This is a genomic window from Paenibacillus liaoningensis, assembly GCF_059609455.1.
On sequence record NZ_JCAALU010000012.1, the window covers coordinates 230,687 to 288,357 of the forward strand.

Genomic DNA, 57,671 nt, shown 5'->3' on the forward strand with positions numbered 1-57,671 from the left:
AATCGCTTGATACGGGCATGAGTCTTAAGACGAATGTAACTGATCGAAGTGGCGATGGATCAAATCAAGATGGCGGAAGCGCTAACGGGAATAACAACAGCGAATCTGGAACTTCTGATTTTGGTTCGGCTTCGAGCCTTACTGCTCCGGATTCCAAAGATGCAAAGTCTGACGCGGGTACAGACACTAACATTTCTCAAGCTCCTGCAGAGGAGGATGGAAAACCATTGGAAAGCCTTTCAGGCGTATCAGAGAAAGCTCCTCTTGCAACCGTTCCATTGGTTTCTGCTGACGGCGTTTATTCGGCTGAGATTGTTGGCTATGCCATTAAGATTTATGAGGTAAGCGACCATAAGCTGCTGCTGGAAACAGCGCGCAAAAACGGCCAGATCGCCAATTTGAGCTGGTCGGAGGACAATAAGATATTGAATTATGAAATTCATCTGGAGTCAGGCGGCATTGAAAAATATGCAGTTGATCTGAATACGCTCAAAGATAACAAAGCAGCGCATTAATTTTAGTTGAATGACTACAGGTGTATGCACACTTTCCGCTCTAACTGCGTATGGTAAAGAGTGGAGAGAAGATGCGACGTGTTAGCCTTGATCGTCGTATGACCATCAGCAGAAGGAGAAGCCATGGATCTTTCTGCTGATGTTTATATAGATGTTCAGGGACAAAGGGATGAAGCCGAAACGGGCTCATCCCTTTGTTGCCGTTCACAGGAGAAGGTAGGGAGGAATAGCCTTTGGATGGGAAAGAAGCTTTGAAGGAAATCAAGGGCAAGCGATTTCGCCCTGTGTACGTCGTATTTGGCAAGGACCGTTACCGGATTCAGCAGTTTGCCGATACGCTTGCGGACGCGATGTTTACTGCTGACGAGCGGGAACTGGGCATCGTCAAATTTGATACAGCGGAAAGTGTGCTGGATGAGGCTGTGCTTGAAGCGGAGACGCTGCCCTTCTTCGTTGAGCGCAAGCTGGTCATCGTCAGAGATGCCGTCGTATTTGCGGCTGGCGGGAAAGAAGGTGGCAAGCTGGACCATCGCACTGACCGCTTGCAGCAATATATAGAGAATCCTTCTGAGACAACAGTCATTTTGTTTCTGATAAATGCGGAGAAGCTGGATGAACGGCGCAAGCTTGTCAAGCAGCTGAAGGATCGCAATGCGCTCATAGCTTTTCAAGAGCTGGATGCATCCGAATTGAAGGGCTGGGCGATCCGCCGGGCTGCGGAACAGAAACGCACACTGGATACGGAGGCGGCTGAGCTGCTTCTGTCACGGGTTGGAGCTCATATGCAGCAGCTGGCACTGGAAGTGGACAAGCTCTGTCTGCACGCTGGTGTTGGCGGTCAGATTGGACGCAAGGAAGTGGAGCTGCTTACGGTGTCGACTGTGGAAGAGGATGTATTCGCATTGGTTGATGCGATTGCGGAATTGCAGGTGGACAGGTCGCTTCGATTGTATCGACAATTGCTGATCAGACGTGAGGAGCCGATAAAAATCGCGGCATTGATTGCACGGCAGCTGCGTATTATGCTGCAAATTAAAGAGCTGGAGCAGCATCGTTATTCGCCGCAGCAAATGGCCGGGCAGCTCGGGCTCCATCCCTATGCGGTTAAGCTGGCTGCCGAGAAGTGCCGGAAGTTTTCAACGTCACGGCTGGGGGCGCTGCTGTCCTCTATTGCTGATCTGGATTACAAGATGAAGACAGGGCAAATGGATAAAAACTTTGGCCTTGAGCTTTATTTATTATCGCTTGGCGCCCCGAAGTGGATGGCGTAAAGGCCATCCGCCACATCATATACATACAAAAAAGCTGTCGACCGGATAACCGGAAGACAGCTTTTTTGTATGTTCAAGGACGGTTTAAGCTTGCGCCGAAAGAGCGTTAAGCTTTTTAGCAAGACGAGATTTTTTGCGGGCAGCCGCATTTTTATGAATCAGGCCTTTAGTAACCGCCTTGTCCAATTTTTTCGTCGCAGCGATTAGAGCTGTTTTAGCAACAGCTACATCAGTGCCGGCGATAGCTTGGTCAGCAGATTTAACAGCCGTACGAAGCGCGGATTTTTGGGAAGCGTTCAAAGCGCGGCGTTTTTCGCTCGTTTTGACGCGTTTAATTGCGGATTTAATGTTTGGCATCGAGTTTCACCTCCTACGAAATATGCACAGGCAATCTTTAGCATACGCTATAATTCTGGATAACACAACTTAAAATATATTATCACGCGTATACCCAAAAAGCAATAGCACGCATGAAAACCAAATGCTTGCGAACACTAATGGCAGAAAGCATTTATTTTTTCAAGGAAGAAGGGTATGCGGTGGGACAACTTGATTTGCAAGCTTACAACGTTCGAACAGATTTGGCGCTGGAAGCAAAAGAAATGGCCGAGCAGTCGGGCGGCGTCATTCCAGGCATCCACTCCGAGCGTCAAGACGAGGATGGCATCGTCATTACAAGCCTTCATGTCCAAAATGAGCAAGGAGCTGCGGCGATTGGCAAAATGCAGGGCCATTACGTCACGCTGGAGGTTCCGGGACTGCGTACGCAAGATACGGAGCTTCAGAATCGGGTGGCGACGATGTTCGCCAAGCATTTTGAGACCTTTCTTGAACGCATCGGTGTTGGCAAGACGGCACGTGTACTCATAGTCGGGCTTGGCAACTGGAATGTGACTCCAGATGCGCTGGGGCCGATAGTTGTAGAGAACGTAATGGTGACCCGCCATTTTTTTGAGCTGATGCCGGATCAGGTTGCCCCTGGCTATCGCGCGGTCAGCGCTATTGCCCCTGGCGTGCTAGGCATTACTGGTATTGAGTCCAGCGACATTATTCAAGGCATTGCCGAGCGGACGAAGCCCGATGTCATTATCGCCATCGATGCTCTTGCTTCCAAGGCGGTAGAACGGGTGAATACGACGATTCAAATTGCCGATACCGGCATTCATCCCGGCTCTGGCATCGGTAATAAGCGCAAAGGGTTGACTAAGGAGATTTTAGGGATTCCAGTAATTGCCATAGGGGTGCCGACCGTCGTGTATGCATCTACCATTGTGAATAATACGCTGGAGCTGATGCGCCAGCACATTGAAACGAACAAGGGCGACAGCAATCAGGTATTTGGCATCATGAACCAGCTGGAGGAGCAGGAGCGGCTGCAGCTCGTCAAAGAGGTGCTTCACCCGCTCGGCCATGATTTGCTCGTCACGCCGAAGGAGATTGACCAATTCATCGAGGACATCGCCAATATTATTGCAAGCGGGCTCAACGCTTCGCTGCATGATGCGGTTGATACGGATAATGTAGCCGCCTATACCCATTAACAGCAAACCGCCATACGATGCCTTTCAACACACGGGCATTGTATGGCGGTTTTTTAAAATATAAACAATTATAAGTTTCCCCCTTCTAATCGGCTTATCTTTACCCTCGAAACGGTAGCTTTGCTGCCAGAGGACGGCGACAGCCGTTTACGTCTGTGCAGCTTCTTCATAGACTGTCTAAAAGCATGCCCCTCTTACTTTAAATCTAGCAGCCCATTATATTAAAAATGAGGGTGCGGTCGGTTCTACTAACGCCAACTCGTTCATAGATTAATAGCAGCAGGACAGCTCTAGCACAGAACCGGGAGGTAAGCGAAACGATGAAACGTAAAATCATGCTGCTCGATTTGGCGTATGGAAGCCGGAAAATTCGGCAATTGTTGGTCACAGGAAGAACATTCGCTGTTCTTTCTTTATGTTCGATGATTTTTTTCGTCATTATAGGCATTGCGGCAGTTGCCCATCATCAAGCGTCGGCTGCGCCGGTGTCTTCGATGAAAGGTTTTGCAGCGGCTGTATCGAGCGGTTTGTTCGGGGATATGCTGGAAATGGAGTTGCCCGCCTTTGAGGGCAGCAATCAGGCGGACGAGCTGTCTGTGCCGCAGGTGAGCGCTTTTCTAGTCAGACTGATGACGGACATTAATCCTACACAGCCAAAAAGCCTGCTGGCAGCGGGCATTCCCGGCATGAGTGCCGGAGATTCCTTTCTCATTCGCAAAGGCAGTGGAACAGATACCGCCGTTGGGCCTGAGGATAATGAGCCGATTCCTTCGCATGCCGAAGAAGGGGCGACTGGTGAACAGCCGAATGTGGAGCCGCAGCCATCGCTTCCGCCAAGCACTGTGGAGCCGGGGGACAAGCCTGGACAAAGCGGCAGCGGCAATACGAAGCCTTCGACAGGGGAAGCTAAGATCGCATTTATCTATCATTCACATAATCGGGAATCATGGTATCCAGAACTGAAGGATGGCGCCAAGGACCCGAATTCCAGCACAACGAATATTACGCTGGTCGGCAAGCGGCTTGCGGAGCAACTGGAGCAGCGCGGGGTTGGCGCCATGCATTCAGAAACCGATTATCCGACCGCCATGAAAAATTACAAATGGGAGCTGTCCTATAAATATTCCATGAAGACGGTTAAAGAGGCGCTGGCGAGCAGCAAAGATTTGAAGTTTTTATTCGATCTGCATCGCGATTCGCAGAAGCGCAAATATACGACGACCGAGATTAAGGGCAAAAGCTACGCGCAGGTTTATTTTATCATCGGCCATAAAAATCCGAACTGGAAGGAAAACGAAGCGTTTGCAACTAAAATTCATGAAGCGCTGGAGAAGCAGTATCCCGGCATTTCAAGAGGGATATGGGGCAAAACAGCCGCCACAGGCAACGGGGAATACAATCAATCGCTCGCCGCAGGCAGCGTACTGATCGAGGTTGGCGGTGTAGACAATACGCTGGTAGAGTCGTATCGCACCGCGGATGTGCTGGCTAAAGTGATTGCCGATATTTACTGGCAGGATGAGAAGGTTACAGCTCCACAAAGCTGAATAGCGAATCGAGAGCGGAAAGGACGGGGTGCAGGATGAGAAAGCGGCGTGATGCGTTTAAATGGGCGATCATTGGCGGGGTGCTTGTTTTTGTTATATTGTATGGCATTGAAATGTCCTCCTCGGGCATTGAACGGATTTATGGGCCGATTGAGGAGGCGGGGGCTTCCTCTGTCATTCCGGTAGATGCGATCATTAGGCAAGGCGCAGAAGAAGGCGGCAGCGGAAGCATTGGACAAGAATCGCAGTCGATCGCCGGCATGTCGGATGTCGCTTCGCGCAAAATATCCGAGCTTGAGAAGGAGCTGGCCGAGGTGCGGAAGCTTGCTGAGCAAAACGCGCTGTATGGCGATAGGCTGCCGGGCATGCCTTATGAAAATCAAGAGCCTTCGGTCAATAAGCTGGCTGATGGCACAGCAGGCTTGCTGCAATCTTTTTCGACCGGAAGCATGGAGTTTATTGTGGATTTGTTTGAAAAGGTGACGAATTAACGAAGGCGCTCTTTCGGAATTTCGGCAACCGCATTGCTGGCGCACTCCATTGCTGATATAATGGAAAGAATGATTAGCAATAATGGATGGTGTGGGGGTTAGGCATGGCTGACGTACGTGACCGACAAAAGAAAATTAGAAACTTCTCGATTATCGCGCATATTGACCACGGGAAGTCTACGCTTGCGGATCGCATTTTGGAATACACTGGAGCGCTCACTTCGCGAGAAATGCAAGCTCAGGTGCTGGACCAAATGGATTTGGAGCGGGAGCGCGGCATTACAATTAAGCTGCAGGCTGTTCGTCTGACCTATAAGGCGGATGACGGTGTGGAATATTTGCTCAATTTGATTGATACGCCTGGACACGTCGATTTTACATATGAAGTTTCCCGCAGCCTTGCTGCTTGCGAAGGCGCGCTGCTCGTTGTAGACGCTGCGCAAGGGATTGAGGCACAGACGCTTGCCAATGTTTATTTGGCACTCGACAACAACCTCGAAATTCTTCCAGTCATCAATAAAATCGACTTGCCAAGCGCAGAACCAGATCGCGTCAAGCAGGAAATTGAAGATGTTATTGGGCTGGATGCGAGCGAGGCGGTTCATGCATCTGCGAAGGCAGGCATTGGCATTAAGGAGATTTTGGAGCAGGTCGTTGCCAAGGTTCCAGCTCCTACAGGTGATCCTGATCAGCCTCTTAAGGCGCTGATTTTCGACTCTCACTATGATGCGTACAAAGGCGTTATCGTTTACGTCCGGGTTATTGACGGCAGCATCAAAGCGGGCAAGAAAATCCGCTTTATGGCGACTGGTGCTGAGTTTGAGGTTATTGAGGTTGGCGCGTTCATGCCGCGTATGGGCATCGTGGACGAGCTGGCAGTCGGTGATGTAGGCTTCGTCGTTGCTGGTATCAAAAATGTAAAAGACACGCGTGTCGGCGATACCGTAACCGAAGCGAAGCGTCCGGCACCGGAAGCACTTCCGGGCTACCGCCGAATTAATCCAATGGTATTCTGCGGATTATATCCGATTGAAACACAGGATTACAACGATTTGCGCGAAGCGCTAGAGAAGCTGGAGCTGAATGATGCTTCGCTGCGCTACGAGCCGGAAACGTCGACAGCGCTAGGCTTTGGCTTCCGCTGTGGCTTCTTGGGCCTCCTGCACATGGAGATTATTCAGGAGCGTATTGAGCGCGAGTTCAATATTCCGCTTATTACGACGGCGCCAAGCGTTATTTACCAAGTAACGCTGACGGATGGAACGGTCATGAGCATCGACAATCCGTCCAACCTGCCAGAGCAGGGCAAGCTTGATTTTATCGAGGAGCCTTATGTCAAAGCTGGCATTATCGTACCGAATGATTATGTTGGCGCGATTATGGAGCTATGCCAGAACAAGCGCGGCGAGTTCGTTAACATGGAATATTTGGATACGAACCGCGTCACCATTACGTATGAAATCCCGCTTTCGGAAATAGTATATGATTTCTTCGACCAGTTGAAATCAAGCACGAAAGGATATGCTTCGTTCGACTATGAAGTGTCAGGCTACCGCAAGTCCAACCTTGTGAAGATGGATATTATGCTGAATGGCGAGCAGGTCGATGCCTTGTCCGTCATCGTTCACCGCGATAGAGCGTTTTTCCGCGGCCGGATTATTTGCCAGAAGATGAAGGAGCTTATCCCTCGTCAAATGTTTGAGGTTCCAATTCAGGCCTCGCTGGGTACCAAGGTTATTGCCCGTGAAACCGTTAAGGCGATGCGTAAAAACGTACTTGCCAAATGTTACGGAGGCGACATTAGCCGGAAGCGCAAGCTGCTTGAGAAGCAAAAAGAGGGCAAGAAGCGCATGAAGCAGGTCGGCAGCGTTGAGGTGCCGCAGGAAGCGTTCATGGCTGTGCTCAAGATCGACGAAAGCTAGAGGGAGAAGGAGAGCCGGGGGCTCTCCTTTTTATCATGAGAGAGGCAAGAAGTCGTCCGCACTTTGACGGACTGGCACTTGAAGAGAGCTTGCCACAGGAAAGCAGGTGTACAGCATGACGATTCATCACGCGCCGCGAGCGCTGTATATTCATATCCCTTTTTGTACGAATAAGTGCCATTACTGCGATTTTACGTCCTATGTGCTGAAAGGCCAGCCTGTAGACGATTATTTGGATGCGCTGGAGCGCGAAATGGAGCGGACAATCAGCGTGCTGCCGCCTGAGCAAATCGATACGGTATTCGTAGGCGGAGGTACGCCGACGGTGCTTACACCGCCGCAGATGGAGCGATTTCTCGCTGCTGTCCGCAAGCATTTTCCACTTTCACCAGATGTCGAGTTTTCTATGGAAGCCAATCCAGGTACGACGGATGCTGACAAGCTGGCGGCGATGTATGCCGGTGGGGTGAACCGGATCAGCTTTGGCGTGCAATCGTTTAATAACACGCTGCTGGAGCGTATTGGACGTATTCACAATGTCGAGGACGTATATCGCAGCTTGGACAATGCTAGAGCAGCAGGCTTTACGAATTTGTCGATCGATCTGATGTTTGGCCTGCCTGGACAGACGGTTGAGCTGCTGGCTGACAGTGTGCAGAAGGCACTTGCGCTGGAGCTGCCGCATTACTCGCTGTACAGCCTTAAAGTGGAGGAGAATACGTTATTCCACAAGCTGTATGAGCGCAATGAACTGCCTTTGCCGACAGAGGATGAGGATTTGAATATGTATTTGCTGCTGATTGAGCAGCTTAAGGCTGGCGGCTACCAGCACTATGAAATAAGCAATTTTGCCCGTCCGGGCTTTGAGAGCAAGCATAATTCAACGTACTGGCGCAACGAGCCTTATTACGGACTTGGAGCCGGTGCCCATGGGTACGCAAATCGCGAGCGCCATGTTAATATCAAGGGGGTACAGCCTTATATTGACGCTACGCTTGCCCGCCTGCCGCGCCTTGATACGGAGACGATATCCGAGCTTGAGGCGATGGAGGACTTTATGATGGTCGGCCTGCGTCTGCTGGATGGCATTCGCACTGCTGATTTTACCCGCCAATTTGACGGCAAGACGCTCGAAAGCTATTTTGGCCCGATTATTGCTAAGCATTTGAATGACGGGTTGATGGAGCGTCTGGAGGATGAACGCGGGTCGGGTTATCGGCTGACGGATAAAGGCGTATTGCTCGGCAATGAAGTATTTGGATCGTTTATTGGTTTGGAAGTTTAGCCAGATAGGCGATTATGAAAATTCATATTAATATTTTTTAAAATTGCCTATTGAGAAAACATGCGCGATGTTGTATATTTATTCAATGATAGGTATATGGTGATGAAACAAGCACCGGATGGGGGGAGCAGCATGAAACTAATGGACAGCTTGCAGGCAGTATGCAGAAAAGCAACCAAAGATGATGTTGACGTATTGTTTGATTTAATTCAAGGCTATGCAGAGAAAGGGATCATGCTGCCCCGTACCCGGTATATGCTTGAGTATTCGATAAATTCCTTTATAGTAGCGGAAGTAGGCGACCAGGTTGTCGGCTGTGGCTCGCTGACGAAGCTAGGCGATAATTTGGTAGAGATCCGGTCACTTGGCATGTCGGATGGCTACAAGGGTCTCGGCATTGGCAGTAAGCTCGTTGACGGCTTGCTTGCTGCGGCGAAGGAACAGGGCATTACGAAGGTCATGGCGCTGACTTACGAGGTTGCTTTTTTTCTGCGGAATGGGTTTACGGTCGTGGATAAAGAAATTTTTCCGGAAAAGGTATGGACCGATTGCGTCAACTGTCCGAAGCAGAACGCTTGCGATGAAATCGCCGTGCTGAAAGTGCTGGAGTAGAGGTTTTTCCGAGCCGCTGCAAGTCATTATAGTGAATATTGTAAAAATAGGCTAACTAAAAATGCCAAACTCACTTGACAATGCTCAAGCGGGTTTGGTATTTTTGTATTAACGATTAGCACTCAATCAAGACGAGTGCTAATGACAGAGCCGATGACTTGGAGGGAATGCGCATGTTGACGGATAGGCAGCGAATGATTTTAACAGCTATCGTAGATGATTATATCCGCTCGGCTGAGCCGGTCGGTTCACGCAGTATTTCTAAGCGCGGCGATGTTGGCTTCAGCCCAGCTACCATTCGTAATGAAATGGCGGATTTGGAGGAGCTTGGATTTCTGGAGCAGCCGCATACGTCGGCAGGCCGGATTCCTTCTACTAAAGGCTATCGCTATTACGTTGATCATCTGATGAGGATGGAAGAGTTGAACGATGCGGATATGACGAAGGTTCGTTCTTTTTTCACCGAGCAGATGAGCCAGATGGAGCAGGTTATTCAGCATGCAGCATCGATTTTGTCCAGCCTGACGAACTACACGTCGATTTTGCTGGGCCCGGAGCTGTTTAATACATCGCTGAAGCATTTCAGCCTTGTGCCGCTGGATGAACGTTCTGCGGTTGCCATCATTGTTACTAATACGGGGCGCGTCGAGAATCGCACCATTACGCTGCCGTCTGAGGTGAAGATGGAGGAACTGGAGAAGGTCGTCCATATTTTGAATACGAAGCTTGTCGGCATTCCGTTAGTCCGCTTGAAATCAAAGCTTTATCTGGAGGTCGGCCAGGAGCTGGAACGTTACGTCGATCATTGCGAGGAAGTGCTGGGCGTGCTGGATCAGGCGCTGCAGCCTGATAATGATCATCGCCTGTTTCTAAGTGGAACGACGAACATGCTGACGCAGCCGGAATTCAAAGATGTTGACAAGGTAAAAACGATTTTGGATTTGCTGGAAGAAACGCCAGCCGTGATGAAAATGTTTTCCTCCTTGCCTTCAGGCATACAAGTGCGCATTGGGACGGAAAATGATAATCTGGCGATTGCCAGCTGCAGCTTGATTACCGCTTCTTATTCGGTTGACGGGCAGCCGCTTGGCACAATCGGCATTCTGGGTCCCACGCGGATGGAATATGGCAAGGTGATGAGTCTGGTTGATATGATATCTAAAGATATGGCTGCATTTTTGGCCCGTTGGTATAAATGATAAGGGAATGCCAATCGGCATTTGAAGGAGGTGAATAGGGTGAGTAAAGAGCAACAAAATGATGTGGTTGAGGAGCTAGTGGCAGACGAGACTGTTGAATCGCAAGAAACGGCTGAAGCTGGGCAAAATGAAGCTGAGGTAGTTGATGCGCGTTATGCAGAGCTTGAGAAGCAGCTTGAAGAGAGCCAGCAGCGCTACCTTCGTACACAAGCGGACTTTGACAATTTCCGTCGTCGTTCCATTAAGGAAAGAGAAGAGCTGGCGCGTTATGCGTCGATGAAGCTCGTTACTGAGCTGCTGCCGGTTGTCGATAACTTCGATCGGGCTACAGCTGCAGCTTCCGTTAATGGTGATGTAGAGGCGCTTGCGAAAGGCGTGGACATGATTTTCCGCCAATTGATGCAAACGCTGGAACAGGAAGGTCTCGCAGCGATGAATGTCGTTGGAGAAGCTTTTAACCCTGACTTCCATCAGGCGATTATGACGGTGGAATCCGATGAATATGAAGAAGGAATTATTGTGGAGGAAGTTCAAAAAGGCTACATGCTGAAGGAGAAGGTTCTCCGTCCGGCAATGGTTAAAGTGAGCGGCTAACCGATAATTTCCTTTGATAATAGAATGTATGGAATGAAGAACCATTATAAGGAGGAAATTCACGATGAGTAAAGTAATCGGTATCGACCTTGGTACAACAAACTCTTGCGTTGCAGTAATGGAGGGCGGCGAAGCTGTCGTTATCCCTAACCCGGAAGGCAGCCGTACAACCCCTTCGGTCGTTGGTTTCAAAAAAGACGGCGAGCGTATCGTCGGCGAAAGCGCGAAGCGCCAAGCGATCACTAACCCTGACCGCACCATTATTTCGATCAAGCGCCATATTGGTACAAACCATAAGGAAAGCATTGATGGCAAAGATTATTCGCCACAAGAAATTTCCGCAATCATTTTGCAAAAGCTGAAGTCTGATGCAGAAGCTTACTTAGGTCAAACAGTAACGCAAGCCGTTATTACGGTTCCTGCTTACTTCAATGACAGCCAGCGTCAAGCAACGAAAGATGCTGGTAAAATCGCAGGTCTGGAAGTTCTTCGTATCGTCAACGAGCCGACAGCAGCAGCTCTTGCTTACGGCCTTGAGAAAACAGAAGATCAAACGATTCTCGTTTATGACCTTGGCGGCGGTACATTTGACGTATCGATTCTTGAGCTTGGCGATGGCTTCTTCGAAGTTAAAGCAACAAGCGGCGATAACAAGCTGGGCGGCGATGATTTTGACCAAGTCATTATCGATCACCTCGTAGCTGAATTCAAAAAAGAGCAAGGCGCAGACCTTTCTAAAGATAAAGCGGCAGTACAACGTCTGAAAGATGCTGCTGAAAAAGCGAAAAAAGAACTGTCCGGCGTTATGTCGACAACGATTTCGCTGCCGTTTATTACAATGGTAGATGGCGTTCCTCAGCATATGGAAACGAACCTGACTCGTGCAAAATTTGAAGAGCTGGCAGCTGACCTCGTAGAGCGTACGCTGAAACCAACTCGTCAAGCGCTGAGCGACTCCGGCCTGTCCGCAAACCAAATCGACAAAGTCGTTCTTGTAGGCGGTTCGACACGTATTCCTGCCGTTCAAGAAGCGGTTAAAAAACTGATTGGCAAAGATCCGCACAAAGGCGTTAACCCGGATGAGGTTGTTGCATTGGGCGCGGCTGTTCAAGCAGGCGTACTGACTGGCGACGTTAAAGACGTTGTATTGCTTGACGTTACTCCGCTTTCTCTTGGTATCGAAACAGCAGGCGGCGTCTTCACGAAGATGATCGACCGCAACACAACGATTCCAACAAGCAAATCGCAAGTGTATTCGACGTATGCTGACAATCAGCCTGGCGTTGAAATTCACGTCTTGCAAGGCGAGCGCGAAATGGCAGCGGGCAACAAAACGCTGGGCCGCTTCACCCTGAGCGATATTCCTCTTGCACCGCGCGGCGTACCGCAAATCGAAGTTACTTTTGACATCGATGCGAACGGTATCGTTAACGTATCGGCACTGGATAAAGGCACAGGCAAAAGCCAAAAAATCACAATCACTTCTTCCAGCGGCCTAAGCGACGCGGAAATTGAACAAATGATGAAGGATGCCGAGCTGAATGCGGAAGAAGACCGCAAACGCCGTGAGCTGGTAGAAGCGAAAAACAACGCTGACCAACTCGTATACTCGGTAGACAAAACGATTAAAGATCTTGGCGACAAAGTAGCTCCAGAAGAAATCGAAAAAGCAAATGCTGCGAAAGAAAAAGTAACAGCTTCGCTTGCAACTGATAACCTGGAGGAAATTAAAGCAGCTTCTGATGAGCTGACTGAAATTGTACAGCAGCTATCCGTGAAGCTGTATGAGCAAGCGGCTGGGCAGCCAGGCGCAGAAGGCGAACAACCGGAAGCAAAAGGCAAAGACAATGTGGTTGACGCTGACTACGAAGTAGTTGACGACAAAAACTAAGCTTGCAGCGCGGATGAGGTCAAAGACAGGGCTTCCCCTGTCTTTGACCTTGTTCCATGATTAAAGTATATAAAAAAAGCTTCGACGAATAGTTGAGACGAAGCTATAACTTTTTATAAAAGGATAAGTTGAACAAAAGAAAAATATGTAGCATGGGAGTAACGGAGAGAAAGGGTGGAACTGTAGGAGCGGCAGCGTCCGCCTTTGTTTTCGGATTTTTCCTCAAGAGGAATAATTCAAGAAATCTGAAAACAACAGCGGCCGAAAGTCCACCCTTTCTCGCAGTTACGACCTTGGCGCACATAAAAGTCATTTGTCTCAGCTTATCCAACACATTTATGGGCGGAGGTGATACCGTTTGTCAAAAAGAGATTATTATGAAATTCTGGGTGTAGGCAAGGACGCTTCAGCGGATGACATTAAGAAATCGTACCGTCAGCTCGCGCGAAAGTATCATCCGGACGTCAACAAGGCAGCTGATGCCGAGACGCAGTTTAAGGAAGTCAAGGAAGCTTACGACGTACTGAGTGACGATGGCAAGCGCTCTACCTATGACCGATACGGGCATGTTGACCCGAATCAAGGCATGGGCGGCGGAGCAGGCGGTTTCGACGGTGGCGGCTTCGGCGATATTTTCGATATGTTCTTCGGTGGCGGCGGTGGCCGTCGTGATCCGAATGCGCCACAGCGTGGCAGCGATTTGCAATATACAATGACGATTGATTTCAAGGAAGCGGTATTCGGCAAGGAGACGGAGATTACGATTCCTCGCACCGAAAACTGTGATACTTGCAGCGGTTCTGGTGCTAAGCCAGGAACGAAGCCAGACACTTGCTCCGTATGTAGCGGTACTGGGCAGCAGGAGGTTGTGCAAAATACGCCATTCGGCCGTATGGTCAACCGCCGTGCATGCTCCAACTGTAGCGGAACGGGCCGCGTAATCAAAGAAAAATGCGGAACTTGTCATGGCGCAGGCAAAGTGAAAAAACAGCGTAAAATTACAGTGAAAATCCCAGCTGGCGTTGATGAAGGCGCGCAAATCCGTTTGTCTGGCGAAGGTGAAGCTGGCCAACGCGGCGGTCCTGCGGGCGATTTGTACATCGTTATTCGCGTAAGAGCGCATGAGTTTTTCGAGCGTGAAAACGACGATATTTATTGCGAGGTTCCTCTGTCCTTCGTACAGGCGGCACTCGGTGATGAAATCGAAATCCCGACGCTGACGGAGAAAATCAAGCTGAAAATTCCAGCCGGCACTCAGACGGGCACATACTTCCGCCTGAAAGGCAAAGGTGTTCCTAAGCTGCGCGGATATGGACAGGGCGACCAGCACGTTAAAGTGACAGTCGTTACCCCACAGAAGCTGACGGATGAACAGAAAGAGCTGCTTCGCCAGTTTGGCGGCGTTTCAGGCTCCGTTCCGACAGAAACAGCAGAAAATCACGAATCGATTTTTGAACGGATGAAAAAGGCGTTCCGCGGCGAATAAGCGCGGATCGTCTTTTTTTCTGAAAGCTTGCGAAAAAACGAATAATAATGGCACCGGCTTTCCATTCTATCGAAGTAGGAAGCTGGGCGGTTGAATACCGCCTAACTATACGTAGAAGGAGGCTGGGCGCATTATGGCTGATCAACACATACGCGCTGTATTTGAACATTCTGAGGCGGCACAGGGAGCGCTGCGCAAGCTGCAGGCGCTTCGGGTTGATGGACAAGCAGACAGTACGGCACTTACCGCGATGCTTGAAGAGCATGTCAAAGACAGGGCACTGCGTCTGATTGAGGATGCGGGCGGAAGTATGGAGCAATTGATGTAACCGGGCAAAGTAGAGCCGGGACTGGCGTTCGCAAGCGGAGAGGGCAGGAGCAAGGGGCCTGCCTTCTCTTTTTGCTATGCGCAAAAGAAAATTTAACGGCTGTAAAGGCTGTAAAATAGCAGGATTATCACATTTTCAAATACATATTTTGTGCATCAATGCGGATTGGTGTACAATAGATGTTAGTTTTTCACACTGGAGGCGTAGAAGCAAATGAAATGGCATGAACTTACAATCTCGACGACAGAACAAGCGATTGAGATGATTTCTAACTTTTTGCATGAACGGGATGCGGACGGGGTTTCCATTGAAGAATCCGGCACGCTGAACAAACAACGGGACACGTCCCTCGGCCAGTGGTATGAAACGCCGCTGAATGATATTCCGGAAGGACAAGCCGTTATAAAGGGGTATTTTTCGGAAGGAACAGATATCGCCGCTTTGAAAGCAGAGCTGGTAGCACCGATCGAACAGCTGCGCGAATTTGGCATTGATCCAGGCGATTATGAAATTACTTCGCAAATGGTAGACGAAGAGGATTGGGCGACGGCATGGAAGCAATATTTCAAGCCGCTTAAAGTATCGGATACACTCACGATCAAACCGACGTGGGAAGAGTACGAAGCTGCGCCGAATGAGAAAATTATTGAGCTTGACCCGGGCATGGCTTTTGGGACAGGCACACATCCGACAACTTCCCTCTGCTTGCAGACGCTGGAATCCGTCATTAAAGGCGGCGAGGAAATCATTGACGTTGGTACAGGCTCGGGCATTTTGGCGATTGGAGCTTGCAGGCTGGGGGCCAGCCGTGTGCTTGCTCTTGATCTCGATCCAATTGCTGTAACGAGCGCGACGGAAAATGTACGCCTGAATGGGCTGGAGCAGCAAGTCGAAGTTAAGCTCAGCGATCTGCTTGGCGTATTAGGAGGCAAAGGGGCACGCGGATCTGTCGGCTCTAATGAATCTACGACGGTATCGGTGCCAGTCGATCTGGTCGTTGCTAATATTTTAGCAGAAATTATTTTGCTGTTTATTGATGAGGTGTATCAAGCCTTGAAGCCGGGCGGGCTGTATATTTCCTCCGGTATTTATAAAAACAAGGAAGAGCTTGTGAAGCAGGGGCTTGTGAAAGCCGGCTTTATCGTGGAAGAAACACGCCGCAATGAAGACTGGGTTGTATTCGTAGCACGCAAGCCGCAGGTAGCACAATGAGTATGGAAGGTTGGTTTGCTTATCCGACCGCTGAATTGCCCTTTGCTGTGCTTGTGCTTATTATTGCTTTCACCGTTCACGAGTTTGCGCATGCTTACACGGCGTACAAGTTCGGTGACAATACGGCCTATGATGCGGGCAGGGTAACGCTGAACCCGCGCGTCCATTTGGATGTGCTTGGCATGATTTTGATTTTGCTTGCAGGCTTCGGCTGGGCCAAGCCTGTACCGGTTAACCAAAATCGTTTTAAGCATCCGCGCTTAATGGGCGTGATTGTGACGGCGGCAGGTCCGCTTAGCAACTTTGTACTCGGACTGCTTGGCATTATTCTTTATTATCTCAGCATCAAGACGGGGCTGTACCATATGGGCTCCATTGGCGTACAGGATGCTTTGCAAGTATTTTTCTCGTATTTCATTTCACTTAACTTTTTGCTGTTTATTTTTAATCTGATTCCATTGCCGCCACTTGACGGCTACCGGATCATTCAAAATCTCGTACCGCTAAAAGTCGGCTATAAAATGGAGCAGAACATGCAATGGGGCATTATTATTTTCCTGCTGCTATTGTTCATTCCACCGCTTCGCGCTGTGACCATTAGTCCGATTCTGAATTATTCGCAGGAATTGGCAGCTTATTTTATGGGCTTGCTCGGCGGGCTGTTTATTTAAATTAGGAAAGGATATGATTTTCCATCCTTTCTCTATATTTCTACGCGAAACGGTAGCTTTGCCGCCAGAGGACGGAGGGCAGCCGTTTGCGCTTGAAATATAAGAATTTATAAGTTTCAATCATATAAATAGGTTTATATTTCTCGGATTGAAACGCGCCGCGCCTCCAAAGGACGGAGGGCAGCCGTTTCACCTTGTGTGGCACGGTTTGGTCATGGATTTTCGACATGTAAACATGCTATTATGAAGGATGGTTATGTAGACGATATGCAGCGGTATTTTATAGCGAAAGAGCAATTTGAAAATAATGAAGTCCGCTTGCTTGGCGAGGATGCGTTCCACGCTGTGCGCGTCATGCGGATGAAGGCAGGCGATACGTTTATTGCAAGCGACGGCGAGCAGCGGGTCGTGCTAGCTTCTGTGCGGGAAGCTTCGTCCGCCGAGGTTGTAGCGGCTATTGCAGAAGAGCTTCCCCAAAATAGCGAGCCGAGCTGGTCGGTTACAATTGCCCAAGCCTTGCCGAAAGGCGACAAGATGGAGCTGGTCATCCAGAAGGGCACCGAAATTGGCGCTTATTCGTTTGTCCCGTTCCAGTCAGAGCGCATGATCGTGCAATATGACGGCAAGAAGGAAGCGAAGCGTCTGGAGCGTTGGGGCAAAATCGCCAAGGAAGCGGCGGAGCAGTCGCATCGCTGCCGCGTTCCGGCTGTAGAGCCGGTGCGGAGCTGGCGCGAGCTGGTCAAATCGATTGCTTCCTATGATTTAGTTTTGTTTTGTTATGAACGCGAAGGCGATGCAGCGGAAGGCGCGGGTATTAGACAGGCGCTGAATAGCTGGAGCTCTAACAGAGGGAGCGATACTTCCGCTCCGAGCGTATTGCTAATGGTAGGGCCGGAGGGCGGCTTTACCGAGCGTGAAGCAGATGAGGCAGAAGCAGCAGGAGCCATCATTGTCGGCCTCGGCAAAAGGATATTGCGGACGGAAACCGCAGGTATCGTCGGATTGACATGCTTGCTGTATGAAGCCGGAGAAATGGGAGGAGTATAACAACATGCCATCGGTTGCATTTTATACATTAGGCTGCAAAGTGAATTTTTACGACACAGAAGCGATATGGCAGCTGTTCAAAAATGAAGGCTACGAGCAGGTCGATTTCGAAGCGACCGCTGATGTTTATTTAATCAACACCTGTACGGTGACCAATACAGGCGACAAGAAGAGCCGCCAAATTATTCGCCGCGCAGTGCGCCGCAACCCGGATGCCGTTATAGCGGTAACCGGCTGCTACGCGCAGACGTCTCCAGCTGAAATTATGGCGATTCCCGGCGTCGATCTCGTTATCGGTACGCAGGACCGTGAGAAAATTATGACATTTGTCGATCAAATTCATGCGGACCGCCAGCCGGTCAACGCTGTTCGCAACATTATGAAGACGCGCGAATTCGAGGAACTGGATGTGCCGGATTTTGCCGAGCGCACACGGGCGTTTCTAAAAATTCAGGAGGGCTGCAACAACTTCTGTACCTTCTGCATCATTCCATGGTCGCGCGGGCTGTCCCGCAGCCGGGAGGCGCACAGCGTTGTTGAGCAGGCGAAGCAGCTGGTTGCGGCAGGCTATAAGGAAATCGTGCTTACGGGCATTCACACAGGCGGATATGGCGACGATTTGGATAATTACCGTCTAAGCGACCTGCTGTGGGATCTGGATCATATTGAAGGGCTCGAGCGGATCCGCATCAGCTCGATCGAAGCAAGCCAGATCGATGAGGCGATGATTGATGTGCTGAATCGGTCCACGAAAATGTGCCGCCATCTCCATATTCCACTGCAGGCCGGCGAAAACTCCGTGCTGAAGCGGATGCGCCGCAAATATACGACGGAGGAATTCGCGGCAAAAATCAAGCGTATTCGCGAGGTTATGCCGGGCGTAGCTATTACAACGGACGTCATCGTTGGTTTCCCTGGCGAAACGGACGAAATGTTCGAGGAAGGCTTCCGCTTTATGGAGGAGCTGGGCTTCTCGGAAATGCACGTGTTCCCTTACTCCAAACGGACGGGTACACCGGCAGCGCGCATGGAGGATCAAGTGGATGAAGAACTTAAGAACGAACGCGTTCACAAGCTGATCGACTTGTCCGAGCGCATGCAGCTTGCTTATGCAGAGAAGTATGTAGGCGCTGTGCTTGATATTATTCCAGAGCGCGACTACAAGGGAGCTCCAGGAACGGGACTCGTTATGGGTTATTCCGATAACTACATTCAAGTGGTATTCAACGGCTCCGAGGACTTAATCGGCAAGCTGTGCCGCGTTAAGGTTACGGAAGCTGGCGTCAATGAATGCCGTGGCCAGCTTGTGCGAGTGCTGGAAGGCGAAGCGCAGGCGCTTCGCGGCTCCGAAACTCACAGCTTCGTGCTGGAGCTGGATGATGAGCAAGATCAGCAAGCTGCCATTCATACAACAGCGGAAGCACTGAGAGCATAACAAAAGGCCATACATTAGGCTTGAATTTCGGCCGCTGGCTTCGCTAGGAGGAAGCGGCTGGAGTTTTCGCTATTGCGATATGATGTCAATCAGGCAAGGGGGAAACAGGTGTGAAGGAAATATCAGCAGGAGGCGTCGTCTACCGCCGCACGGAGGAAGGCAAGCTGCAAATTCAGCTTATTCAGGATCGTTATGGCAAAGTATCGCTTCCCAAAGGCAAGATGGAGGCAGGCGAAACCGTTGAGCAGACCGCGTTGCGGGAAATTGCTGAGGAAACGGGGCTTCAGGGCAATATCATAGCACCTATTGACCAAATTAAATATCAGTACCAGCATGATACCTATGGTACGGTCGATAAAGAGGTTCACTATTACCTGGTTGAAGCCATCGGCGGCGATTTGCAAGCTCAAGTAGAAGAAATTCGCGGAGTGGATTGGTTCGAGCCGCTTGATGCATGGAGACGTCAGAAGCAATCCGGCTATGACAACAATAATCGGATCGTCTCCGGTGCATTAGAGCTGCTGGGCATACCATTTACATAGTTTTATGGTGCAGCATTGGAAGGTTAATCTTGGCGGGACATTCGTCGCAGCGCTGGCAAATAGCAGAGCGGCAGGGCAAGCAGCGAGCTGAAAATATTAAACAGCGTTTGGGCATGGGCAATTTGCGCCGCTGGAGCTGCGGTCAGCCAAGCTGATAGTCCAGCAAGCAAGCCGACAAACGGCATAAAGAGCAGCGCGCCGCCGACATTCAGCGTTATATGGGCGAGCGCAACGAATTGACCCGCGCGCGATCCGCCAATAGAGGCGAGCAGCGCAGTGACGCAGGTGCCGATGTTTGCGCCTAGCACAACGGCGATGCCAACCTCAAGCGGCATCGCTCCGATTGCCGCAAAACCCATAATAATGGCTATGACAGCTGTGCTGCTATGCACGGCTGCAGTTAGCACCGCGCCGGCGGCCAGCCCCCACCAGAGGCTGTCCGCCGTTTTGCTCATAAACCAGTCAAACATGGCGCTTTGTTGAATGTCTGGGCCAACGCTTTGCATCATCGCCATGCCGGCGAGCAATATGCCGAAGCCGAGCGTGGCAACGGAAGCGGAACGAATCGTGTTTAGCCAGCCGCCAGTCCGCAAGGCAGGGATAAGCTGCAGCTCGCCGAGCAGTGCGGTCAGCAGCCATGCGGAGACGGAGAGAATGAGCAGCGGCATCGTGAGACGCTCAAGGCTCAGCCCAAGCAGCTCCGTCGTCAGGCAGGTGCCGATGTTGGTGCCAAGAATGATGCCGAGCGTTCGCGGAAAGTTGAGCAGTCCGGCATTAACGAGGCCTATAGAGATGACGGTAACGGCTGTGCTGCTCTGAAGAAAAGCAGTGGAGATGGCTCCAGCCGCCAGTCCGTGAATGGGCGTAGCGGTAAACCGCTGCAAAATACGATTCAATTGCGTGCCAGCTAGGCGGTGCAATGCAAGTTCCATTAGCTTCATGCCGCTCAAGAATAATGCAAAGCCGATCACAATCGGCAAAATAATAGAATGAAGCATGGGCTGAATCTCCTTTTCTAAAAACGAGTGACAGGTGTACCCATACATATATGCAGTAAACAAGACAAGCATGACAAGCATGACAAGCATGACAAGCATGAGAGAGGTTGGTTTTGCCATTATGACGAGAGCAAGGATAGCGCTGCAGCGCGGGCGCAAAAAACGTTTGGAGCAGGGCCACCCATGGGTATATGCAAGCGAGATTGATAAAATGGAAGGCACCGCAGAGCCGGGCGGCTTGGTTGATGTAGTCAGCCACCAGGATCGTTATCTGGCGACGGGCTATTGGAATCCGAAATCGCAAATTACGGTGCGCATTATTTCGTACAAGCCGCTGGAGGCGATGGATACTGCTTTTTTCCATGAGCGTTTCCAGCAGGCGAAGGAGCATCGCAGCCGTTTTGTGCCGGATCAGGATTGCAGGCTCGTATACGGAGAAGCTGATTTCCTGCCAGGGTTGACTGTTGACCGCTTTAATGATGTGCTGGTTATCCAATTGCTGACACTTGGCATGGACATTCACCGCGATGCGATCATTGAAGCGCTTATCGAGGTGTTTGAGCCGCGCGGCATTTATGAACGCAGTGATGTCGGCGTCAGACAGCTGGAGGGCTTAGAGAAGCGTACAGGCGTGCTGTACGGGGAATGCCCGGCCATATTGGAGATTGAAGAGAACGGGCTTAAGCTTGAGGTTGATATAGTCGAAGGTCAGAAGACCGGCTATTTCTATGATCAGCGTGAAAATCGCGCCTCCATCGCTCCGCTGATGAAGGGCTGGGGCCACCGCAGCGGCATTAAACTAATGCCGAAGCCTGCCGAGGCGGGCAGTGCGAATGCAGAGACAGCGGGAGAACTCGTCCCAGTCAATGCAAATGGCAAAGAAGTGACCTTCCCCTACTGGGACGGTGCGACGGTGCTGGAATGCTTTGCGCATACGGGCAGCTTTACACTGCATGCTTGCAAATACGGGGCAAAAAAAGTGACCTGTCTTGATATTTCCGAGCATGCGATTGATACGGCGCGCCGCAATGTGGAGCGCAACGGTTTTACCGATCGCGTACAGTTCGTCGTAACCGATGCTTTTGACTACTTGAGGCAGCAAACGAAGGGGCTGGAGGAGCGTTTGGAGCGCAGCCGTGCAGGCACGGATACGTCCAAGCCGATCAGCGGCGGCGGCCAAACCTGGGACGTTGTCATTTTGGACCCTCCGGCGTTTGCCAAAACAAAAAATGCGGTAGCAGGTGCTGTCCGCGGCTATAAAGATATTAATTTGCATGGCATGAAACTGGTAAATGAAGGCGGCTATCTGGTAACGGCGAGCTGCTCGTACCATATGCGTCCTGATTTGTTTCTGGAGACGATCCAGGAGGCCGCAGCTGATGCAGGCAAGCTGCTCCGGCTTGTGGAATGGCGGGCGGCGGGCAAGGATCATCCGCAGCTGCTTGGCGTAACAGAAGGGCATTACTTGAAATTTGCCATCTTTGAGGTGCGCAGCAAATAACGGAAACCTCTTGAACGGCGAGTGTGCTTCTTGCTCGTTCAAGAGGTTTTTTTGCCAAATATTTAAGAACGTATGTTTGAAGGACTCGTGAAAAGTCGCGGCGGGTATGGTAGTATGGTTGATAATAGACAGGTTACGGAAGGAAGGGCTGCAGGATGCCGCTTCAATTAGTGCTGGGCCGCTCGGGAGCGGGAAAAACGACATATTGCCTGGATGCGATTCGCGGCAGGCTGAACGCTGACCCGGATGGGCCTCCGCTTATTTTGCTCGTGCCGGAGCAAGCGACCTTCCAGTCCGAGTACACGCTGCTTCGCGGCAGCGGATTGCAGGGAATGATTCGGGCGCAAGTGCTGAGCCTTCGCAGGCTTGCTCTTCGCGTTATGCAGGAAACTGGCGGTACCGCGCTCATTCCAATCGGCGACGAAGGCAAAAACATGCTGCTGTACAAAATCGTGCAGCGTCTGGGCGATCAATTGGAGCTGTTCGAGCATGGTGCTGGAAAGCCTGGTTTCATTGAGCGTCTGGGCGAGCTGTTGACGGAATGGAAGCGATATGGCATTAATCCGGCGATGATTGCAGAGCGCAGAGAAGAGGCTGCTTCTGCTTTGCAGGACTCGGCGCTGCTGAAGCGCAAGCTGCATGACTTGCAGCTGGTATACGAAAGGCTGGAGGAAGAGCTCGCCGGGCAGTATGTCGATTCGGAGGATTATTTGGTCTATCTGTCAGCGGGGCTGTCTCAATTTTCAACGATACGGGACACCGAAATTTGGATTGACGGCTTTAATGGCTTTACGCCAAAAGAATATGCCGCGCTTAGCTCGCTTATAAGCATGGCGAAGAAAGTAACGATTACGCTTAAGCTGAATCGGGCCTATGCGGCTGGAGAGCGGCCAGTTGAGCTGGATTTGTTTTACCCTACAGCGGATGCGTATGTAAAGCTGAGGGAACTGGCGGAGGGCTTAGGCGTTGAGCTGCTGGAGCCGATTGTGCTTGGCGGTACAAGCAATGCTGCCTGCGAAGCGCCGGGCAGGTTCAGCAGCAGCCCAATGCTGGCTCATTTGGAGCGCCACTACGGAGGACGGGCACAAATGGCGCTTCCAAATCCGGCAATGCTCGATGCAACCAGCCCATTATGCGGCTTATCGCTGCATGCGGCGGCAAATCGGCGAACTGAGGTGGAGCTGCTGGCGCGCGATATGCTGCGCAGAGTCAGAGAAGAAGGCCTAAGTTGGCGCGATATGACGGTTATGGTGCGCAATGCGGGGGATTACAGCGACTATATCGAAGCAGCGTTTCAAGAATACAGCATCCCCTATTTCCTTGATCAGAGGCACACGACCGTCCATCATCCGCTGGTCGAGTTCATCCGCTCAGCATTGGAGACGGTGCTTCATAATTGGAGCTATGAGGCGGTATTCCGCTGCATTAAGACCGAGCTGCTGTTTCCGCTTGATGGAAGCATTCCACGCGACCAATTTGATTGGCTGGAAAACTTCGTCTTGGCGGCGGGCATCGATGGCTGGAAGTGGCTGGATGAAAAAAGATGGCGTCCATTCATCATCGAGTCGCTGGAGGAAGAGCAGGATGCAGCGGCCAATGCGCCATCGCAACGTGCGAAGGCGGAGTTTGAGGCGGTCATGGCCGCGCGCGGTGTAATCGTTCCGCCTTTGCAGCAGTTTGGCAAAGAGCTGGAGAAAGCTTCGAATGTTACCATGATGTGTGAGGCGCTATATCGCTTGCTTGAGCATACAGGGGTTGCGGAACGTCTGGAGCGCTGGAGCCGCGAGGATAGCGAGGCTGGCCGAGTACAGCGCTCACGCGGTCATCGCCAGCTGTGGGATGGAGTCATGAATTTGCTTGACCAATTAGTAGAGCTAGTTGGTAATGAACCGCTGTCCGCCGATATTTTCGTTGGCATGCTTGAGACAGGCTTGGAAAGCCTCAAATTAGGTGCCATTCCGCCTGCTCTTGATCAGGTGCTGGTGGGCAGCATGGACCGTACGCGTTCCAGTCAGGTGCAGGTCTGTTACGTGCTGGGAGCTAATGATGGCATCATGCCGACGCGTTTTCAAGAGGATGGCGTGCTGACGGACCAGGAGCGGGAGCGGCTGGCTGAAGAAGGCTTGGTCATGGCGCCGGGCCTCAAGCGGAGGCTGCTGGATGAGCGTTTTCTGATTTATAGTGCGCTCACAACGCCGAGCAGACATTTGTGGATGAGTTGGTCAGAGGCTGATGAAGAGGGGAAAAGCCTGCTGCCATCGGAAATTATTAGGCAGGTGAGGCAGCTGTTTCACGGATTGCCGATACAGCAAGTGCAGGCGGAGCCTACGCAGACTATGTCGGTAAAGGAGCAAAGGGAATATATTCAGCATCCAGAACGTGCCTTGTCGTATTTAATTACGGAGCTGCGGGCTTGGAAGCAGGGAAGCGAGATCGCTCCTTTTTGGTGGGAGCTTTACAATTGGTTCGCAGTACGTCCAGAATGGCAAACGAAGCTATCGCTGCTTACAAAATCTCTTGGTTATGTGAATCAAGAGGAGCTGTTGACCGCTGATACGGCACAGCAGCTTTATGGCGTTCGCTTGAGAGCGAGCGTATCGAGAATGGAGCGTTTCGTGTCGTGCCCTTTTCAGCATTTTGCGATTCACGGACTGAAGCTGCGCGAGCGGAAAATGCACCGGCTGGAGGCGCCGGATGTGGGTCAGCTATTTCATGCTGCGCTCAGCCGTTTGGCTGGAGAAGGCGGGCTTGGCCACGCTTTCGGCTCGGCTTCCGAGCGTCAGATCCGCGAGGCGGCGGTTCAAACGGTGGACGAGCTTGCACCAAGGCTGCAATCGCAAATTTTGCTGAGCAGCGGCCGCTATCGCTACATTGCCCGCAAGCTTAAGGAAATTGTAGCGCAGGCTGCCATTATGCTGAGCGAGCATGCCCGCCGGGCCGCATTCCAGCCCGTCGGGCTGGAGGTTGATTTTGGCCCGGGCGGCATACTGCCGCCGCTTATTATTCCTTTGCAGGATGGACGTTCTATGGAAATAATCGGGCGAATCGACCGGGTTGATGCTGCGGATACGGAGCAGGGCCTGTTGTTGCGTGTACTGGATTACAAGTCTAGCGTGACCCAGCTGCGCCTGGAGGAGGTGGCCTTTGGCCTTTCCCTGCAAATGCTGACGTATTTGGACGTATTGGTGACGCATTCTCCCGGCTGGCTTGGAAAGCAGGCATCGCCTGCGGGCGTGCTTTATTTTCACGTGCATAATCCGCTGCTTGCGCTTTCTAATCAAATGAACGAAGCGAAAATCAAAGCAGAGCTGCGCAAACGCTTTAAGCTAAGAGGACTCGTTACGGCAGAAGCCGAGGCGGTGCGCCTCATGGATGATCAGCTGGAAACGGGACACTCCGAGCTATTGCCTGTAGCGCTCAAGAAGGATGGGGCGTTCTACAGCAGCTCCTCCGTCGTGACGGACAAGCAGTGGGACATTTTGCGGGATTCTGTCAGGAGGACCATTAGCGGAATTGGCTCGGAAATCAGCTGTGGCAAAGTATCGATTGAGCCCTACAAGCTGGGAACAAAAATCCCGTGCCAATATTGTGATTATAAGGCGGTTTGCCAGTTCGATCCGCTGTTTGACGGCAATGAGTATGTGCGGCTTCGCAAGCCTTCAACGGAAGAGCTATGGCAGCGGCTGGAGAAAGGAGAAAGCATCGATGACGGACATGATCAACGCCATTAAACCGGAAGGCAGCACTTGGACCGATGAGCAGTGGAGCGCCATAGTAACGGAAGGATCCAACATTCTAGTAGCTGCTGCTGCCGGCTCTGGCAAGACGGCTGTGCTGGTTGAGCGCATTATTCGCAAAATTTCATCCTCGACCGATGTGGACCGCCTGCTCGTTGCCACTTTTACGAAGGCAGCAGCTGCGGAAATGAAGGAGCGGATTCGCATTGCGCTGGAGAAGGAGCTGGATCGCCAGCCTGACTCTGAGCATTTGCGTCGCCAGCTTGCGCTTATGAACAGGTCGTCGATCACGACGCTGCATTCTTTTTGTCTTGATGTCATTCGCCGTTATTATCCGCTGATTGGGCTTGACCCTGGCTTTCGCATCGCCAATGAAACGGAGAGCGAGCTGCTGAGGATGGAGGTGCTGGATCAGCTCTTCGAGGAAAAATATGACGAGGCGGATGCCGATTCTGGCGCTGGTGGCGCTTTTCTGGCGCTCGCTGACCGTCTGGGCGGAGAGCGCGGGGATGAGCCGCTGTACAAGCTCGTCCAGGACCTGTATGCTTTTGCGCAAAGCCACCCATGGCCCGTAGAATGGCTTCGCGAAACGGCTGAAAGCTTTAATTTGCAAAATGCAGCCGAGCTTCAGCACAGCAGCTGGGTTGCCAGCTTGCGGGCTGATGTGGAGCTGGCGCTCGCCGGGGCAGAAGCGCTGCTTCGGAAGGCGCTTGATTTGACGCGCGAGCCTGCTGGACCGGCACCTTATGCTATCAATTTCGAGGATGATTTGACACTTGTTCTCATGCTTAAAGCTGCTGTACAGGATAGACCTTGGGAGCAATGGTTTGAGCCATTTCATACAGTGGAATTTGGCAAATTGAAGGCTATGCGCGGCGACGAATACGATAAATCGCTGCAGGAGCAGGCGAAAGATTTGCGAGACAGCGCCAAGAAGCTGCTGGGCACGCTAGCCGAGGAGCTGTTCGGCCGTACGCCGGAGCAGTTTTTGGAGGAGCTGCAGGAGCTAGCTCCATTAATGGCAGCGCTGAGCGAGCTCATTATTGATTTTGGCAAAAGGTATGAAGCAGCGAAACGGGAGAAGGGGCTGCTTGATTTTGGCGATTTGGAGCATTATTGCTTGCGGATATTGCGCACGGAGGATTCTTCCGTGAAGCAGACGCTGCCTTCGCCCGCAGCACTGGAATACCAGAACCAATTCGATGAAATTTTGCTAGATGAATACCAGGACATGAATATGGTGCAGGAGGCGATAGTAACGCTGATCTCAAGACCGGGAGCGGGGAACCGTTTCATGGTTGGCGATGTGAAGCAAAGCATTTATCGCTTCCGGCTCGCGGAGCCAAATCTATTCATGCATAAATATAAAAGCTACGCCGTACAGGCTGTTCTGACCGGAACGGCTGAAGCGGATAAAGACGCCGCAGCCTCTGCAGCCACTACACAGTCAATAGCTGAAGCAGCTTCTTCGACTGGCCATTCAGCAGGCTTGCGCATTGATCTGGCGCGCAATTTCCGCAGCCGTCAGGAGGTGGTTGACGGCGTAAATAATGTATTCCGCGGCATAATGCGGGAATCCGTAGCCGAAATGGATTATGATCAGCGAGCGGAGCTGGTATGCGGCGCTTCCTTCCCGGCAGCAGAGGAAGCAGGAGAATTTGAAGTAGAATTGGTCGTCATTGATAAGGCTGGCTCCGTCATGGCGGAGGATAAAGCGCAGCCGGAGGATGAGGAAGAAGGGCTGGATGCGGCTGAGTCGGCCGAGGATTTGCAGACGGCGCAGCTGGAAGGGCGGCTGATTGCCCGGAAAATCCAGTCGCTTATGGACAGCGGCTACCGCGTTTACGACGGAAAAAGCAGACGGACCCGTCCGCTGGAATGGCGGGATATCGTTATTTTGCTGCGCGCGACATCGCAATGGGCGCCAATTATTATCGAGGAGCTGCAGGCAGATGGCGTACCCGCCTATGCTGAGCTGAGCAGCGGCTATTTTGATGCCATAGAAGTGCAGACTGTATTGTCGCTGCTGCGAGTCATTGACAATCCTTATCAGGATATTCCGCTCGCGGGCACGCTGCGCTCCCCTATTTTTGGCTTGGATGCCGAGGAGCTGGCGCTTATAAGGATTGAAAAATCCGGCGTCAGTTATTTTGAAGCGCTGCTGGCCGCAGAAGGCAGTTTAACGCTTCCAGAGGCGCTTCGCCAGAAGCTGACCCAGTTTCTCGTGCAGCTTGAGCGTTGGCGCAGCGATGCCAGACAGGGGGCGTTGGCCGACCTCATTTGGCGTATTTACCGCGAGACCGGTTATTATGATTTTGCTGGCGGTCTCCCTGGCGGCACACAGCGTCAAGCGAATTTGCGCGCTCTGCATGACCGTGCCCGCGGTTACGAAGCGACCTCCTTCCGGGGCCTGTTCCGGTTTTTGCGTTTCGTAGAGCGAATGCGCGATAGCGGAGGGGATCTCGGCACAGCAAGGGCGCTTGGCGAGCAGGAAAATGTCGTCCGCATTATGTCGATCCACAAGAGCAAAGGGCTGGAGTTTCCCGTTGTGTTCACGGCAGGTCTTGGCAAGTCATTTAACCAGCAGGATTTGCGCAGCGCCTTTCTTCGCCATAAGCAGCTTGGATTCGGCCCGCGATTTGTGGATCCCCAGCAGCGGGTCAGTTATCCAACTCTGCCATTTCTAGCGATTCGCCGCAGGCTGCGCATGGAAATGCTGGCCGAGGAAATGCGGATTTTATATGTGGCTCTCACCCGCCCGAAGGAAAAAATGTTTCTGGTCGGTACGGTTTCAGATGCAGCTAAGAAGCTGCCGGTCTGGCTGGCAGCTATTGACGCAAGCGGACGCATACCGGATTTTAAGCTGGCTGCGGCGTCGACTTTTTTGGATTGGCTTGGTCCGCTCGCCGCATCAAGCTTTGCGCAGCAGGAAGCAGAACAAATCGCTCAGGTATCCGGCATGAAAAGGCTGGAATGGCGATCGGGCTTCGTTGCAGCTGCGGTGTTCAGCAGTGAAGCAGCAGCAGCGCTTCAGCAAGATGCTGGACATGAAGAGAGAGAACTGCGGCTGCAAGGCGTTCTTTCGCTGGCTCAGCTTGAGCTGCAGCCTGAGGAGCAGGATAGTGAGCTGCGCGAACGATTGGATTTTCATTATTCTCATCAAGCTGCAACTCTTTTGCCTGCCAAAACGTCTGTTACTGAGATTAAACGTCTTCACGGCGAAGCTTTTACTGATCGCGAAGCCGCTCCTTTGTTTGAAGCTGGAGAGGAAGCGATGAATGATATAGAGGCAAGCGGCAGTCATTCATCGTCCGAACGGCTGGATTACCTGGAACAATCGGATTACATGAGGCAGCAAGGTGAAGCGAATAATAGCAATGACCTGCAGCCAGCGCCCGGAGGCTCATTCCGATTGCGTCGTCCGCGGTTTATGGAGCAGATTTCACTCACAGCGGCAGAGAAAGGCTCTGTCAATCACCTTGTCATGCAGCATTTACCGCTTAAGGGCACTGTCGATGAGCGCGTCGTTATGCAGACTACCCAGGGCATGATTGAACGCAAGCTGTTAACACCGCGCCAGGCGGAAGCCATTGACAGCATGAATATTGCTGCTTTTTTCGCAAGCCCTCTCGGATTGCGGCTGCTCGCAGCAAATGAGGTCAAGCGCGAGGTGCCATTCAGCTGTATGCTGCCCGCTTCGCGGGTGCATCCTTCCGTTGCTGAAGAAGCAAAGGACGAACAGATTCTAATTCAAGGCGTTATGGATTGCGTGTTCGAGGATCAGCATGGATTGGTGCTGGTCGATTATAAAACGGACCGGATCATCAATCAGCAATGGGAGCGTGCAGCCGAGCGCCATCGGTTTCAGCTGGAGCTTTATGCGGAGGCACTTGAAGCTGTTTTGCTGCGCCAGGTAGCAGAATGCCATGTGTTCTTTTTTGATGGGGGGCAGTCGGTGCGACTTCGTTGAAGCTGGAGCAGCACCTTATTGCGAAGAGGCAGCTATAGCAGTAGTTATAGTAAGGCGATTTAATTTTAGGGGGAAGAAAGCGTGTCAGTAGAGCAACAAACGCCGAAGAAAAAGCCGATTGCATTGGCAATCACAATCGTGCTGCTGGTATGCAGCCTTAATGGGAATATGTTTTTATATTCGCAATATTTGTCCAACATTCAAGAGAAAAAATATGAGACTGGGCAGCGTGTCGCTTCAGATGCCATCGGCGCCGTAGCATTTTATAATGCGATATTGCCTGAGCTTGAGAAGCTTGGGACATCAGCAGAGCTTTTGGAGCGGAATGAGGCAAAATTCAGTGCTGGTGCGGCTTTCCGAAATGTGGATCATGTGCTGGGTTTTCTGAAGGAAGCGCATCAGTATAACGGCACGGAGTTTGCTGTGGACAAGCTGGAAGCTTATTTTAACGCGGTGCAGCAGTCGCTGGCCAAGATTGGCGGCCATGAGGGGGCCCTAACGGCAGCTGAGCAGGATTACCTTGCGAAGCTTCAGGAAGCATTCCATTTGCAGTTGGAAGCTGTAACGGCTTTTAATGCAGATGCATTAGAAAGCAGAAGCTTGTCGATTCAAATCGGCAATGGCTACAACAATTGGCTGGAAATTGCGGATAAGCTGGAGCAGGCGATAGACGGCCACACAGATGTTAAGCTGCAATAGCTGTGAGCCGCCAAAAACCTATGCTCATCTATGTTTTACCCTGCAAGAAGCCGGATGGGATTGGACGAGCTTTGCTCATTCCGTTATGATGGAAGAAGGCTGTATAACATAATTTAGGGGGAGTTTTGAATGGATTGCATTTTTTGTAAAATTGTCGAAGGTACATTGCCATCAACTAAAGTGTATGAGTCGGATACAGTAGTTGCTTTTCAAGATATTAAACCGGAAGCGCCTGTACATATTTTAATCATTCCTAAAAAACATATTGCCACAATGAATGATGTGACGGCAGATGACGATATTATCATGGCAGAGCTGTTCACAGCCGCACGTCAAATTGCAATTGAGCAGGGCATCGCTGAATCTGGCTACCGTTTAATTAACAATGTGAATAGCGATAGCGGCCAGTTGGTATACCATTTGCATTTCCATTTGCTCGGCGGAGAGAAACTTGGCGCCTTGAATGCGAAATAGCGCAAGCCTAACGTGCATTAAACGTTTTTGAAAGGAGTTTGCATGGCTCGTTACAGAAAGTATATCGCTGTCGGTTTGTTTTCCTTCGTCCTGCTTATCGCTGCTTATGCTACGGCAGTAGCCCATCCGGGGACCGTTGTTACGAAAAAAATCTGTACTTCATGGGAAATGGCCAAAAATCAAGCTTTTATTATGACACATAAGCAGGCACTTAAGCCGTTAGCCGATTCTAAGCCTCTGGCGCTGGCAGGCAATGCTGAGCGGGTACCTGTGCTGATGTATCACTACATTGCACCGAAGGCTGACAATAGCGAGCCAGACAATCATTCCATCATTGATTTGGAATCATTTGAGCAGGGAATGGAATATTTGCACACGAACGGTTATAAGACAGCGACGATGGAGCAGTTGGAGAAATATATTAATGGCGAAGGCGTCCTGCCTGACAAATCGGTCGTCATTACCTTTGATGACGGATATCAAAACAACATTGTGTATGCTTATCCGATTTTGAAAAAATACGGCTTTCACGCGACGATGTTTGTTGTTGGAACTCATATACAACAGAAGACGGCAGCATTCGATTCGAAAAAAACAAGCTTTCTTTCCACTGAGGAAATGAAAGCGTCTAGCGACGTATTTGAATATCACAGCCACACCTATGATTTGCACAAAAAAGAGACGGCGCTTTGCGGCATTGCTTATTCATCGCTTGCTGACGCCACCTTGATTACAAGCGATATTCACAAAATAAAAGAGCTGGGAATCGATTCGCCTTATTTTGCTTATCCGTATGGCGAGGCGAACACACAGATTATTTATCATTTGCGTGAAAATGGCTATCGAATGGCGTTCTCCGTACGCAGCGGTTTCGCTGAACCGGGAACCGATCCGATGCTGGTTCCGAGGCTGACCGTTATTTCTTCGACGGATATGCACACGCTGCTTCATCCAGAAGCCAGCTTGAATTGATGCAGTCAAGCGCAGCATCTGCAGCAATCACATCATACGCAGGCTTCTAAAGAGAAGTGGGGGCCTGCTCTTTTTTCGACCAATGAAATCTATTAATCTAGCAATGAAAGCTTTGCTGCTTGGCGGCATTCATAATTCGGAGGTTATTTTAGTTGTTGAAGACGAAATATAAGATGTTGACGATCGTTGCTCTCGCTTTTTTGATGCTGATCGGTTGCTATTATTTATATAAATTCAAAGTAGCTTCTATCGATCGTTTGTCCATTGACCGCGTTCAGGCGCCATTTACGAAGGTTGAATCGGTTGAAACCGTACAGTCGAGCTATGATTTAATTGTTGTCGGAACAGATCCGGAAGGCATAATGGCTGCTGTGTCTGGAGCGAGGAATGGGCTGAAAGTACTGCTGCTTGAAGGAAGAGACCGCGACATTTTGGGCGGTTTAATGACGCTGGGCGGGCTGAATACGCTTGATTTGAATTATTCCCCGAATCAGCCGTGGTATTATCGATATTTGCACAAGTCAAAGTTTTTGAACGAAGGCTTATTTCAGGAATGGTTTGATCAGGTAGAAGGCAGCTCGGTTGATACTCATACGGCGGCCAACGTCTTTTACAAGATGGTTAAACAAGAACAAAATATTGATTTGCTCATGCATGTGAAAAAGATGGAGCCGATTTTGCAGCAGTCCGGCGAGAATATGCAGCTAATGGGGCTGACCATTACTAAACCGGACGGGGCGACCGAGAAGGTAGAGGCAAAAGTAGTCATTGATGCTTCGCAGGATGCGGATATCGCTGCCGCTTCGGGAGTGCCTTTCTCCATTGGGCGCCAGGATATTGGAGAAGGCAAAGCGAAGATGGCGGCTACGCTCGTGTTTAGAATGGACAATGTGACGAACGAGGCTTGGCGGAATTTCAAAGGTCTCGAGGGCTTGGGTCTAGACAGCACAAGCATTTGGGGATTTGGCGATGCTAGAAAATATCCGCCGAGCGATCCGAACAAGGTGAAAATTCGCAGCCTTAATATTGGCAGAGAAAACAATGAGACGATGTTGTTTAATACGATGCAAATTTACGGAGTCGATCCGCTTGATCCAGAATCGGTGGCTCGAGGAATGGAAGTTGGCAAAAAAGAAGCGCCGCTCATCGTCGATTACTTAAAGAAGACGTACCCAGAGTTTGCTAATATGAACTATGCAGGTACGGCTTCTGAGCTTTATATACGGGAATCCCGGCATATTTACGGCGAATACAGGCTGACGCTTGCCGATGTATTGGAAAACCGGGATAAGTGGGATGCCATCGCTTATGGCTCCTACGATGTCGATATTCAAAGCATCAACTACAGCGATGTGGGTACAATTATGCTAAGTCCGATGCAATATGGCGTTCCATTCCGCAGCTTGGTGCCGCTTAAAGTTGACGGTCTGCTCGTTGTTGGACGCACAGCCAGCTTTGATACGATCCCTCACGGCAGCGCAAGGGTCATTCCGCTCGGCATGGCGACGGCAGAAGCGGCAGGAGCAGCGGCGAGCCTTGCGATTAGCAATGACATCACCGTCCGGGAGCTGTCCCAATCGACGAAGCTTATCAGCAAGCTGCGCAAAAAGCTCGTCAAGCAGGGCATGGACTTGACGTATGAAAAGTTTGAACAGCCGGCTTACATAAAACACAAGGACTTCAAGGGCCTTGTGACTGCAGCGAGCATGTACATGACGTCGGGGAGCTATTCCAATGAGGCATGGGATCTCGATGGCACGATGAGCATAGGGCGATATTTGAACAAAATTAGAACGCTCAAAAAAGCGCATCCCGACCAGTTCCCTGGTTTTCCAGACAGTGCAGTCAAGGATATGAAGGATTTATTGACGGGGCCATTGACATTGGAGCAGGCGGCCTATATGCTGGCACTGACGGCTGGACTCGATACGACGAGAGAAACAGCGCTTAAGGATCTCGTTTCCCGCGGCTGGATTAGCGAGGAAATCATTGGTCAGATGCTCAATGTAAAAGAGCTGACGAATGGGGATACTTACATGATGTTCTACGATATTTTAAAAAATGGATTTGGCATTGTTTACGAGTGAAATTAGTGAGTTGACACTGTATTTTGTTTTGACTTATAATGGAGTTTGATAAACCGTGTTTAATGCTCTGGACGGTCTGTTTCGGAGGGAGGGAAAACTTGTGTCTGAAACTAAGGTTAAGAAAAACGAAACCATTGACTCTGCACTTCGCCGCTTTAAACGTTCTATCGCTAAAGATGGCGTGTTGGCTGAGGTTAAGAAACGCAAACATTATGAAAAGCCGAGTGTAAAGCGTAAGAAGAAGTCCGAGGCTGCTCGTAAGAGAAAGTTTTAGGAGGCTCCTAGTATAATGAACCTGAGCGAAAGATTGAACGACGATATGAAGCAGGCCATGAGGAATCAGGACAAGTTCCGGCTTACAACCATTCGTATGATGCGTGCGTCAGCTAAAAACTTGGAAATTGATTTGAAGCGTCCTTTGGACGACAGTGAAATGCTTGATATCCTAAGTCGTGAGATCAAACAACGTAAAGATTCCCTCCAAGAATTTAGCAAAGCCGGCCGTGAGGACCTGGTAACAGGTCTTAACGCAGAAATTGAAATTATTAGTCAATACCTTCCCACGCAGCTGACCGAAGAAGAGATAAAAGCGATAGTAACGCAGACCATCCATGAACTCGGTGCTTCTTCCAAAGCCGAGATGGGGAAAGTCATGGGCGCCTTGTTGCCAAAAACGAAAGGGCGCGCTGACGGTAAACTAGTAAATCAGCTCGTACAACAATTTCTGCAATAACGATATGTTCGGACGAAAACATCCCTTCCAAGGGGTGTTTTTTGCTTTTTAATACAGTTATTTTTAAACGGATACTCGTTAAAAGCTGCCTGTTATAGCTCAAAATATGTACGTCCCCATAAGGTGGTGTAAGCTATTTAGGCTTATTTTGCAACGTTTCAGGGTAATCCATCGTAATAACGAATATAATGGTTATAAAGGAGGGGTGGAAGGTTGAATATAAAAAAATGGCGCCAAACCGCTTTCTGGGCGAAATTAGCTGTTTTCTCAGCATTGGTTGTCGCCTTGGGCAGCGGCCTGTTTGTCGGTATGCAGCCTGTAAAGGCACAGCAGCTTGCGGCGGATGAAGCTGGAGGAGCAGTCTACATTGTTCCAGTCAAACAGACGATTGAGAGTGGACTTAAGTCATTTTTGGAGCGCGCTTACAAAGACGCGGCTGAGGCAAAGGCGGAACGTGTCGTTCTCGTTATTAACACGTTCGGCGGAGAAGTGACGAGCGCAGAGGAGATCGGGGAGGTCATCCGGAAAAGCGCCATTCCAACAACCGCGTATATTGAGGGAAAAGCGGTGTCGGCAGGTACTTACATTGCGCTTAATGCGCAAAATATTGTCATGGAGCCGGGAAGCACAATTGGCGCTGCTGCTGTCGTTGATGGCGGAGGGCAATTGATTGACAACCCGAAGATCGTCTCCTATTGGACGAAGACGATGATGGAGGCTGCAAAGCTGGGTGGCCGGGATGCGAACATTGCAGCTGCGATGGTTGACACGACGGTGGCGCTTAGCTTGCCGAAAGCAGGCATAGAGAAACCGGCTGGGGAAATATTGTCCCTATCCGCCGATGAGGCGCTGGCTAGCGGTTACGCTGAGCATATCGCAGCTTCTGTAGGAGAAGCTATTACATGGCTGAAGCTTGATCAGAAGCAGCTCATTTCGTTTGAGCCCTCGCTTGCTGAGAAAGTGTCACGCTGGCTCGTTAATCCGTATGTGATGACGGTGCTGCTCATAATTGGCATTGCGGGCGTTGTAATTGAGCTGCTGATGCCGGGCTTCGGTGTACCGGGCATATTAGGCATTATCTCCTTCAGCTTGTATTTCTTCGGTCATTATGTTGCCGGGTTTGCAGGCATGGAATCGATTGTTCTTTTCGTTATAGGTTTGGCTTTGCTTATTATCGAGGTATTTGTTCCAAGCTTCGGTATTTTGGGACTGCTAGGCGGCGCAGCGCTTGTTGCTGGTGTAGTTACCGCGGCATCCGATCCGATGACAGCATTTATTTCGCTGGTCACGGCACTCGTAGTGGCTGTTCTTGTGATGTATTATATTTTCAGAAAATATAGACATAGAGGAATTTGGAACAAATTCATTCTTCGCGATAAGCTGACGAAGGAAGAAGGATATGTATCCGCCGATGAAAAGGACAGCCTGCTCGGACTTGTTGGGGTTACGCTTACTCCGCTGAGGCCAGCTGGAACCGTGCAAATCGGCGATCAGCGGATTGATGTCGTCACATCAGGCGAGTTTATTTCGACTGGAGCTAGCGTTGTTGTTATTAAGGCAGAAGGAACATGGGTCGTTGTAAAAGAGACAGTAAATAGCCTAACATAAGCGCAATTCAGCGCTTTACTAAAGCAATGGAGGTATTTATAAATGGGTCTGGATCCGGTTGTATCTATATTGATTATAGCGGTTATTGTTATTATTGCGCTGTCCGTCTTCCTGAGCTTTTTTCCAATTATGCTCTGGATTTCAGCATTGGCGTCGGGTGTGCGTATCGGTATTATTACGCTCGTTGCGATGCGCTTGCGCCGGGTTGTTCCGAGCCGGATTGTTAATCCGCTCATCAAAGCAACGAAAGCTGGCTTGGGGCTGAATATTAATCAGTTGGAAAGCCATTTTCTCGCAGGAGGTAACGTTGACCGCGTCGTCAATGCGTTGATTGCGGCGCAGCGCGCCAATATCCCGCTCGTATTCGAGCGTGCGGCTGCCATTGACCTTGCTGGCCGTGATGTGCTTCAAGCGGTGCAAATGAGCGTTAATCCACGTGTCATTGAAACACCAACTGTTGCAGCAGTAGCGAAAGACGGTATTGAGGTTAAAGTTAAAGCGCGTGTTACCGTACGTGCCAACATCGAGCGTCTAGTCGGTGGTGCGGGTGAAGAGACGATTATTGCCCGTGTCGGCGAAGGTATCGTTACGACGGTTGGTTCAGCAAATTCTCATAAAGACGTTCTTGAAAATCCGGATATGATTTCCCGTACGGTGCTTGGCAAAGGGCTTGATGCTGGTACAGCATTCGAAATCTTGTCAATTGATATTGCTGACGTTGATGTAGGCAAAAACATCGGCGCCCATCTCCAAACGGAGCAAGCGGAGGCTGACAAACGGATTGCTCAAGCGAAAGCGGAGGAACGCCGGGCAATGGCGGTAGCGCAGGAGCAGGAGATGAAGGCGCGCGTAATTGAAATGCGGGCGAAGGTTGTGGAATCCGAATCGCAAGTGCCAGTTGCAATGGCGGAAGCACTCAAAAACGGCAAAATCGGCGTCATGGACTATTTGAACCTGAAAAACCTGGAGTCGGATACACAAATGCGTAATTCCATCGGCAAGAGCGACGCCCCAACCGAAAAAAATGACAATTAAAGATGGCAAATAAAGCACGGGCGTAGCTGCTTACCCTGGAGGTGAATCTGAACCAGTGGAACATGTAATAGAGTTTATTACGAAAAATATTTATTTCGTCGTTATTGTCGGCGGCTTTCTCCTGTCGATTTTCAATCGGGTCAGTGCGAAAAAGCGGACCAATCCGCGGATGCCGGACTTTAATGGTCAAAGCACGGCCGATGCTGCTTATCCGCAGCAGGGGACAGAGGTGCATCAGCATCAGTCCGGTCGATATGATCAGGGAGAGGCTTACCCGGAATGGGAGGATAACGATGATTATGAGGAACGGTCGATTTCCTACCGCCAAGCGGAGGAGGAGGCTGAGCGTGAGAAGCAGCGCCACCTGTCAGAGCTCGCCAGAGCGCTTGAGAGCAAGCAGAAGCAGCAAGTGCCTATAACGGCCTCGCAGCAGCGCGAAGCCGCTGCAGGGCGCAGCAATCGGGCTAGCAGCGAGGCTGAGGCTGCTGCTGACACTCGGTTAGCGCCTTTGAGCGCGGAGGAGCTTCGCAAAGCGGTCATCTGGTCCGAAATATTGGGCCCGCCGAAATCGAAGCGTCCTTATGGCAAAGTCAGATAATATAAGCTTTATTTTTGAATAGCGCGGCTTTCAGAAATCCATTAAGGATGACTGAGGGCTGCGCTATTTTTCATAAAGTCATCACCCCGCGCATAGCTTGATATAGTACGATAATGGGCCTTGTGTCATATTTAACGTCTGGCGAGCGTGATAAGGGGGACGATCCTTTACCTATGAACCGTTTAAAACGCAAACTTCGCAAAATGACAGCGGATATTCTGGATTTGCCCCAGGATGTCGTCTATGATCTTCCCCGGCTGACGATGATCGGCGATCGCCAGTTATATATTGAGAACCATCGCGGTGTCATTCATTTTTCCAGCGAGCAGCTTAGGCTCGCGCTCAGCAAGGGCGAGCTTGAAGTGACGGGCAGCTCGCTAGTGATTCGGACGATTTGGACAGAAGAGGTTTTTATCGAAGGTCAAATTACGGGCATAGCCTTGCGGGAGTAGGAGGGGAGCGGCTTGAAGCTGAAATGGTCGGACTGGGTACTCGGCGTCGTAACAGTAACTATCAGGGGCGGACAACCTGAGCAGCTTGTAAATCGGGCATTGGAAGGGGGGCTGCAGCTTGCGTCCATCGGTTGGACGGGCGATGGCAAGCTGCAGTTTGATGTGCCTTTGAGTGGTTATTTTCGCTTGAAGCCTTTTTTAAAGGAGACAGGCTGTAGGGCGCATGTCGTAAAGCGGCAAGGGATGCCGTTTTGGTTAGCAAGGCTTGAAAAACGAAAATTTTTCATCGCAGGCATTGCGTTATTTTTTATTGGCATCTATTTGCTCTCCTCGCTTATATGGTCGGTTGAGGTTAAGGGCAACGTGAAATTAACGGAGGAGGAAATTGTTGAGGCGGCGCGGCAGGAGGGGATTTTCCCGCTCCAATGGTCATTCCGCCTGGCGGATACGGATATTATTTCAAAAAGGCTCGTCAACAAGCTGCCGAAAGCAACATGGATCGGCGTGGAGAAAAGAGGAACAAGAATCATCATTCAAGTCGCGGAAACGACCGAGCCTGATCATCGCGAATTGGAAAATCCTCGCCATCTCATTGCTTCTGCTGATGCGGTCATTACGGAAATTTATACGGAACGCGGTCGTGCTGTCGTAAAGAAAAACACGAAGGTCAGAAAAGGACAAACGTTGATTTCAGGTACGCTGGGCGGCGGCGCATATATGCAGTCGGTTGTGGCAAAGGGCTCAGTTCGCGGGCTGGTCTGGTATGAATTTAATATTGCTTCACCGATGTCGCAGCAGGTTAAAGCGTATACGGGGGAAAAGAAGGAGAAGTGGTATGTGGTCATTGGCGGCAGGGCGCTGCAGGTGAGCGGCTACGGCAAAAATCCGTACGAGCAGTCGGAGACGATCGTGGAGGAGGACAAGACGAACTTTAAAAGCATAAGCCTGCCCTTCGGACGGATGAAGCAGACGGTAATGGAAGTGCATACGGAAGAGCTTAAATTATCAGCGGATGAAGCGCGCGCAGGTGGAATTTTGCAGGCGAAAGCGAATGTAATGACAAAAGCAGGCAGCGATGCGGTCATCCGGGATGAAATTGTTTTGCATGAAAAGACGGAGAATGGTAAAGTTTATATGAAAGTTCTTTTTGAAGTAGAGCAATCGATTGTGAAAGAGATGCCACTAGTCCAGATGCAAGGAGATTGAGGTTGTTTGCTAAATGAAACAATAGTCGTCAGAATTCCGCTGGAAAACGCGGGAGAAGGATTAGCGGTATTTGGCCCGCAGGACAAGTTCCTGAGGCTGGTAGAGGCGCAGTGCGAGTCCTCGATCACATCTCGTGAGGCAGAAATCGTCATTTCTGGTGCTGTGCAGGAGGTACGCTCGCTTGAGCAGCTGTTCAGCGTCATGCTGCAGCTTGTAAGGGGCGGCTACATGCCTTCAGAGCGGGACATGATGTATGCGCTTGATTTGGCCCGTACGATGCAGGCAGAAGAGCTTCTTGATTTATTCAAGGCTGAAATTACAACTACGTTTCGCGGCAAGCCCATTCGGGTTAAAACGATTGGCCAGCGCCATTATGTAAAGACGATTCACAAGCATGACGTCGTATTCGGAATTGGACCAGCCGGCACAGGAAAAACCTATCTGGCTGTCGTGCTCGCCGTAGCCGCCTTGAAGCAGGGATTGGTGAAGCGAATCATACTGACAAGGCCAGCTGTCGAGGCAGGCGAAAATCTCGGTTTTCTGCCCGGCGATTTGCAGGAGAAGGTCGATCCTTATTTGCGTCCGCTTTATGATGCCCTGCATGATGTGCTGGGACCTGAGCAGACGGTAAAGGCTTTTGAACGCGGCACCATTGAGGTTGCTCCGCTTGCGTATATGCGGGGACGGACCCTTGATGATTCCTTTATTATTTTGGATGAAGCCCAGAATACGACGCCGGAGCAAATGAAAATGTTTTTGACACGTCTAGGCTTCGGCTCAAAGATGGTTATTACCGGCGATGTGACACAGATTGATTTGCCAAGAGGGAAAAACTCGGGTTTAATAGAGGCACAGCGGATTTTGCAAAACATAGACGAACTTGGCTTTATCTTTTTTTCCGAGCAGGATGTTGTCCGTCACTCCTTAGTGCAGAAAATCATTGTCGCCTACAATCAGGACGCTGAGAACAAAGCATAGAGAGGAATGTCCGCTCCATGAACCAGAACCAGAATCATTCCGGTAAACAGGGGAACCTGCAGAGCTCCAAGGCTGCGGGGTGGAAACAGAGCGTAGCTGTCCGCTTCGTGCTCATGTTATTATTTGTGTTGCTGTTTTATTTCAGTCTCTCTCCGCATCTCGTTCCGGAAACGTATGATATTCAAGAGGGCGTAGCCAGCGAGAAGGATATCGTCGCTCCCCATCAAATACCGGACAGCAAGGCGACGCTGCAGGCGCAGGAGGAAGCGGCGAACCGCGTAGATGCGATCTATTCGAACGTCGCGCTGCGCAGCGAGCTGCTGCTGGGCGAGATTTTTTCGCGCATGGAGCAGTTGAATCAGGATGATCAGGTTACGACGCAAAATAAAATCGATATTTACCGCAATGAAATTCCCGGCAGGTATCCCGATTTTGTCGATAATTACGTCAAGGTAAATAAAGGCAATGGCACTTATAGCGATACGCTGCTCGATGAGATGGCGGTCGTTATTAAAGAGCAGGAATACGCGATTTCTGAGGAAACATTTTATAAAATGCCGCGCATGTCGGTAGAGTCAATTACGGAAATGCGCCAGGTTGCGCAGGAGATTGTACGCAAGCTAATGAGCGAGCAGCTCCGCAGTGCGGATGCTGCGCGTACCCGTGTGGCGGAGCTGGTGAACGCAAGCTCCCTCTCCGACCGGACTAGCCGTGAAATTGTGCAGGAGCTGGCGCGTTTCTCCATTATGCCGAACCGCTTTCTTGATAAGGAAGCGACGGATGAAGCGAAAATCCAGGCGAAGAAAAACACGCCTCAGGTCGTTATCAAGGAAGGCGACGTTCTCGTCAAGCGCGGGCAAGTCATCACGCCAGAAATGTATGAGCTGCTGAAGGATTCGGCACTGCTGCAGGATAAACGCAATTATTGGCCGCAGCTTGGCCTGTTGATTTTGTCCGTTTTGTTCATCACGGCGATGTACAGCTATTTGCATCAGTCAGGCGGCATTTCCGGCCTGAAGCCGAAATATAATAATGCGCAAATTTTAATGCTGTGGCTCATCTATTTGATCAACATCGTGGTGATGATCATTATTTCATTAATCCAGACAGATGAAATCCCGTATGTCGGCTTCCTTGCTCCAGCGGCGCTCGGGACGATGCTGATTACGCTGCTGCTGGATATGCATTTGGCATTAATCAGCTCGATTTTGTTTGCGATTATCGGCAGCATTGTGCTGAATTCGGGCACGGGGCAAAATCAAATTTTTGATTTCCAATACGGCTTTGTTATTATCGTCGTTTCCGTCGCGGCTATTTTCTCGATACATCGAGCAAGCCAGCGATCGACGATTTTAAAGGCAGGCATTATGGTCAGCCTGTTCGGCACGTTTTCCGTTCTTGCGCTCATGCTGCTGACGGAGCGTCTGGATCAAGGGCCGCTTGTGTATTCGCTTTGCTTTGCTTTTGCAAGCGGCCTGCTGACAGCTGTGCTGGTGATTGGCCTTATGCCGTTTTTTGAAGTGACCTTTGGCATTTTGTCGGCGCTCAAGCTTGTCGAGCTGTCTAACCCGAACCATCCGCTGCTGCGCAAGCTGCTTACCGAGACGCCGGGAACGTACCATCACAGCGTCATGGTCGGCAATTTGTCGGAAGCTGCGGCTGAGTCCATCGGGGCGGACGGGCTGCTTTGCCGTGTAGGCTCGTTCTACCATGACATTGGGAAGACGAAGCGGCCGAATTATTTTATTGAAAATCAGACGAATATGGAAAATCCGCATGACTCGATTGATCCAAAGCTTAGCCGGTCGATTATTTGCGCCCATGCGCGGGACGGCGTGGATATGCTTAAGGCGCATAATATACCGAAGCCTATTCGTGATATTGCCGAGCAGCATCATGGCACGACGTCGCTGAAATTCTTTTATTACAAGGCGCTTAAGCAGGCTGAGGAGCAGGGGGAGGAGCCTTCCTTTACGGAGGATGATTTCCGCTATCCTGGCCCGAAGGCCCAGTCGAAGGAAGCCGCTGTGGTCGGCATTGCCGATTGCGTGGAAGCAGCTGTCCGCAGCCTGCGCAGCCCTACGGTTGAGCAGGTAGAAGCGATGATCAACAAAATCATCAAAAGCAGGCTGGATGACAATCAATACAACGAATGCGATTTGACGCTCAAGGAGCTGGATAAGATCGCACAGTCGCTCAAGGAAAGCGTAATCGGGATTTTTCACTCCCGAATTGAGTACCCTGAGGATGTTAAGTCAAAGGAGCGTTTAGCATGAGTTTGCAGCTGGATTATAGCAATGAGCAGGATAAGGTAGACATTCCCGAAGCTTGGATCACCCGGTTGGAGCAATTGCTTCAATTGGCTGGCGAAGCGGAAGGCATGACAACGGGCGAAGTAACGCTGACTTTTACCGATAATGAGCAAATTCATCAGTTGAATCGCGACTACCGCAACATTGATCGTCCTACTGATGTTTTATCATTTGCGATGCAGGATGATGGAACGGATGAGCTGGACATTATTTTTGAAGTGGAAAGCGAAGATGAGGTTGATCCTATTTCGGGCATGCTGGGCGATATTGTTATATCCGTAGAGAAAGCGGTTGAGCAAAGCGAGGAGTACGGCCATTCGCTTGAGCGGGAGATCGGCTTCCTGTTTGTTCATGGTTTTCTGCATTTAATCGGTTATGATCACGAGACGGAAAGCGATGAGGCAGTGATGACGAGCAAGCAGGAAGCAGTGCTTTCGAAGGCAGGCTTGTCGCGTTAATGAAAAAGTTTATACGCAGTTTAGGATTTGCGTGGGCGGGCATCGTATTTGGCGTGCAAAATGAACGCCATATGCGCATTCATGTGCTGGTCGCTGCTGCGGTCGTTCTGTTTGGCGCTTTTCTATCGCTTACACGTATGGAATGGGCACTGCTGCTGCTCACGATGGCGATCGTTATCGTAGCAGAAATGGTCAATACAGCGGTGGAAAAAGTTGTAGATCTTGCAAGTCCGGAGCGCCATGCGCTCGCTAAGACGGCAAAAGATGTTGCTGCTGGTGCTGTATTGCTGGCAGCATGCTTTGCCGTCTTCATTGGTTTTATTATTCTTGGCCCGCCATTATGGCAAGCCATAACGGCGGGACGCCAGTAATTTTAAAGGAGTCAACAATAAATGACAGTTACTTACGAAGGTTTGCAAGAAAATTATGCAGCTTTGCTTAATCAGGCAGGAGAGGCGATGATGCGGGCCTATACGCCTTATTCCAAGTTTAATGTCGGCGCTGCCCTGCTAGACAACGACGGGCATGTCCACTATGGCTGCAATGTCGAAAATGCTGCTTATGGTCCGGGCAACTGCGCGGAGCGCACTGCTATGTTCCGGGCGATTGCCGATGGCAAAAAGCCAGGACAATTTCAAGCGATTGCGGTTATTGGAAATACGGAAGAACCTATTACGCCATGCGGAATTTGCCGCCAGGTGCTCGTTGAGCTGCTTTACCCGGATACGCCAGTTATTATGGGCAATCTGCGGGGCAACTGGTCGATTTCGACCGTCTCTGACTTGCTGCCTGGAGCATTTACACCAATGGTATTGAAAAAGGGGCAAGCTGAAGCCTAATGAGTACACCTACAACTGACAACCGTACAAACGGCAAATTTCGTTCCGGCTTTGTAGCCATCATCGGCCGACCTAATGTGGGCAAGTCCACGCTGATGAATCACCTGATCGGGCAAAAAATTGCCATTATGTCGGACAAGCCCCAAACGACACGCAACAAAATTCATGGCGTATATACGAAAGACAATACACAAATTGTATTTTTGGACACGCCGGGCATTCACAAGCCGCAGTCCAAGCTTGGCGACTACATGATGAAAACCGCGCAAAGCGCGCTTCAAGAAGTCGAAGCTGCCCTGTTTCTTGTTGATGTAGCCGATGGCATTGGCGGCGGCGACCGTTTTATTATCGAGCAGCTTAAAAAGGTCAAGACGCCGATTTTTCTCGTGCTGAACAAAATCGACAAAATCGATCCAGAGCAGCTGCTGCCGATTATTACGCAATATAAAGATTTATATGATTTTGCGGAAATTATTCCAATTTCTGCACTTCAAGGAAATAACGTGGAAACCCTTATGGATCAGCTAATCCGTTATTTGCCTGAAGGACCGCAATATTACCCTGCCGATCAAATTACGGATCATCCCGAGCAGTTCGTTGTAACGGAGCTGGTGCGCGAGAAAATTTTGCATATGACGCGTGAGGAAATTCCGCATTCCATTGCGGTTGCGATTGAGGACATGAAGGTGCAGGAAAATGGCGTTGTCTACATTGGCTGTGTCATCTATGTCGAGCGCGACTCCCAGAAGGGTATTATTATTGGCAAGAAGGGTGCCTTGCTCAAGGAAGTTGGCAAGCTGGCACGCCGTGATATTGAAGCGCTTCTGGGCTCCCGTACGTTCCTTGAGCTTTGGGTCAAGGTCAAGAAGGACTGGCGCAACCAGGAAAGAGTGCTTAAAGACTTAGGCTTTAGAAACGACTAAAGGCCGCTTCTAATTTGACGTAAATTGCTAAGGATAACATTCATGCGATCAACGCAATCTAATACCGTCTGGAGCAGCATTTCCGAGGCGGAAAGGGTTGATACGATTGCGGAATTTTTCGTGGAAGTATTTTACATTGACCGGTGATGTGGAGTCTTATATGCTCTACAAGGAAATGGATCAGCTTGGAGAAGCGGATCATCCTAACTCAATGCTCGGTGATGACCAGGAATGGGCATCCGAGCTAGAAGAAGCTTCTCCTTAGTTCAGTGGGCGCGCAGCCTTCTGACTGTCTTAAGCCGGTCACGGGGGAGTTTCATTATGCTGTATCGTTTGGAAGGCATCGTTATTCGCAGCATGGATTATGGGGAAAATAATAAAATAATCAATGTGCTGACGAATACGAATGGCAAGGTAGGGATATTGATACGCGGCGCGAAGAAGGCTCGGAGCAGGCACGCTTCTCTCGCGCAGCCCTTTACATACGCGGAATTTACTTTTTTTCGCACTAGCGGACTTGGTACGCTGAATCATGGTGAAATTTTAGCGTCCAACCATCTACTCCGCGAACAGCTGGAGCTGACTGCTTACGCTTCCTATGCGGCAGAATTAACGGATAGGGCAATGCAGGAGGAGGATACCAGTTCTTTTCTGTTCGAGCAGCTGAAGGCTTATTTAAGCGGCTTGGTGGAGGGGAAGGACCCGCAGATTGTGTCTCATCTTTATGAGATGAGAGTGCTGGATATGTCAGGGTATGCGCCTGTACTGGATCATTGTGTGGAATGCGGCGGTGAGGAGACTCCCTTCCGAATTAGTGCAGCCGCAGGCGGTGTATTATGCCGCCGATGCGGTCACAAAGACCCCCAAGGCATCGTATTGTCTGAAGCAGCGTATAAGCTGCTGCGATTGTTTGTCCGAATGGATTTGCGCAGGCTTGGTTCTATTCAAGTCAAGCCAGAAACGAAGCAAGAGCTTAAGAAGGTAATGCGTATGCTGATGGATCTGCATATTGGCATTCCGCTGAAGTCGCGCGGTTTTCTGGATCAGCTTGATAAATATAGCTTATAAAAAATGGCGTTCGGTCCCTGGACCGAGCGTTTATTCGTTCTCTCGTCCAATAGGACTCCAGGACGGGATTGTTTATAATAACAAAGCTGAGCAGCGCACGGCAATACACCACAACTAGAGCTTTTCAAGCATTTCACATCATTACAAAGGGGAATTTTTCATGTCTGCGGCTCAAAGTAGACTTGGCTTCGTCGTAGCGGGATTGCTGCTAGCTATCTTCGTTGCATCGATCGATAATACGATTGTATCAACGGCTATGGCAACGATTGTAAGCGATCTAGGCGGTATGGACAAATTTGTATGGGTCACTTCCGCTTATTTGGTAACAGAGATGGCGGGAATGCCGATTTTCGGCAAGCTGTCCGACATGTACGGAAGGAAACGTTTTTTTGTATTAGGCATTTTCTTGTTTTTGCTGGGATCGGTTTTATGCGGAACCGCAGAGTCGATCACACAGCTTAGTATTTACCGGGCTATTCAAGGTATCGGTGGCGGCGCCATGATGCCGATTGCCTTCACGATTGTTTTCGACGTATTTCCCGCTGAAAAGCGCGGTAAAATGGGCGGCTTGTTTGGAGCCGTATTCGGTACGTCAAGCTTGTTCGGCCCGCTCGTTGGTGCATATTTTACCGATTATATTAACTGGCGCTGGATTTTTTATATTAATATTCCATTCGGAATTGTAGCTATGTTGTTTATTTTATTGTTTTACAAGGAATCGATGGAGCATTCCAAGCAGAAAATTGATTGGTGGGGGGCCGCAACACTGGTAGGCTCGATTGTCAGCTTAATGTTCGCTCTTGAGCTTGGCGGCAATGAATACGCTTGGGATTCTGCCCAAATTTTAGGGCTGTTCGCGATCTTCGCCATTTTGTTTATTATTTTCATATTTGTTGAACGCAAGGCGGCTGAACCGATTATTTCCTTCAAAATGTTCCGTGTGCGATTGTATGGCGCAAGTACGGGAGCAGCCTTATTTTATGGCGCAGCCTTTATTACGGCCGCATTGTACATTCCGATTTTTGTGCAAGGGGTGTACGGAGGTACGGCTACTAGCTCTGGACTGATGCTGCTGCCCATGACATTAGGCTCGGTATTCGCAGCGCAAATGGGCGGTTTTCTCGCTAATAAAATGCCTTATCGCAACGTTATGGTGCTGTCCGCCATTATTTTTATTGCAGGCATTATGCTGCTCTCAACGATCAGTCCCGAAACGACCAAATGGACGCTTGCTTTCTTTATGTTCATTACGGGCTTTGGCATCGGCTTCTCGTTCTCAGTGCTCGGGATGTCTACCATCCACAGCTTCGATATGAGGCAGCGAGGGTCTGCTAATGCTACAATGTCGTTTATTCGTTCCTTCGGGATGACGGTCGGCATTACGGTGTTTGGGATTATTCAGCGCAATAGCTTCACGAATGGCATGAGCGATGCTTTTGCAGGCGGCAGTGGCGGCGCGGCGCTCCCTACTGAAAATGTCCGGCAAATTCTGACCCCTGAAAAACGGGAGTCGATTCCGGCAGAAGTGATGGATAAAATTATAAGCGCGCTGTCTCATTCGATTTCCACAACGTTTATGTGGTCCATAGTTCCAGCCGTGCTGGCGCTTGCTTGTGTCCTATGGATGGGCAATGCCTCGATGAAAGAACTAATTGAGCGGGAACGGATGCAGGCAGGAAAATTGGCGAAGGGGAAATAAGATATAACAGGGATAGTGAGCAGGCCTTGGGTCTGCTCCTTTTTTATTGTAAAAATGGAGGCAGCTGTACTTGTAGTGTGGGAGGATGCTAAAGCCTTCTGCAGCTTTGCAACGGATGTAAGCTTTATTTTTCCGGGCACGCAAAAAAAGAAAATACTATCCAAAGTTTACAAATAGATGTATAATCAATTCCATCTTGTAAGCGCTTACTATTCAGTTTCTGGCTTTCAAGATAGAAAGGGGGTTCCCATTGTTAAGCAGCACTGCTTCACCTGCTTCACCAAAACCTAAGAGGAGGTAAGAAAATGCGTTTGAAAAAATGGTCTATGCTTTTACTGAGTACGTTAATGGTTAGTGCTTGTTTAGTATCAGCGCCCGTATCCGAATTCGGTATATCTCGGGCAGAGGCGGCTTCAACAGGCGGATACGGAACGACAGACGGCTCTACGGCAGCTGCGGTCACGGTTACCAACTTGGCAGAGCTGCAAGCGGCTTTTAACAACGGGAAGCACCACATTATTGTTAAAGGCAACATTTATGGCGGCTCGCAATTAACGACGCTGACATTCGCCAGCACCAGCTGGAACAATGTCACGATTGAAGGGGCAGCGGGCGGACAAGCGGTTTTGCAAAATATTCAGCTCAAGTTCAGCGGCGAGCTGCTTGCGACAGGTACGAATATCGAAAATATCGTCATTAAGAACATTACCTTCTACGGCAACATTAAGGATTTGCAAAATCTTTCGGGCGCAGCGACGCAGCCAGGCGGCAGCGGCACCAACTATTTGGGCGTATCCTTCCGCCGGGTAACAAATGCACTCGTTGACCATTGCACCTTCTACAACATCAGCGACGATTTGCTGCTCGTCTCGCAAAAGTCGGATAATGTAACCCTCTCCTACAATCATTTCTACTTCACTGACAGCTGGGTGAATATGAATCCGAACCCGCTATGGAATTGGGTAGGCGTTAATCAGGATCTCGCCTCCGAGCGTCTGGCGCTCATTATTGGCTCGAATGCCAGCGATTCTTACACCTATGGCGGCGGCAAGCTGCATGTCACGATGCATCACAACTGGTTTGGCCCGAACATGAAAGGCCGTCCGCTGATGAGAGGTTTTGTACACCTGTACAACAACTATTTTGATAACAGCACAACGCCGAGCGGCAACAATTCAGCAGGTTTTTCGCAGCAGCAATACAATGCAAACCAAATTGGCAGCGGCAGCGTCATTTATTCCGAACGCAATTATTTTTACAAAACGAATCAAAGCAATCAGGTTGGTCTAGACAGCTCGTCAGACGCTTACACGTTCTATGAGCGCAACAACTATTACAATCAGACGACCGGAACATCGGCCACTGGAGCTGCATTCCCATCATCGCTGCCGTTCCCTTACAGCTATTCGCTTGATGCTGTGCTGGATGTGCCGAATATCGTGCAAGCGGGTGCCGGGCCCCATTAATCAGACGAATCAAATCAAATGCTGAAACCGAGTGCTGGCATGGCTTTAAAAAAATTATAAATCGTTTTCATTGCCAAAACGAAAATAAACTGCTAGAATGATAAAAACGTAATGAAAACGCATACATTTATTCATTAATTACAACGTTGTAAATTTAAATGAAGGGGGATGATGAGTAGTAAAATGGCCTGTTGATCGTTGATTGGAGTCAGCGTCATATTCAATTTTTCAAACGTTGTAAATTTAAATCTGAAGGGAGTGGATTTCATTGAATAGCCGCACTGCGACTCTGATTAGGCTAGTCAAACGGGACAAATATTTACTACTCATGTTTTCCCCTATTTTTATTTATTATTTGGTCATTATGTATTTTCCAATGCCGGGCGTCATTATGGCTTTCAAAAACTTTACGCCGGGAAAGGGCATCTTCAGTGGGGATTGGGTCGGGTTAAAATGGTTCATCCAATTTTATGACTCGATTTACTTTTGGAGGCTGCTCCGCAACACCTTTTTGCTCGCTTTTCTGCCGCTGCTGTTCGGCTTTCCAATTCCGATTTTATTCGCCATTTGCGTAGTGGAAATTAAAAATAGGGCATTCAAGCGCTTCGCCCAAACGATTACGTATTTGCCGCATTTTATTTCAACCGTTGTCATTGCCGGCATGCTGATCAACTTCCTGTCGCCGACGGATGGCATCGTCAACATTTTGCTAGAGAAGATAGGACTTGAACCGATTAATTTCATGATGGAGCCGGGATGGTTCCGCACGATCTTCACCAGCTCAGACATTTGGCAAAGCTTCGGCTTCAGCTCAATTATCTACATTGCAGCTATCATGAGCATTGATCCGGAAATGTATGATTCAGGAAAAATCGATGGGGTCAATAAATTTCAGGAGTTATGGCATTTAACGCTTCCAAGCATTAAGCCTACGATTATTATTTTGCTGCTGCTGTCGCTTGGCGGCATTATGAGCGTAGGTTTCGAGAAAGTTTACCTGCTCTATAACGCAGCAACTTATGAAACAGGAGATGTGCTTTCCACCTATGTGTACCGGATGGGCATCATCGGACAAAACTACAGCTTTGCGACAGCCATTGGCGTATTTAATTCCATCATCACTTTTATTCTCGTGTTTGCGGCGAACCAATTGACGCGTCGGGCAACGAACATGTCGCTATGGTAACAGAGCGCGCCTTAACAAGTCGCTGGAAAAGGAGTCTGGCATGAAAAAATCTAAGACAGATCTGATTTATTATAGCCTGGTGTATTTCATCACTTGTGTGGCTATTCTCGTAACCTTATATCCTTTCCTTTATGTCGTCAGCGTGTCGTTCAGCTCCGTCAGCGCGATTGACAAGCAGCAGGTGTTTTTATATCCAGTCGATTTCACGATTTCGGGGTATAAAATGGTGCTTCAGTACAAGGAGCTGTGGGTTTCCTTTTACAATACGGTATGGTACACCGTTGTCGGAACGACGCTGAACATTGTCGCCACCTGCCTCGCCGCTTTCCCTTTGTCCAGAGCGCATTTTTTCCTTAGACGCAAGCTGAATTTCTTCATTGCGTTTACGATGTATTTTTCCGGCGGATTAATTCCGCTTTACATGCTGCTGACGACACTTGGCCTCTATAACACGAGATGGGTCATGGTGGTACCAGTGCTGGTCATTACGTTTAACGTCATGATTTGCCGCTCGGCGTTTGAAGGCATTCCGAAGGAAATTTTCGAGAGCGCCTCCATCGATGGAGCGAATGATATTACGATGCTGTTCCGGCTCGCCGTGCCGATCGTCAAGCCGACGCTTGCAGTGCTCACCTTGTATTACGCGGTGTTTCACTGGAACAATTTTTTCTCGGCACTGCTTTATTTAGGCAATCAGGAGCTGCAGCCGCTGCAAATTTTTCTGCGAAGGGTGCTCATTATGGCATCTCCGGAAATTATGCAGCGTATGGGCGGGGCCACGTCGACTGGAGCGCTTGCCGTCTCTTCACTGCAGGTCAGATATGTATCCATCGTCGTCAGCATTTTGCCCATTATTATGATTTATCCCTTTATCCAGCGTTATTTCGTTAAAGGCATTACGCTGGGCGCAGTGAAAGGCTAACACCGCTTGTAAACTTGGCTTTTATTATGGGAGGGAACGTTCAATGGCACAACAGTTAAAAGGGGCAAAAAAAGCATTATCGGTTATCATTTTGGCAACGGCAGTAGCAGGATGCAGCAACAGTGGAGCACCGGCAGCTACAGATGGAAATGCTGCACCAGCAGCAAGCGCAGCAGCAGCAAGCGCAGCAGCGGAAACGGGGCCAGCCTACAACGGCTCGGGGCCGATTACCGACCAGCCTAATCAGGAGCTGACCTTCCTCGGAACGAATGCCTGGACGACGAATGTGGATCTGGCATCGGCTGAAATCGTCAAGCAAATTGAGAAAAATGCCAATGTGAAAGTGAATTGGGAGCTGCTGCCTCCGCAAAACTACCCGGATGCGGTAGGGCCTCGCCTCGCGGCGGGCATGGATTTGCCTGATATCGTTTATTTGCCGGATACGGATCAGACGATGAAATATTTAAATAGCGGACTGTTTATACCGCTTGATGAGCTGTATGAGAAATATGGCGTCAATTTGAAAAAACTTTATGAAAAATCGCCCGATATTAAAGCCAGTCTGACGACTCCAGATGGTAAAATGTATTATATTCCCCAGCAGACGCTGACGAAAAATTACATGCCGGAGTTTATGGTGAATGAAAGATGGCTCAAAAAGCTAGGCCTTCAAGAGCCGACCACACTCGACGAATTTACGGAAATGCTGAAAAAATTCAAAACGGACGACCCGAACGGCAACGGCAAGCAGGATGAAATACCAATGTCGATGGACCCTAAATTTATACCGATGGCTTTTGGCCCGGTGTTCGGCATGGATTTGTCGAGCAACTTTTACGCAGATGACAGCGGCAAAGTCCATTATGGTTACTATGAGCCGGTCTACAAGGAGTATTTGGCTTACCTGAATGGCTTGTATAACGACGGTTTGCTGGGCGTAGATTTCGCCAGTACAACAGCGGATCAAGTGACCTCGAGATTTTCGCAAAATATAACAGGCGCGACGTTCAACTTCAGCTGGTATACGTCGATGGTGTACAGCCCGCTGTTCGCGGACTACAACCCGGAGGAGCCGCTTATCCAAGGCATTTTGCCGCTGAAAGGGCCGCATGGCGACCAGTTCTACGTGGGCCGCACGCCGGTAAGCCGAATTTTCGGTATTTCCAAAAATGCTAAAAACCCTGAGCTGGCCTTCAAGTTTCTAGACTATGCTATTGGGGAAGAAGCGCAAACCTACTACACTTGGGGCATTGAAGGTGTAACGTACGAAGAGAAGGACGGCAAGAAGCAGTTCACCGAGAAGGGCAAGGACAATGACTTCATTCAAAAATATGGTATTGGCCCAGTCAACCTGCCTAGCGCGCAATCGACGGATTCTGCGGATGCAATCGTAGCGCCATGGCATGAGAAGCGGGATAAGGAGCTTGAGCAATATATCCGTCCTCCATTCCCTAATGTATATGCGCTGCCAGAGGAAGCAAGCGTCGAAAACATGTCGATGCCGGACATCCAAACGTATGTAGATGAGATGAATTTGAAATTCATTACAGGAAAAGAAAGTCTTGATCAATTCGATGCTTATATTGCAAACTTAAAAAATATGAATATTGAACAAATCATTGCGGGCAGGCAGGCTCAGTATGACCGATACTTGGCTGCCTCGAAATCCTAGTTCTAAAGCATATAGCATATAGAATAGGGCATGAGGAACCGCAATCGGTTGACGGGAAAGGCGTGGGCTCAGAAATGGTTACAATTAAGGACATCGCCAAGCTTGCAGGAGTAAGCTACAGCACAGTTTCCAAGGCATTGAACAATGATCCGCTAATTAAACCGGCTACAAGACAGAAAGTGCTGGAAATCGCGGAAAAATATCAATACCGAAAAAATATTATGGCGCAGCAGCTTTCTTCGGGCAAAAGCAATATTATTGGCTTTGTTCTGGATGAACTCAGCAACCCGCTCTTTTCCAACATATCGAAAAATTTGCATAGCGAGCTGAAAAGCCGCGGTTATCAAATGATTTTGGTCATAGCGGGCGATGGGGTAGACATTTTCAGCCAGCTTCGAGTGGATGGCTGCATTTTCTGGGAGTATATGCTGGATGATCGGGAGGCGTTCTGGAAGCTCGTCTCCTCGATGCCGATGCCATGCTTCGTACTCGGTGCGGATGAGAACCCCAATTCGCCTTATATTAAAATCGACCGCAAAGAAGGCATCTTCAAAGCGGTCGAGCATTTAAAAGCGCATGGCCATGAGCGCATTGGCTTTATCGGCAATTCCCAGAACATTAAAATTGAAGGCTATATGGAGGCGCTGCAGCGGACGGGATTGGAATTTTGCGAAGGCAGCGTGCTTCCGGCTTATTCCTCTTGGGAAGACGGGTATTTTGCCGTACGCAACTACACATTTACGAGCAGCTCGCCAACCGCCTTCATCGGCCTCAACAACTTGGTTACACGAGGGGCGCTGCGTGCTTTCATTGAAGCGGGCTTCCAAGTGCCGCAGGATATCTCGTTAATCGGTTACGATGATTTGCCGGATATGCAGTATGCCGAGGTCGCATTGACGACGATCGGCCCGCCGCTCGGCGAGCTGGCTGTTCAGGCGGCTGAGCTGATCGTTGCGCTGATACGGGGTGAAGATGCTAAATATCCGGTTGTCATCCAGCCGAAGCTGTATTTGCGGAATTCGGTAGCGATTTGCAAGGAGCGAATTTAGATTGAAGGAGGACTTTGCGATGCAACAGACAAAGAAGCTTGCCTGGGCGCTGCGGACAGCGGAAGCGATTTTTCAGGAGACGGACGAGAGCAGGCATCATGCTTTTCCGTTGGAGGTGTAGCGGCTAGAATGAAAGCAGAAGAAAACAAGGTTGTCTCTATTGTAGTAGCCGCTGACGGAAGCGGCGATTTTACATCCATTCAAGCAGCTGTTGATACTGTTCCAGCAACGAATGAGGAGCGGGTCATCATTTATATTCGCAATGGGTTTTATTATGAGAAGCTTCATATCGAAAAGCCAATGATCAGCTTAATAGGAGAAAGTGCCAAGGAGACGATCATCAGCTTTGACGACCATGCCACAAAAGCATTTCCGGACGGCGAGCTCTATCATACGTTTTATTCGTATACCGTGTTCGTTGGAGCGGATGATTTTATAGGAGAAAATATGACGTTTATCAATACGGCAGGTCCTGGGGAAAAGGTGGGCCAAGCGCTGGCGCTTTACGCTGATGGCGATCGCGCCAGCTTCCGCAATTGCCGTTTAATTGGCCATCAGGATACGCTATTTACGGGGCCGCTGCCGGAAGTTCCTATTGACCGCAGTTTTTTTGGCGGTCCAAGGGAAGGCGCTCCAAGAAAGCAGTCCCGGCAATTTTACGAGAACTGTTATATAGAAGGCGATGTTGATTTTATTTTCGGCTCGGCTACGGTACTGTTCAACTACTGCGATATTTTTGCCAAAAATCGCGGCGCTGCTGAGCCGGATGCCATTAACGGATGGATTGCTGCTGCATCTACCCCAGAGCATGCGCCTCACGGATATGTATTCAATGAATGCCGCTTGATAGGCGATGCTCCAGCAGGAAGCGTATATTTAGGCAGGCCATGGCGCAATCATGCCAAAACGATTTTTATCCGCTGCTGGATGGGCGAGCATATTGCTCCTGCCGGATGGGATGATTGGAACAAGCCTGAAGCCCACCCTACCGTTCATTATGGGGAATATGCAAGTACAGGGCCGGGCGGCTCCAGCGACAAGCGAATTAGCTGGTCGCAGCAGCTTACAGCCGATCAGGCAGCTGATTATTCTCTAACTCAGATTTTGGCTGGCGCTGATGGCTGGTCTCCGCTTCAAAGGGAACGGGCGATGGAATAGACGGCTTTCTGCCGTCAGGTTTGACAATTGCACGCAATTTGTTTATGATAAACAGATATAAATATCGGACAATGATGGAGAAAGTAGTTGTGATGGTTACAGCTTTAGCGATTCGGGGATAGTGGGAGCCCGAAGCGGACCAGCAGCGAAAGGGCACTCCGGAGTCGCGTTTAAGAAAGCGGGTTTTCTTGCGCAGCAAGTAGAGAAGAACTAGTGTACGATTAACTGGTTATTGTTGCTGCATCCAAGAAAGCCAAGTAGGGTGGAACCGCGGGAGATCAGCTCTCGTCCCTATGTCTGGCGGCAGACGTAGAGGCGAGAGTTTTTGCGTTCCCTTGAGACTGCCGCCGCTGGTGAAATTGCAAAAGCAAAAAAAGGAGCGGAAAAGGTATGAACTTTCAAAGCATGATATTAACGCTGCAGCAGTTCTGGGCCGAGCAAAATTGTATTTTGGTGCAGCCTTACGATGTAGAGAAAGGCGCAGGCACGATGAATCCTATGACGTTTTTACGCTCCATTGGGCCTGAGCCTTGGAATGTAGCTTATGTGGAGCCTTCTCGACGTCCGAACGATGGCCGTTATGGTGAAAATCCGAACAGGCTGTATCAGCATCACCAGTTTCAAGTTATTTTGAAGCCGTCGCCAGACAATATTCAAGAGCTTTATTTGGAGAGCCTTACTCGCCTTGGCATCGATCCGAAAGATCATGACATTCGCTTCGTTGAGGATAACTGGGAAGCGCCGACGCTTGGCGCATGGGGACTTGGCTGGGAAGTATGGCTCGATGGCATGGAAATTACGCAGTTTACTTATTTCCAGCAGGTGGGTGGCCTTGATGCAAGTCCGGTAGCCGTGGAAATTACATACGGCATGGAGCGTCTTGCTTCCTATATTCAGGACAAAGAAAATGTGTTTGATCTCGAATGGGTTGACGGCGTAACGTACGGCGATGTGTTCAAGCAGCCGGAATATGAGCATTCCAAATATACGTTTGAGACTTCGGATACAGCGATGCTGTTCTCATTATTTAATATGTACGAAGAGGAAGCTAAGAAGACGATGGAGCATAATCTCGTGTTCCCGGCCTATGACTATGTTCTGAAATGCTCGCATGCGTTCAATCAGCTGGATGCGCGCGGCGCCATCAGCGTGACGGAACGGACAGGCTACATTATGCGCGTGAGAAATTTGGCACGTCAAGTGGCTGCGACTTATTTGGAAGAGCGCGAGCGCCTTGGATTCCCGATGCTGAAAGAAAGGAGCGAGGCGTAATGGCTAAAGATTTATTGCTGGAAATCGGTTTGGAGGAAGTTCCTGCAAGATTTGTAAGAGGGGCTATGAATCAGCTTAAGGAGAAGCTGGTAAAATGGCTTGCGGAATCGCGTATCGCTCATCAAGATGTACAAGCATATGCTACGCCGCGCAGACTTGCTGTTCTGGTGCAAGGTGTTGAAGAGAAGCAGGCGGATGTTAATGAGCAGGTAAAAGGCCCTTCCCGCAAAATTGCCCAGGATGACCAGGGCAACTGGAGCAAAGCGGCGCTTGGCTTTGCACGCAGTCAAGGCGCGGAGCCGGAGCAGCTTTATTTTCAGGAGCTGGCAGGGGTAGAATATGTATATGCGAACAAAAGCAGCATCGGTATCGATACGGCTGCTGTATTGTCCGAAGGCTTGACGAATTTAATTACCTCCATGTCGTTTCCGAAAAATATGCGTTGGGGAAGCTACGATTTGAAGTTCATTCGGCCGATAAAATGGTTATTGGCTCTTTATGGCCAAGATGTTGTACCCTTTGAAATTACAGGCGTGCGCAGCGGCAACAGCAGCAGAGGACATCGTTTCCTCGGCGCAGAGACGACTGTGACAGAGCCTGCGGTGTACAAAGAACGTTTGCGCGAGCAGCATGTCATCGTCGATGTAGAAGAGCGGGAACAAATTATCGTCGCTCAAATTGAGCAGCTGGCGAAGGAGCAAAACTGGGAGATTGCCATCAATCAGGATTTGCTGGAGGAAGTGCTCTTCCTTGTGGAAATTCCGAATGTGCTTTACGGTACATTTGATCCCGAATTCCTCAACATTCCGCAGGATGTGCTCATTACGTCGATGCGTGAGCATCAGCGGTATTTCCCGGTGCTGGATGGCAAAGGACAGCTGCTCCCTTATTTTGTAACGGTGCGCAACGGCGACCGGAACAAAATTGACGTTGTAGCAAAAGGCAATGAAAAGGTGCTTCGCGCCCGTCTTTCTGATGCGAAGTTCTTTTATGAAGAGGATCAGAAGCTG

At 50.0% G+C, this 57,671-nt stretch carries 51 protein-coding genes (2 of these 51 running past the window's edge); 49 read left to right on the forward strand and 2 right to left on the reverse strand.

Features of this window, described 5'->3' with window-relative positions; translation table 11 throughout:
• Together AC6B99_RS19850 and holA are read left to right on the forward strand one after the other, a co-directional pair.
• A protein-coding gene (locus AC6B99_RS19850) for an anti-sigma factor family protein (protein ID WP_496664053.1) crosses the window boundary here: on the forward strand, positions 1–515 show its 3' end. The gene continues 535 nt to the left of window position 1, outside the view; 515 of the gene's 1,050 nt are visible here — the last part of the coding sequence; its start codon lies beyond the left edge, outside the window; the stop codon is at positions 513–515.
• Positions 516–748: 233 nt separating this feature from the next.
• Positions 749–1,786, forward strand: a complete 1,038-nt coding sequence (gene holA, locus AC6B99_RS19855) for a DNA polymerase III subunit delta (RefSeq protein ID WP_496664054.1) — start codon at positions 749–751, stop codon at positions 1,784–1,786.
• 84 nt (positions 1,787–1,870) lie between these two features.
• On the opposite strand, the gene rpsT is transcribed toward holA, so the two are convergent.
• Positions 1,871–2,143 carry a 30S ribosomal protein S20 gene (gene rpsT / locus AC6B99_RS19860; RefSeq protein WP_056029395.1) on the reverse strand — a complete coding sequence of 91 codons (273 nt, stop codon included), beginning with the start codon at positions 2,141–2,143 and terminating at the stop codon, positions 1,871–1,873.
• 140 nt (positions 2,144–2,283) lie between these two features.
• On the opposite strand from rpsT, the gene gpr reads away from it, so the two are divergent.
• From gpr to AC6B99_RS19940, 16 genes are all read left to right on the forward strand, one after another.
• Positions 2,284–3,327, forward strand: coding sequence for a GPR endopeptidase (gpr, locus tag AC6B99_RS19865; protein WP_056032748.1), 1,044 nt, complete (start codon positions 2,284–2,286; stop codon positions 3,325–3,327).
• Positions 3,328–3,647: 320 nt separating this feature from the next.
• Positions 3,648–4,874, forward strand: coding sequence for a stage II sporulation protein P (gene spoIIP, locus AC6B99_RS19870; protein ID WP_494878109.1), 1,227 nt, complete (start codon positions 3,648–3,650; stop codon positions 4,872–4,874).
• A gap of 35 nt (positions 4,875–4,909) precedes the next feature.
• Entirely contained in the window at positions 4,910–5,365 is a 456-nt protein-coding gene (locus AC6B99_RS19875) for a hypothetical protein (RefSeq protein WP_494858356.1), read from the forward strand.
• Between the two features lie 104 nt (positions 5,366–5,469).
• Positions 5,470–7,287 (forward strand): translation elongation factor 4, encoded by a 1,818-nt coding sequence (gene lepA, locus AC6B99_RS19880; RefSeq protein WP_056029385.1) that lies wholly within the window; start codon positions 5,470–5,472, stop codon positions 7,285–7,287.
• Between the two features lie 115 nt (positions 7,288–7,402).
• Positions 7,403–8,572: a radical SAM family heme chaperone HemW gene (gene hemW, locus AC6B99_RS19885; RefSeq protein WP_494858358.1), complete on the forward strand. Its 1,170-nt coding sequence runs from the start codon at positions 7,403–7,405 to the stop codon at positions 8,570–8,572.
• A gap of 132 nt (positions 8,573–8,704) precedes the next feature.
• Positions 8,705–9,184, forward strand: coding sequence for an N-acetyltransferase (locus tag AC6B99_RS19890; RefSeq protein ID WP_081418578.1), 480 nt, complete (start codon positions 8,705–8,707; stop codon positions 9,182–9,184).
• A gap of 173 nt (positions 9,185–9,357) precedes the next feature.
• Positions 9,358–10,383: a heat-inducible transcriptional repressor HrcA gene (gene hrcA, locus AC6B99_RS19895; protein ID WP_056029380.1), complete on the forward strand. Its 1,026-nt coding sequence runs from the start codon at positions 9,358–9,360 to the stop codon at positions 10,381–10,383.
• Positions 10,384–10,404: 21 nt separating this feature from the next.
• Complete coding sequence (gene grpE, locus AC6B99_RS19900) at positions 10,405–10,977, forward strand: nucleotide exchange factor GrpE (protein ID WP_056029377.1); 573 nt, start codon at positions 10,405–10,407, stop codon at positions 10,975–10,977.
• 64 nt (positions 10,978–11,041) lie between these two features.
• Complete coding sequence (dnaK, locus tag AC6B99_RS19905) at positions 11,042–12,868, forward strand: molecular chaperone DnaK (RefSeq protein WP_046229932.1); 1,827 nt, start codon at positions 11,042–11,044, stop codon at positions 12,866–12,868.
• A gap of 358 nt (positions 12,869–13,226) precedes the next feature.
• Positions 13,227–14,354: a molecular chaperone DnaJ gene (gene dnaJ, locus AC6B99_RS19910; protein WP_056029374.1), complete on the forward strand. Its 1,128-nt coding sequence runs from the start codon at positions 13,227–13,229 to the stop codon at positions 14,352–14,354.
• 133 nt (positions 14,355–14,487) lie between these two features.
• Complete coding sequence (locus tag AC6B99_RS19915) at positions 14,488–14,682, forward strand: hypothetical protein (protein WP_056029371.1); 195 nt, start codon at positions 14,488–14,490, stop codon at positions 14,680–14,682.
• Positions 14,683–14,895: 213 nt separating this feature from the next.
• Positions 14,896–15,894, forward strand: a complete 999-nt coding sequence (gene prmA / locus AC6B99_RS19920; protein WP_056029368.1) for a 50S ribosomal protein L11 methyltransferase — start codon at positions 14,896–14,898, stop codon at positions 15,892–15,894.
• Positions 15,891–16,565, forward strand: coding sequence for a site-2 protease family protein (locus tag AC6B99_RS19925; protein WP_348272572.1), 675 nt, complete (start codon positions 15,891–15,893; stop codon positions 16,563–16,565). Before prmA ends, AC6B99_RS19925 begins: the two co-directional genes overlap by 4 nt.
• Positions 16,566–16,832: 267 nt before the next feature.
• Positions 16,833–17,612: an RsmE family RNA methyltransferase gene (locus AC6B99_RS19930; protein WP_496664074.1), complete on the forward strand. Its 780-nt coding sequence runs from the start codon at positions 16,833–16,835 to the stop codon at positions 17,610–17,612.
• A gap of 4 nt (positions 17,613–17,616) precedes the next feature.
• Positions 17,617–19,047, forward strand: a complete 1,431-nt coding sequence (gene mtaB / locus AC6B99_RS19935; protein ID WP_496664055.1) for a tRNA (N(6)-L-threonylcarbamoyladenosine(37)-C(2))-methylthiotransferase MtaB — start codon at positions 17,617–17,619, stop codon at positions 19,045–19,047.
• Positions 19,048–19,157: 110 nt separating this feature from the next.
• The gene (locus AC6B99_RS19940; RefSeq protein ID WP_056029360.1) at positions 19,158–19,589 is read left to right on the forward strand and encodes an NUDIX hydrolase; all 432 of its coding nucleotides are present in this window, start codon (positions 19,158–19,160) and stop codon (positions 19,587–19,589) included.
• Between the two features lie 23 nt (positions 19,590–19,612).
• Here AC6B99_RS19940 and AC6B99_RS19945 read toward each other — a convergent pair whose 3' ends face one another.
• A complete protein-coding gene (locus AC6B99_RS19945; protein WP_496664056.1) occupies positions 19,613–20,587 on the reverse strand; it encodes a Na/Pi cotransporter family protein in 975 nt (324 codons plus the stop codon).
• An 88-nt stretch (positions 20,588–20,675) separates the two neighbouring features.
• On the opposite strand from AC6B99_RS19945, the gene AC6B99_RS19950 reads away from it, so the two are divergent.
• The 31 genes from AC6B99_RS19950 to glyS form a co-directional block, all read left to right on the forward strand.
• The gene (locus AC6B99_RS19950) at positions 20,676–22,088 is read left to right on the forward strand and encodes a class I SAM-dependent rRNA methyltransferase (RefSeq protein ID WP_496664057.1); all 1,413 of its coding nucleotides are present in this window, start codon (positions 20,676–20,678) and stop codon (positions 22,086–22,088) included.
• Positions 22,089–22,243: 155 nt separating this feature from the next.
• Positions 22,244–25,819, forward strand: coding sequence for a helicase-exonuclease AddAB subunit AddB (gene addB / locus AC6B99_RS19955; protein WP_496664058.1), 3,576 nt, complete (start codon positions 22,244–22,246; stop codon positions 25,817–25,819).
• Positions 25,794–29,795 (forward strand): helicase-exonuclease AddAB subunit AddA, encoded by a 4,002-nt coding sequence (gene addA / locus AC6B99_RS19960; RefSeq protein ID WP_496664059.1) that lies wholly within the window; start codon positions 25,794–25,796, stop codon positions 29,793–29,795. Before addB ends, addA begins: the two co-directional genes overlap by 26 nt.
• Before the next feature lie 81 nt (positions 29,796–29,876).
• The gene (locus AC6B99_RS19965) at positions 29,877–30,494 is read left to right on the forward strand and encodes a hypothetical protein (protein ID WP_056029346.1); all 618 of its coding nucleotides are present in this window, start codon (positions 29,877–29,879) and stop codon (positions 30,492–30,494) included.
• Between the two features lie 129 nt (positions 30,495–30,623).
• Positions 30,624–30,968 carry a histidine triad nucleotide-binding protein gene (locus AC6B99_RS19970; RefSeq protein ID WP_056029344.1) on the forward strand — a complete coding sequence of 115 codons (345 nt, stop codon included), beginning with the start codon at positions 30,624–30,626 and terminating at the stop codon, positions 30,966–30,968.
• Positions 30,969–31,010: 42 nt separating this feature from the next.
• Complete coding sequence (locus AC6B99_RS19975) at positions 31,011–31,940, forward strand: polysaccharide deacetylase family protein (RefSeq protein WP_056029342.1); 930 nt, start codon at positions 31,011–31,013, stop codon at positions 31,938–31,940.
• A gap of 152 nt (positions 31,941–32,092) precedes the next feature.
• Positions 32,093–34,027, forward strand: a complete 1,935-nt coding sequence (locus AC6B99_RS19980; RefSeq protein ID WP_155972742.1) for an FAD-dependent oxidoreductase — start codon at positions 32,093–32,095, stop codon at positions 34,025–34,027.
• Positions 34,028–34,127: 100 nt separating this feature from the next.
• Positions 34,128–34,301: a 30S ribosomal protein S21 gene (gene rpsU, locus AC6B99_RS19985; RefSeq protein WP_046230300.1), complete on the forward strand. Its 174-nt coding sequence runs from the start codon at positions 34,128–34,130 to the stop codon at positions 34,299–34,301.
• A gap of 15 nt (positions 34,302–34,316) precedes the next feature.
• On the forward strand, positions 34,317–34,760 hold the full coding sequence (locus AC6B99_RS19990; protein ID WP_046229920.1) for a GatB/YqeY domain-containing protein: 444 nt from the start codon (positions 34,317–34,319) through the stop codon (positions 34,758–34,760).
• A gap of 213 nt (positions 34,761–34,973) precedes the next feature.
• A complete protein-coding gene (locus tag AC6B99_RS19995) occupies positions 34,974–36,368 on the forward strand; it encodes an NfeD family protein (RefSeq protein ID WP_235533028.1) in 1,395 nt (464 codons plus the stop codon).
• A 42-nt stretch (positions 36,369–36,410) separates the two neighbouring features.
• A complete protein-coding gene (floA, locus tag AC6B99_RS20000) occupies positions 36,411–37,403 on the forward strand; it encodes a flotillin-like protein FloA (protein ID WP_056029336.1) in 993 nt (330 codons plus the stop codon).
• Between the two features lie 55 nt (positions 37,404–37,458).
• Positions 37,459–38,001, forward strand: coding sequence for a YqfB family membrane protein (locus AC6B99_RS20005; RefSeq protein WP_494858379.1), 543 nt, complete (start codon positions 37,459–37,461; stop codon positions 37,999–38,001).
• A gap of 173 nt (positions 38,002–38,174) precedes the next feature.
• Positions 38,175–38,453, forward strand: a complete 279-nt coding sequence (yqfC, locus tag AC6B99_RS20010; RefSeq protein ID WP_046229917.1) for a sporulation protein YqfC — start codon at positions 38,175–38,177, stop codon at positions 38,451–38,453.
• A 12-nt stretch (positions 38,454–38,465) separates the two neighbouring features.
• On the forward strand, positions 38,466–39,659 hold the full coding sequence (gene yqfD, locus AC6B99_RS20015; RefSeq protein WP_496664060.1) for a sporulation protein YqfD: 1,194 nt from the start codon (positions 38,466–38,468) through the stop codon (positions 39,657–39,659).
• 6 nt (positions 39,660–39,665) lie between these two features.
• The gene (locus tag AC6B99_RS20020) at positions 39,666–40,637 is read left to right on the forward strand and encodes a PhoH family protein (protein ID WP_056029326.1); all 972 of its coding nucleotides are present in this window, start codon (positions 39,666–39,668) and stop codon (positions 40,635–40,637) included.
• Between the two features lie 17 nt (positions 40,638–40,654).
• Positions 40,655–42,913, forward strand: a complete 2,259-nt coding sequence (locus AC6B99_RS20025; RefSeq protein WP_056029324.1) for an HD family phosphohydrolase — start codon at positions 40,655–40,657, stop codon at positions 42,911–42,913.
• A complete protein-coding gene (gene ybeY / locus AC6B99_RS20030) occupies positions 42,910–43,407 on the forward strand; it encodes an rRNA maturation RNase YbeY (protein WP_056029321.1) in 498 nt (165 codons plus the stop codon). The genes AC6B99_RS20025 and ybeY overlap by 4 nt, the downstream gene beginning before the upstream one ends.
• Entirely contained in the window at positions 43,407–43,778 is a 372-nt protein-coding gene (locus AC6B99_RS20035) for a diacylglycerol kinase family protein (RefSeq protein ID WP_496664061.1), read from the forward strand. Before ybeY ends, AC6B99_RS20035 begins: the two co-directional genes overlap by 1 nt.
• A gap of 21 nt (positions 43,779–43,799) precedes the next feature.
• Positions 43,800–44,246, forward strand: a complete 447-nt coding sequence (gene cdd / locus AC6B99_RS20040) for a cytidine deaminase (RefSeq protein WP_056029315.1) — start codon at positions 43,800–43,802, stop codon at positions 44,244–44,246.
• Positions 44,246–45,169, forward strand: coding sequence for a GTPase Era (era, locus tag AC6B99_RS20045; RefSeq protein ID WP_056029311.1), 924 nt, complete (start codon positions 44,246–44,248; stop codon positions 45,167–45,169). Before cdd ends, era begins: the two co-directional genes overlap by 1 nt.
• A 106-nt stretch (positions 45,170–45,275) precedes the next feature.
• Positions 45,276–45,434 carry a YqzL family protein gene (locus tag AC6B99_RS20050; RefSeq protein WP_081418577.1) on the forward strand — a complete coding sequence of 53 codons (159 nt, stop codon included), beginning with the start codon at positions 45,276–45,278 and terminating at the stop codon, positions 45,432–45,434.
• 56 nt (positions 45,435–45,490) lie between these two features.
• Complete coding sequence (gene recO / locus AC6B99_RS20055) at positions 45,491–46,237, forward strand: DNA repair protein RecO (RefSeq protein ID WP_056029308.1); 747 nt, start codon at positions 45,491–45,493, stop codon at positions 46,235–46,237.
• Positions 46,238–46,397: 160 nt separating this feature from the next.
• The gene (locus AC6B99_RS20060) at positions 46,398–47,936 is read left to right on the forward strand and encodes an MDR family MFS transporter (protein ID WP_496664062.1); all 1,539 of its coding nucleotides are present in this window, start codon (positions 46,398–46,400) and stop codon (positions 47,934–47,936) included.
• Positions 47,937–48,241: 305 nt separating this feature from the next.
• Positions 48,242–49,402: a pectate lyase family protein gene (locus tag AC6B99_RS20065; protein WP_496664063.1), complete on the forward strand. Its 1,161-nt coding sequence runs from the start codon at positions 48,242–48,244 to the stop codon at positions 49,400–49,402.
• A 328-nt stretch (positions 49,403–49,730) separates the two neighbouring features.
• The gene (locus AC6B99_RS20070) at positions 49,731–50,588 is read left to right on the forward strand and encodes an ABC transporter permease (RefSeq protein WP_442952511.1); all 858 of its coding nucleotides are present in this window, start codon (positions 49,731–49,733) and stop codon (positions 50,586–50,588) included.
• A 40-nt stretch (positions 50,589–50,628) separates the two neighbouring features.
• Positions 50,629–51,510: a carbohydrate ABC transporter permease gene (locus tag AC6B99_RS20075; RefSeq protein WP_056029300.1), complete on the forward strand. Its 882-nt coding sequence runs from the start codon at positions 50,629–50,631 to the stop codon at positions 51,508–51,510.
• Between the two features lie 43 nt (positions 51,511–51,553).
• Entirely contained in the window at positions 51,554–53,182 is a 1,629-nt protein-coding gene (locus tag AC6B99_RS20080) for an extracellular solute-binding protein (protein ID WP_494858398.1), read from the forward strand.
• Positions 53,183–53,256: 74 nt separating this feature from the next.
• A complete protein-coding gene (locus AC6B99_RS20085) occupies positions 53,257–54,231 on the forward strand; it encodes a substrate-binding domain-containing protein (RefSeq protein WP_494878076.1) in 975 nt (324 codons plus the stop codon).
• Between the two features lie 129 nt (positions 54,232–54,360).
• Complete coding sequence (locus tag AC6B99_RS20090) at positions 54,361–55,389, forward strand: pectinesterase family protein (RefSeq protein WP_155972740.1); 1,029 nt, start codon at positions 54,361–54,363, stop codon at positions 55,387–55,389.
• Positions 55,390–55,779: 390 nt separating this feature from the next.
• Positions 55,780–56,661 (forward strand): glycine--tRNA ligase subunit alpha, encoded by an 882-nt coding sequence (gene glyQ, locus AC6B99_RS20095; RefSeq protein ID WP_046229903.1) that lies wholly within the window; start codon positions 55,780–55,782, stop codon positions 56,659–56,661.
• A protein-coding gene (gene glyS, locus AC6B99_RS20100; RefSeq protein WP_056029295.1) for a glycine--tRNA ligase subunit beta crosses the window boundary here: on the forward strand, positions 56,661–57,671 show its 5' end (the start). Its footprint extends 1,074 nt past the window's final position; only the first 1,011 of its 2,085 coding nucleotides appear in the window; the start codon lies at positions 56,661–56,663; the stop codon falls past the right edge of the window. The genes glyQ and glyS overlap by 1 nt, the downstream gene beginning before the upstream one ends.

Bases quoted from the DNA above. Each gene is read 5' to 3' on its own strand.
- rpsT (WP_056029395.1), bottom strand. From the start codon at position 2,143: ATGCCAAACATTAAATCCGCAATTAAACGCGTCAAAACGAGCGAAAAA.
- gpr (WP_056032748.1), top strand. From the start codon at position 2,284: ATGGCAGAAAGCATTTATTTTTTCAAGGAAGAAGGGTATGCGGTGGGA.
- spoIIP (WP_494878109.1), top strand. From the start codon at position 3,648: ATGAAACGTAAAATCATGCTGCTCGATTTGGCGTATGGAAGCCGGAAA.
- AC6B99_RS19875 (WP_494858356.1), top strand. From the start codon at position 4,910: ATGAGAAAGCGGCGTGATGCGTTTAAATGGGCGATCATTGGCGGGGTG.
- lepA (WP_056029385.1), top strand. From the start codon at position 5,470: ATGGCTGACGTACGTGACCGACAAAAGAAAATTAGAAACTTCTCGATT.
- hemW (WP_494858358.1), top strand. From the start codon at position 7,403: ATGACGATTCATCACGCGCCGCGAGCGCTGTATATTCATATCCCTTTT.
- AC6B99_RS19890 (WP_081418578.1), top strand. From the start codon at position 8,705: ATGAAACTAATGGACAGCTTGCAGGCAGTATGCAGAAAAGCAACCAAA.
- hrcA (WP_056029380.1), top strand. From the start codon at position 9,358: ATGTTGACGGATAGGCAGCGAATGATTTTAACAGCTATCGTAGATGAT.
- dnaK (WP_046229932.1), top strand. From the start codon at position 11,042: ATGAGTAAAGTAATCGGTATCGACCTTGGTACAACAAACTCTTGCGTT.
- AC6B99_RS19915 (WP_056029371.1), top strand. From the start codon at position 14,488: ATGGCTGATCAACACATACGCGCTGTATTTGAACATTCTGAGGCGGCA.
- prmA (WP_056029368.1), top strand. From the start codon at position 14,896: ATGAAATGGCATGAACTTACAATCTCGACGACAGAACAAGCGATTGAG.
- AC6B99_RS19925 (WP_348272572.1), top strand. From the start codon at position 15,891: ATGAGTATGGAAGGTTGGTTTGCTTATCCGACCGCTGAATTGCCCTTT.
- AC6B99_RS19930 (WP_496664074.1), top strand. From the start codon at position 16,833: ATGCAGCGGTATTTTATAGCGAAAGAGCAATTTGAAAATAATGAAGTC.
- mtaB (WP_496664055.1), top strand. From the start codon at position 17,617: ATGCCATCGGTTGCATTTTATACATTAGGCTGCAAAGTGAATTTTTAC.
- AC6B99_RS19945 (WP_496664056.1), bottom strand. From the start codon at position 20,587: ATGCTTCATTCTATTATTTTGCCGATTGTGATCGGCTTTGCATTATTC.
- AC6B99_RS19950 (WP_496664057.1), top strand. From the start codon at position 20,676: ATGACAAGCATGAGAGAGGTTGGTTTTGCCATTATGACGAGAGCAAGG.
- addB (WP_496664058.1), top strand. From the start codon at position 22,244: ATGCCGCTTCAATTAGTGCTGGGCCGCTCGGGAGCGGGAAAAACGACA.
- addA (WP_496664059.1), top strand. From the start codon at position 25,794: ATGACGGACATGATCAACGCCATTAAACCGGAAGGCAGCACTTGGACC.
- AC6B99_RS19970 (WP_056029344.1), top strand. From the start codon at position 30,624: ATGGATTGCATTTTTTGTAAAATTGTCGAAGGTACATTGCCATCAACT.
- AC6B99_RS19975 (WP_056029342.1), top strand. From the start codon at position 31,011: ATGGCTCGTTACAGAAAGTATATCGCTGTCGGTTTGTTTTCCTTCGTC.
- AC6B99_RS19990 (WP_046229920.1), top strand. From the start codon at position 34,317: ATGAACCTGAGCGAAAGATTGAACGACGATATGAAGCAGGCCATGAGG.
- floA (WP_056029336.1), top strand. From the start codon at position 36,411: ATGGGTCTGGATCCGGTTGTATCTATATTGATTATAGCGGTTATTGTT.
- yqfC (WP_046229917.1), top strand. From the start codon at position 38,175: ATGAACCGTTTAAAACGCAAACTTCGCAAAATGACAGCGGATATTCTG.
- AC6B99_RS20025 (WP_056029324.1), top strand. From the start codon at position 40,655: ATGAACCAGAACCAGAATCATTCCGGTAAACAGGGGAACCTGCAGAGC.
- ybeY (WP_056029321.1), top strand. From the start codon at position 42,910: ATGAGTTTGCAGCTGGATTATAGCAATGAGCAGGATAAGGTAGACATT.
- AC6B99_RS20035 (WP_496664061.1), top strand. From the start codon at position 43,407: ATGAAAAAGTTTATACGCAGTTTAGGATTTGCGTGGGCGGGCATCGTA.
- cdd (WP_056029315.1), top strand. From the start codon at position 43,800: ATGACAGTTACTTACGAAGGTTTGCAAGAAAATTATGCAGCTTTGCTT.
- era (WP_056029311.1), top strand. From the start codon at position 44,246: ATGAGTACACCTACAACTGACAACCGTACAAACGGCAAATTTCGTTCC.
- recO (WP_056029308.1), top strand. From the start codon at position 45,491: ATGCTGTATCGTTTGGAAGGCATCGTTATTCGCAGCATGGATTATGGG.
- AC6B99_RS20060 (WP_496664062.1), top strand. From the start codon at position 46,398: ATGTCTGCGGCTCAAAGTAGACTTGGCTTCGTCGTAGCGGGATTGCTG.
- AC6B99_RS20065 (WP_496664063.1), top strand. From the start codon at position 48,242: ATGCGTTTGAAAAAATGGTCTATGCTTTTACTGAGTACGTTAATGGTT.
- AC6B99_RS20070 (WP_442952511.1), top strand. From the start codon at position 49,731: ATGTTTTCCCCTATTTTTATTTATTATTTGGTCATTATGTATTTTCCA.
- AC6B99_RS20075 (WP_056029300.1), top strand. From the start codon at position 50,629: ATGAAAAAATCTAAGACAGATCTGATTTATTATAGCCTGGTGTATTTC.
- AC6B99_RS20080 (WP_494858398.1), top strand. From the start codon at position 51,554: ATGGCACAACAGTTAAAAGGGGCAAAAAAAGCATTATCGGTTATCATT.
- AC6B99_RS20085 (WP_494878076.1), top strand. From the start codon at position 53,257: ATGGTTACAATTAAGGACATCGCCAAGCTTGCAGGAGTAAGCTACAGC.
- AC6B99_RS20090 (WP_155972740.1), top strand. From the start codon at position 54,361: ATGAAAGCAGAAGAAAACAAGGTTGTCTCTATTGTAGTAGCCGCTGAC.
- glyQ (WP_046229903.1), top strand. From the start codon at position 55,780: ATGAACTTTCAAAGCATGATATTAACGCTGCAGCAGTTCTGGGCCGAG.